A 56,742-nucleotide genomic window follows, 5' to 3' on the forward strand; every position below is an offset into this window, starting at 1 on the left:
CAGCGACCAGTTCATCCTGGGCCTGTCGCCCATGATCGAGTTCGGCGGACGCGCCAAGCTGTCCAATGGCGCGATGCTGCGGCCGTTCGTGTACGCCGGCGTGTCGTTCCTGTCCAAGGACGATTGGACGACCACTTCACGCCTGCGCGGGGCGCCCGCCGGCACGGGATCGTTCGATACGTCGCTGCCCATCGACGATGTGGTGGGCAAGGTGGGGGCGGGGCTGCACGTCATGCGCGCCGCGGGGGTCGACTTCCGGCTGCAGTACGACGGCCAGTTTTCCGAGAATGTGCGCAGCCACAGCGGCACGTTGAAGGTCATGGTGCCGTTCTGAGGCCTGCGCCAACGTCGGGTGCGTTCTGACGCTGGAAACCTCCGGGCAGAACGCGAATTGGCGCACGTTGTTCCAAAAAAAATAGGCCCACGCCATGGCGTGGGCCTATTTTTATTTACCGCGCTTTAGAACCGGTACGTCGCCTGCAGCTGGAACGTCTGTCCCGACACGTTGCCCGTGTCGAACAGCCGGTCGTAGCTGGCCGTCAGATCCATGGCCTTGCTGACGGGCATCGTCAGACCCATGCCGGCAGAGAACATGCCGCGCGAGGGCGACACGCCGGGCAGCGTGAAGCCGGTGCCGTCGGTCGCCGTGGCGTGGAATGCGCGGTTGCTGTCCAGGGTTTCGTAGGCGTAGCCGACGCGGGCCTCGACGACGGCGGGCTTGTCCGACTTCATGCTGAACGGCAGACCCACGACGAGCTGCGCATACGGTTGCAGGCTGTTGAAGTCCTGGGCGCCCACATCCAGATTCTGGCTGGTCGAACCGGATTCGCTGAAGCGTTCGGTGTGCAGGTACAGATAGCGCAGCCCGAGACGCGGCGTGATCGTGAGCGGGCCGGCGGCCAGCGGCAGGCTGGCTTGCAGGCCTGCCGTGATCTCCTGTGCGTCGGAGTCGCCGCGGGCCTTGCCCGGGCCGGGGAAGGACCGGCTCGTCTTGAGGAAGTCGTAGGCGGCGCCGACCGTCGCGGCGAGGGTCACGGCCCCCACGCGGCGGCTGCCATAGCCGGCGATGCGCAAGGTGTCGATCTTGCCGCTTGCCTCGTCTTCGGTCACATCGACGTGGCTATAGCCGCCTGCGACACCCAGCGTCCAGGCGCCGACCTGCTGATCCAGGCCGGCCAGAAAGCCGTAATGGCGATCCTTGTAGCTGGGCGCGTCGTCGTTGCCGCGCACGTTGACGCTGTTGGAGACGATCTGGGCCCAGGCCTGGCGGCCGGGGCGCGCGCAATTGGCGGGCGTCGCGGCGTCCGCGCAATCCTGACCCAGGCGCGCGAGCAGCGTGTCGTTCACGCGCTGGCCTTCGCGGATGGCGGCCGAGGCGACCGCGCCGAAGATCGTGGCGTTGGTGGGGGCAATGACGACAGTCCCGCCGCCAGTGTCCGTGCCGCCGCCGGTGTCGGTGCCGCCGCCGGTGTCCGTGCCGCCGCCGGTATCCGTACCGCCGCCAGTATCCGTGCCGCCGCCGTTATCCGTGCCGCTGGCGGCCAGCGTGAGGGTGCTGCCGTCGGCCAGGTTCTGCACGCTTTGCGCCAGTTCGGCCGGCGCGTTGCTGGTCACGGACGCGAAACGGCCGGTGACGCTGGCCGCGTCGACGATGCGGAAGGACGTCGCGCTGTAGGTGCCCGGGCCGTACAGCACGTTCAGGGTGCCGGCCAGGGTGGCGGTGCCGCTCACCTTCAGTTGCGAAGCAGCGGTGGGGCTGACGTCGACGAACAGCGTGCCGGTCGGGGACTGCGTGTAATTGCCCAGGATCGTCAGCGTGCCGATGGAGCCGCCCGGACGCACGATACCGTCGTTGGTCACATTGCCGCCGATGGAGCCGTGCCCGCGCAGCGTGCCGTCGCTGCCGACGGCCACGTCGCCCAGGATGCTGGCGGTGGGATGCGCGGCATCGCCGATCTCAAGCGTGCCCGCGGACACCGAGGTGCCGCCCGAGTAGGTGTTCACGCCGTTCAGGATCAGCATGCCGCTGCCGGTCTTGGCCAGCGCGCCGCTGCCGTTCAGCGTGGAATCGATGATGGCGGTGGCGTTGGCATCGACCTCGATGGCCGAGGTGGCTGCCGCCAGCCCGATGGCGTCGCCGGTGACGCGGTAGCCATCGGTGGAGAACTGCATGCCGTTCACGGCGATTGCGCCGTGGCTGGCGTCGACCGTCACGGTGCCCGCCGCGCCGCCAAACACGGGCCGCACGTCGGTCTGATCGAGCTTGCCGTTGGCGGTGCCGTCGGTCGAGGTCCAGTTCTTGCCGTTGGCCGTCCAGGTGCCGGAGCCACCGGCAATCGTGCCGTCGGCCACGGTGTTGGCGCCGTCCCAGTAGTGGGTCTGGGCGTCGGGCGCGATGGTCACGGTCAGCGCGCCGTTCACGTCGCTCAGTTGGGCGAGCAGGCCGTTGTTGGTGGACACGAAGGCCGTGTTGTTGGCATAAGTGCCGGACCCGGTCGCGCGCACGACCGTGTAGGACTGGCCATTGGCCAACCCCGTGCCGCCCAGGCTGATCGCCGCGCTGCTGATGGACGCCGAGCCGTTCACGTCCAGGTAGCCATAGCTGCTGGTGTCGACGACATTGAAGGCCAGTCCGCCGCCGGTCTGCGAATAGTTGCCCGTGACGGTGATGGGGTTGTTGATCTGAAGGGTCGCGCCATAGTTGAGGACGGAACGGCCCACCGCAGCGATGTCGTTGTTCAGCAGCAGGTTTCCGCCCGAAAACACCAGGTTTGCGCCCGTCACCTTGATGAGGCCTTTATCGGCCACGCCCAGGCCGCCGCTCGCGCCGGTAAGGGTGCCGAAGACGTTGCCGCTGCCGCCTGCGATGGAAAGGGGGATGACGCTGGCGGAGGTCAGGTCGCCCGCGATGAGGCCGCTGTTCGTGATCGTGCTGATATAGCTGTTGCTATCGAGCTGGATCGCCGCATTCCGGCCGGTGATGGTGCCGCTATTGGCGAGCAGGCTTACGCTGCTGGCGCGGGACAGGTAGATGCCGGCATCGAACGACCCGCCCATGGCGCTGCTGGGCGCGCCCACGATCAGGCCCGTGTTGGTGATGGTGCCGGCTGTGCTGGCATCCATGAAGATGCCTGCGATGTCGCCAGAGAGGGTCCCGGAATTCGTGAGCGTGCCTAACCGGGCGTTGTCCTGAGCCAGGATGCCTAGCTGGCCGACGATGGTCCCCTCGTTTTGCAGCGTTTCGATGGCGCCATTTTCGGTGACCACACCGAACCCCGTGAGAAAACTGCCGATCTTGGCGCTTTGCAAGGTGCCGGTGTTGGTCAGGTTGGTGATCGTTCCGCCGTCGTTCCAGATGGCTGCAATCGTGCCGCCGAAGGAACTGTTGCTGCTGATCATCCCGGCATTGCTGATCGTGGCGATGCTGCCCTCATTGAAGATCCCGGCGCGTGCGCCGGCGATGGAGCCGCCCGCGTTATTGACTACGTTGGTGATGCTTCCGGACCCCGTATTCAGGATGCCGGCCACAGTGACGCCCGTTCCGTTGGACCAGATCAGGCTATTGTTTTGCACCTGAGCCAGAACGCCGTCGTTCTGCAGGCCCGCCAGTGTGCCCACGATGGTGCCGAGGTTCGTCAGCGTGCGGCCGGAAATGGTGCCGGAGGCGTGCAGACCGATGTCGGCGCCGGAGAGCGTGCCGGTCCCGGTGACCAAAAAGTTACCGCCCGTCCATTCGATGCAGTCGGTGGAGCCGAAGAGCGTCGTGTTGTTCGCAATTGTGAGGCACGCCGCGGCATGGACCATGCCGGGAAGCAGGCTGGCGGCCACGAGGGAAACACCCGACAGAATCTGCGTCGACCGGGCAAGCGCCGGCCTCGAGCCGGCTCGCGCGGATGCCACGGGAAAAGAGGGGGTACGTTTTTTTCGGTGTTTCAGCTTCAAGGCAAGCTCCCGCCTGGGGCGATGTCGGTTGGAATGTGCGGCAACCGTTGGAGCTATGGACTATCCGCGCGGCCGGTGCCAGGGTATGAGGGCAGACAGGCGGCCTTTTGCTGGGGCGTACTATCTCACCCGGCACATTACTGGCGATGGCGCGGTCTCAAAGGCCGCAATAATGCCGAAATTCATGCCTTTTTCCGGTTGACACTGGGGGCGTGCCGGCTTGGGCGCCGGTTGCGCCCGCATGTTCAGGCCTGGCCGCGGTGAAACCGGCTTTCCAGCGCCTGGCCCACGTCGTGCATGACCGGCTTCCAATCGCCCGGCGCGGGCTGGCGAAACAATTGCAGCGACGGATACCAGGGGGAGTCGGACCGCTGCAACAGCCAGCGCCAGTCGGGCAGGAAAGGCAGCAGCACCCAGGCGGGCCGATTCAATGCGCCGGCCAGATGCACGGGCGAGGAGTCGACCGAGACGAGCAGGTCGGCCAGGGACAGGATCGCGGCGGTGTCCTCGAAGTCGGCGATCTCGGCATCCAGCGGCACGATGTTCATGCCGGGCGGGGCCGTGGCGGCCTGGGCTGCGGCAGGGCCTTTCTGGATGGCCAGGTACGTGATGCCGGGTACGGCCAGGGGCGCCATGTCCGCCAAGGCAAGAGACCGGTTGGCGTCGTTCGAATGCGTGGGCCTGCCTGCCCAGGCCAGCGCCACCCATGGCCGTGGCAAGCCGGTCAGCCGCTTGCGCCATTTCTCGACGCGTGCCGCATCGGCCGACAGGTAGCCGACCTGGCCCGGCAGGTCGGCCATGCGCAGGCCGATCGCCATGGGCAGGGACATCAGTTCGCAGTGCTGGTCGAACGGCGGGGGGATCTGTCCGCGCGGGAAGGCGTCCGGGCCGACGAGGCGCCGGGCGAAGGACAGCAGGTCGGGATGGACTTCCAGCACGACGCGCGCGCCGCTGCGGGCACGGGCCGCGTCGATCAGGCGCATGAATTGCAGCGTGTCGCCGTACCCCTGCTCGTCATGAATGAGCAGCGTCTGACCCGCGATGCGGCTGCCGTCCCAGCGCGGCCGCTGCACCTTGCGGTCCATCGCCGCGGTATGGGAAAGGCTGTAGCGCCAACGGTATTCCGTCCAGCCGCGCTCGAAATCCCCTTGCAGCAAGCGCGTTTCGGCCAGGTCAAATCGGGCGGACAGGTTGCCGGGCATGGCGGTGGCGAGCATGGCCTGAATGTCAGCGGCTTCCTGAACGCGCCCTTGAAATTTCACTGCCAGACCGAGAAGGCGCCAAAGTACGGCGGGAGCGCCGCGCGGGTCCATGTTCTCGCGCAGTAGCCGCTCGGCTTCGGCGTTCTGCCGCTCAGTCAGCAGATCGCGGACGCGGCGTGCCAAGTCTTCCGAGTCTTGCGCTTCGGCTGTTGCAGCCTGCGAGCCGCATGCCGTCCGTAAGCGCGTGCGCAGTTCAAGCGCCTGCGGGTGGCTGGGCGCGAAGGCCAGCAGCGCTTCGGTCCATTGCAGCGCTTGTGCGGGCCGCGACCGCGCCGCTTCGATTTCCGCCAGATTGATGTACGCGTTCGCCAGGCGCGGGTTGCATTCGATGGCGCGCTGCCCGGCGTTTGCCGCGGCCTCGTGATCGCCCAGTTCGCGCAGCACGAAAGCGAGGTTGCTGTGCGCCTCGGCGTAGTCGCCGCGCAATGCGAGCGCCCGGACGTAATGCTGGCGCGCTTCGTCCAGGCGATTGACGCCCGTGTACGCGTTGCCGAGGTTGTTGAGGGCTTCCGGGCTGTTCGGCTGAAGTTGCGCCACCCGTTCAAGACATTCGACGCTGTCGGCGTGGCGCCCGGATTCCTGCAGGATGATTCCCAGGTTGTTCCACGCCATGACCAGCCCGGGCTCTCGTTGCGTGGCATGGCGCGCGGCGGCCTCGCCTTCGGCGAGCAGGCCTTGCTGCCGGCAGATTTCGGCCAGGTTGCCGAAGTAGACCGCGGGCGCGGCGTCGGTCCGGCAAGCGTGCCGCATCAGGTCGAGCGCCAGCGCGGGCTGGCCGTGCGCGTGCGCGATCAGGCCCAGCAGGTGGGAGGCATCGGCCTGTCCTGGCGATGCGGCCAGAATGCGGCGGCAGAGGACCTCTGCCTGGGCCGCCTGTCCGGCGTTCCAGTGTGCGTGGGCCTGTTGCAGGGCTTCGCGCAGCGAAAGCTGCGTGCCTGTCGTTGGCGGTGGCGGTGCGGGCGTGGAGGCCATGGTCAGACCAGCGGCCGCCGTCCGGGCCGGCCTGAAGGGAAACGTGAAGCGCAGATTCTAGTGCCTTCGCGCGGGCTTGCCATCTACGCGCCGCGGCGTATCGTCACCCGCAGGCCCGGGCCGAAGTCGCTTTGCGCATCTCGCATGGCGAATGCGATGCGCATGCCGTGCGCATGGGCGATGCGGCGCGCGATGGAGACGCCCAGGCCGCTGCCGGCTTCCTCGTTGCCGGCGGCGCGAAGGAAGCGGTCGCCCAGCCGCGGCAGCACCTCGGGCGCAACGCCCGACCCCTGGTCGTCGACCGATATTTGCGAGGGCGAGAAAGCCAGACGCACCCGGCCATGGCGCGGGCCGTACCGGATGGCGTTGTCCAGGATGTTTTTCAGCATGATGACCAGCGCGTCGGCATCGCCGGCCATGGGCAGCGGCAGCACGCCCGGCTCGGGCCATTCGACCGCGATGTCCACGTCCCGCCGGTTGGCGATCCAGAGGCAGTCGCTGACGGCCTGCTCGGCCACGCTGCCCCAGTCGACAGCGCCGCCGAAGTCCGTGTGATTGGCATTGTCCAATCGCGCCATCGTCAGCAGCTGCGAGACCAGCCGGTCCAGCCGCTCCATCCCGCGCGTCACGCTGGTCTGCGCCTGTTGCAGGGCCTGCGGGTCTTGCGTGCGCCGCATGACATCCCACTGCGCCCGCACGGCAGCCAGCGGCGTGCGCAGCTCGTGCGCCGCATCCGCGGTCAGCCGGCGCTCTTGTTCGATCAGCGTACCGATCCGCGCAAGCAGGCCATTCATGGACGTCACCAGCGGCGTGAGCTCGCCCGGCACGCCGGACAGCGGCAAGGGCTTGGCGTCGTCCGGGCTGCGCCGTTCCAGGTCGGACGACAGCCTGCGCACAGGGGACATCGCCTGGCGCACCGCGTAGATCAGCAGTGCGATCAGCACCGGCAGGCCCAACAGCCACGGCAGGATCTGCCCGGCCACGTAGGCGATCACGAGGTCGTCGCGTTCGCCGATGCGCTGTCCCACGCCGACCCGCGTCTGGCCCGAGGGATCGTCCAGGTAAAAGAGGCGCCAGCGTTCGCCGTTGACGATGCTTTCCGCAAACCCTTCGCGGTCCTCGTTGCGAGGAAACTGCAGGGCTTCGGGGTCGAGCACCAACGGGGCTTGCGATCCGCGCCATATGGCCACCGACAGATCGCCCAGGCCCGCATCGCCGGCGCTGTCCGACGCCGGCAACTGGGCGCGCGCCGGCTGCGTCTGGGCGGAAGGCGGGATCAGCGCGGATATGGCGATGGTCTGCTGCGCCAGGCGCACCATGTCGGTGTCGTAGAGCTCGTTGATCTCGTGGGCGGCGCGCCAGTACGTGCCGGCGATGGTGATGAGCCACGCGACTGGCGCCGCCAGCAGCACGGCAATGATCAGGCGTCGTTGCAACGTCATGAGTCGGCTTCCACCTGGCCCAGCGCGTAGCCCGACCCCCGCACGGTGCGCACGATCTTCGGGTGGATCTTCTTGCGCAGATGATGCACGAAAACCTCCAGCGCATTGCTTTCGAGTTCGGCTTCCCAGTCGTAGAGCTTGTCGCGGATGAAGTCGCGTGTCAGCACGCGATTCGGATGCGTCAGGAACAGTTCCAGCAGCAGCGCTTCGCGCGTCGTGAGGTCCACCTTCTGGCCCTTCCAGTGCACTTCATGCAGGGCGGGGTGGTAGTCGAGATCGCCATGACGCCAGACGGGCTCGGGCTTGCCGGCCACGCGCCGCGTCACCGCGCGCAACCGCGCCGCCAGTTCATCCAGGGTGATGGGCTTGATGAGGTAATCGTCCGCGCCGGCATCCAGGCCCGCGATGCGGCTTGAGACCGCTTCGCGCGCCGTCAGGATGACAACCGGCACGGTGCGCCCTTCGCGACGCCAGCGGCCCAGCAGGGATACGCCGTCCTCGCCGGGCAGGCCCAGATCGAGGACCACGGCGTCGTAATGCACGACGCTGATCGCCTGATCGCCTTCGCGGCTGCTGGAGAACCAGTCGACGGCATAGCCCAGAAGCCGTAAGCCGGATTTAAGACCATCGCCAATGAGCGGGTCGTCTTCAATGATGAGAATTCTCATTTATCGTCTTCTCGCCGTGCAGGACTGAGATTACCACCGCCCGGGTGGTTAATTTCTCATTAAGGTTCCATGCCTAAGCTGCGCTCCATCGTATCGGGAAAATCAGTTCCTAAGCATGGAATACCGCATGCCCCACAACAAATGTTTCGCCCCGTCCGCCTGGACGGCGATGGCCGCGCGGCCTCGGGCCATGCCCGCCACGCTGCACATCCATCCCCTCGAGGATCCGATGCGCGCGCGGATCGAGTCCTACATTCACCAACGTTATCAACAGCGCTTCGGCGCCCGGCTGACCGAGTGGCTGCCCACGCTGGTCAGCGTGCAGCGCGACGGCGAGATCCTGGCGGCGGCGGGCTATCGCAGCGCGAGCGATCCGCTTTTTCTGGAGCGCTACCTGTCCGCGCCCATCGAGCAATACGTGCGCGATCAAGGTGCGCCCGTCGCACGCAGCCTCATCGTTGAAGCCGGGCAGTTCGCCGCCGTGCGTCCCGGCGGCGGCAGGTTGCTGGTGCCGCTTCTGGCACGGCATCTGCACGCCGAGGGCTTTGATTGGGCGGTCAGCACGCTCACCATCGAACTGCACCATCTGTTCCAGCGGATGGGGCTGGCGCATCAGCCGATCTCGGCTGCCACCTCGGACCACCTGAACGAAGCCGAGCGCAAGGACTGGGGCAATTACTACGCGCATGCGCCGACGGTGTTCGCGGGGCGGCTCAATGCCATTCTTGGCCGCCTTCCGGAGCTGGACGTATGAACGTGTCCCACTTTTTCTCGCTGTTGAGGGAACCTGCCCGCGCGCGTGCCGTTGCGGTCCAGACCCAGTCAGAGGGATTGGACTACGCGGCGCTGCTCGCCCGCGTGGACTCGCTTGCCGACGCCCTTGCGGCGCGCGGGGCGACGGTGGTGGCCTCGCTGATGGACAACGGTCTTGAGTGGATCGTGCTGGACCTGGCCTGTCTTCAAGCGGGCGTGGTGCACGTGCCTCTGCCGCTGTTCTTCACGCCGGGCCAGTGGCGCGAGACCCTGGATGCTGCTGGCGTGAACGCCGTCGTCGGGCCTGCGTCACTGCAGCCCATGCTGCAGGCCTTCGGGTTCGAGATCTCCGCGCAAGCGCAGGGCCACTCGGCGCTGTTCCGGCGCGCTTTCGCCAAGGTGCCGTTGCCCGCCGGCACGGCGAAGATCACTTTTACGTCCGGGTCGACCGGCAGCCCGAAAGGCGTGTGCCTGGGCGCGGACCAGATGCTAGCGGTGGCGGGGGGGCTTGCGGCCGCCACGCAGCCGCTAGGCATTGCGCGCCATTTCACGGCGCTGCCCCTGCCCGTGCTGCTGGAGAACATCGCGGGCGTTTACGCGCCCCTGATCGAGGGCGCGGCGATCTGCGTCAACCCCTTGCAGGACATCGGGCTTCAGGGATCGTCGCGCTTCGATCCGGCTGTGTTTCACCAGGCGCTCGTGGCGGGCCGCGCGCAAAGCGTCATCGTGCTGCCGCAGATGTTGCGCGCTTATGCGGGCTGGCTGCGGGCGGCGGGCCTCGCAGGCCCCGGCACGCTGCGTTTCGTTGCGGTGGGCGGGGCGGCAGTGGGAAGCGACCTGCTGGAATACGCCCGCTCGCTGGGGATACCCGCCTATGAAGGCTACGGGCTGTCGGAGGCCTGCTCGGTGCAGACCCTGAACCTGCCCGGCGCGGACTGTCCCGGATCGGCGGGCCGCCCCTTGCCACATGCGCGCGTGCGCGTCGCTGCCGACGGTGAAGTCGAGGTGGCCGGCGCGCTGGCGCTAGGCTATCTGGGGCAGCCCGCGATGCCTTCGACATGGCTGCCGACAGGCGACCTGGGCCGCATCGACGATGCCGGATTCCTGCATATCCGCGGTCGAAAGAAGAATGTGCTGATTACCGGATACGGACGCAATGTGTCGCCCGAATGGGTCGAGCTGCGCCTGGCGAACCAGCCCGTCATCGCCCACTGCGTCGTGTTGGGCGAAGGCCAGGCAGCGCTGGGCGCCGTGATCTGGCCGCTGGGCAATCCCAGCGATAGCGCCATTCAAGCGTGCGTCGACCAGGTCAACCAGGGGCTGCCGGACTATGCCCGGATCGGGTCCTGGATGCGCGCGCGGGCCGAGTTCTCTGCCACCAGCGGCCTGGCGACGGTGAATGGGCGTCCGCGCCGGCAGGCCGTTGCCCAATTGCATGCCGATCTCTTTTCCGCGGGTTACCGCTCAACTATCGATGTAGACCCATCATGACCTTTTTCGAACAGTTGCTTGATCAGACGCGCGAGGCCCGGGAGTCCCTGGTGGCCACGCCCATCATCCAGGATTGCCTGCGCGGCCAGGTCGCGCGGCCCGCCTATGCGGCGTTTCTGCGCGAGGCCTATCACCACGTCAGCCACACCGTGCCGTTGATGCACGCGTGCCGCGCGCGCATGCCGGCACGCCTGGCATGGATGCTGCCCGCGATCGATGAATACATCGAGGAGGAGACCGGCCACGATGACTGGATCCTCAATGACCTGCGTGCGCTGGGACACGATGCGGACGAGGTTCGCCGTGCCGGACCCGGGCCGGCCACCGAAATCATGGTGGCGTACGCCTACGACACCATCGCGCGCAAGAATCCGGTGGGATTCTTCGGCATGGTGCACGTGCTGGAGGGCACCAGCGTCACGCTGGCCTTGAACGCCGCCGATCAGATCCAGCGCGCGCTGGCGCTGCCGCCAAGCGCCTTCAGCTATCTGCGGTCCCACGGCACGCTGGACCAGGAGCACACCGCGCATTTCGCCGATCTGGTCAACCGCCTGGACGACGACGCCGACCGCGCCGCCGTGATCCATGCCGCCAACATGTTCTACGGGCTTTATGGGGCGATCTTCCGTTCCCTGCCGCGCTCGTCTTCGCAAGGACAAGGCGCATGAGCCCGCGCGATGCCTCCGTCGTGTTGACGGGCGCCGCGGGCGGCCTCGGAAGCGCGATTGCGCGCCGGCTCTTCGACGAAGGCGCGAGCCTGCTGCTGGTCGGCCGCAGCGAAGCGCCCTTGCTGGCGCTGGCGCAGTCGCTGAGCGCCGGGGCGCGCGACCGGTCGCGTGTGGACGCGCTGGTGGTGGACGTGACCACCGATGCCGGCCGCAACGCGGTCATCGATGCCGCCGGCGCCCGCAATGCCAACGTGCTCATCAACAATGCGGCGCTGGCCGCGTTCGGGCCGGCGCAGTCCCTGCAGACCGAAGCGCTGCGCCAGCTCATGGACACGAATGTCGTCGCGCCCATGATGCTGACCGCCGGCATGCTGCCGCTGTTGCTGGCGCAGCCGCGCGCCCAGGTGCTGAACATCGGATCGACGCTGGGCAGTCTGGGCGTGCCGGGGTTCTCGGCCTATGCGGCAAGCAAGGCCGCGCTTCGGATGTACTCCGAAACCTTGCGCCGCGAACTGGCCGACTCGTCCGTCCGGGTGCAGTACTACGCGCCCCGGGCCATCGACACGCCGTTCAACTCGCCCGAAGTGCTGGCGTTCAACAAAGAAACCGATTCGGCCAGCGATAGCCCGGAAGAAATCGCAGAGGCGGTATCGCGCATGCTGCAAAGCGAATCGCGCCAACGCTTCGCGGGCGGAATCGAATCCGTCGCGGCACGGTTGAATGGTCTTTGCCCTGAATGGTTGGACGGCGCGTTTGCGAAGCATCGCCGCGCCTTGATGTCGTTGAAATTTCCTACTGGAGCCTAGTCATGAATCAGAATATCGGCCTGCGCAATGCGGCCGCCGGCTTGCTGGCGGGTGTGGCGTGCTTGTTTTCCACCTTTACCCTCGCGGCGCCCGCCGACATGGACCAGGGTATCCGCGAGCTGCAAAACGGCTGGGCGGACATTCAATACAAGACCCCGCCCAACGATCGCGCCAAGCGCTTCGAGGCGCTGTCCAAGCAGGCCCACGACCTGACGCAGCGTTACGCCAACAAAGCCGAACCGCATATCTGGGAAGGCATCATCCTGAGCTCGTGGGCCGGCGCCAAGGGCGGCATGGGGGCGCTTAGCCTGGCGAAACAGGCCAAGGCCGAGTACGAAACCGCCATCCAGATCGACAGCAAGGCGCTGGACGGGTCCGCACTGAACAGCCTGGGCGTGCTGTATTACAAGGTGCCCGGCTGGCCAGTGGGATTCGGCGACAACAAGCGCGCCGAGGCCTTGCTGCAGCAGGCGTTGACCATCAACCCGGACGGGATCGATCCGAACTACTTCTACGCGGATTATTTGGTGTACCGGAACCGCAAGTCCGAGGCGATTCCGTACCTGGAAAAGGCGCTGAAAGCGCCGGCCCGTCCCGGCCGCGAAGTGGCTGACGAGGGCCGGCGGGAGGAAGTCCGGACGCTGCTGAAGGAAGCGCGCTGAATCAATACTGATAGCGCAGGGTCAGCATCACGCTGCGCGGTTGCCCATAGTAGTTTTGCCGGGAGGCGCCGCCCAGCTTTTCGTAGTACTTGCGGTCGAACAGGTTATCGACGGTGAGCGTGCCTTCCAGGTGCCGGTTGTAGCGGTAGCCGATCTGTGCCGAGACGAGCGCGTAGCTGCCCTGTTCCCAACGCACGTTGCCGCTTTGCAGATAGTTGCCGCTGTTCCAGCGCACGCCAGTGCCCACGCTGAAACCTTCCAGGGCCGGCTGCGTGAAGCGGTAACGGGTCCAGAGATTGATGGCGTGGCGCGGGGTGATGGTGCTGTACGACAGTCCCTGCTGGGCTTGGACCGCTTCCAGGTACTTGGTCTGCGTGTAGGCGTAGCCGGCCACGATGTCCCAGTTCGGCAGCAGCAAGCCGCTGACTTCGGTTTCGAAGCCCTGGCTGCGGACCTTGCCCGCGGCGACGGAGTACATGGGATTGTTCAGGTCGCTCATCGCGCGGTTGCGGTCCACGATCTGGAACAGCGCGGCATGCGCGTTGAGCGCGCCGTCCATGAACGCGCCCTTCAGGCCGGTTTCGATCTGGCGGCCCACGCGTGGCGACAGCGTGTTGCCTTGCGCATCGATCTCGGTTTGGGGCTGGAAGATGCTGGTGTAGCTTGCGTAGGCGGACAGCTGCGGCGTCAGCTCGTACACCAGCCCGGCGTAGGGCGACGTGCGCGCGGAGATGCGGGTCGTTGTCTGGCTGAAGTCGCCGAAGTACTGGTTATCGTTGCGCGCGTCGTTCTTCCACCAGGACAGGCGCGCGCCCGCGATGACCTTCAAGTTGTCGGTTGCCTGGATGTTCGCGCGCGTGTACAGGCCGAATTCGCGGGTGCGCCCGTCGTTGCCGTTGACCTGTTCCATCTCCGGCAGCGGCATGTCGATGATCGGGTCGTACACGTTGGTCGGGAAGATCGTGCCGCCGCCGTAGTTGAACTGCTTGCGCGTGTAGCTGTAGTCGGCGCCCATGAGCAGGCTGTGTTCGCGGCCGAAGGCTTCAAAGGGCAGATTCACGTGCGCGTCCGCGCCCGTGGTTTTCCAGTGGTTGCGGTACGACCAGGCGATGAGGTTGGTGTCGCCGGTAAGCGGATCGACGGCGCGGTTGGGCCAGGTGGTCAGGCGGGTGGGGGTGTCGGTGTCGCGATGGAACACGCTTGCGTTCACGGCGCCGCCGCCGTCCAGGCGATGTGAGAGGTCGGCAAAGATCTCGGTGGTCTCTTCTTCGATGCGGTTCCATTCCGCGCTGAGATTGGTGCCACGGCGCACGTCGAGCAGCGAGCCATCGGCGTAGGCGGGCAGGCCGAACGCGGGCTTGATGCGGGAGCGCTGATGCGTGAGGCCGGCCGCCAGCGTGGTGCTTGGCGTTAGATCGGCCTCGATGATTCCGTACAGCGTGGGCCGCTCGGAACTCACCCGGTCCACGAAGGAGCCGCGATCCTCGTAGGCCGCGATGAAGCGCCCGCGGACCTTGCCTTCGCTATCGAATGGCGTGCTCAGGTCGGCCACGGCCCGGTAGTAGTCCCACGACCCCACACTGGCTTGCGCGCCGAATGCGAATTCCTGCAGCGGACGCTTGCGCACCAGGTTCACGCTGCCGCCCGGTTCGCCCGTGCCCTGGTAAAGGCCGGATGGGCCGCGCAGCACTTCAATGCGGTCGTAGATGGCGAGGTCGAAACCCGCCGACAGGTTGCCTGCCCCGGCGGGGGCGCGCATGCCATCGACCTGGATCGAGTCGAGCGTGTAGCCGCGCGATATGAAGCCGGACATGTTGCCGCCGCTGGAGAGCGTTTCGACCGTGATGCCCGTCACGTTGCGCATTGCGTCAGACAGGCTGTTCAGGTTCTGGTCGTCAAGCCGCTGGCGCGTCACGACCGACACGGACTGCGGGATCTCCTTGAGCGTTTGCACGCCCTTGCCCAGCGTGACCGCATTGCTGGTGTACGAGTTCGTGCCTTCGCTGGTGGCGCGTTCTGCCGTTCCGGTCACGGTGACGGGCGCCAGTTGGGTGACCGCGCCTTGCTGGACGGCCTGCAGGGAGTAAGTGCCGGCCGCGCTGGGCTGGGCGCGGTAGCCGGTGCCCGCGAGCAGACGGTCGAAGCCTTGCTGCACGGTCATCTCGCCCGAAATGCCGGGGCTTTGGCGGCCAGCGAGCCAGGTGGGGTCGTAGACGATCTGCACGCCAGCTGCGGCGGCGTAACGCGCCAGCACGTTGTCGAGCGGGCCCGCGCCAATCGCGACGGAGCGCATCTGCGAGGACGGCGCCGTGCCAGCCGGGGCTGCCGATTGCGCGCCCGCCGCCGCGCTTGCCGCGGCCGCGCACCAGAGCGCCGTCCAGATCATTGCCTTGCGGGATCCTCTGTCCCGCGCTGCGCGTACACGTGCCATCACTCTTTCATCCTTACATCGTCAAGCAAGAAGCGCCCGCATCCCCTTGATGCGGTCTTACTTCCTACTCCGCACGACATCGAAAAAGTGATCACCTCGACGCAAAATATTTTTCCGCGCGGCGGCTCAAGCGCCGGCGGGACCGACCGATACCCAGTAGCGGGTGACCCGTTGCACGGCGATGGGCAGGCGTTCGGCCAGCGCCTGCAGGGCTGCGTCGGTATCTCGAAGCGATAGCGCGCCGGAGACCCGCAGGTCGGCGACCTCGGGCGCGCAGCGCAGAAAGCCCGGGCGATGGCGCGCCAGTTCGGCCACCACGTCGGCCAGGCGCTGGTCGCGCACGACCAGCATCCCTTGCGCCCAGAGCGCCGCGCTGTCGTCCACCGGCGCCAGCGCGCCGGTCTGGCCAAGCGTGAAGCTGCTGCGTTGCCCGGCGTCGATGCGCAGGGGCGTGCCGCTGGCGGGGCGCGCCAGCACTGCGTGCTCGAACACCATGACCTCGGTGCGGTCGTGGGTCAGACGCACCGAGAATCGCGTGCCCAGCGCCTCTACCTCGCCTTGCGGGGTTTGCACCACGAAGGGCCGGTACGCGGCCTGCGATTCCTGGCCGGTCGTCACCAGCACTTCCCCGGCCACCAGGATCAGACGGCGTTCGCCGGCGCCGTAGCGCAGGTCGACGGCGCTGCCGCTGTTCAACACCAGTTGCGTGCCATCGTCGAGCAGACGTGTCAGTTGCTCGCCCGCCGCGGTGCGCAGGTCGGCGCGCCAGGCGGGCGCCTCGCGCCACGCCATCCAGCCGGCCGGGGCGAGCACGCCCAGCCCCAGCGCCGCGCGCAGCACGGTTCGGCGGCCCTGGCGCTTGCGGGTGGCGCGCAGCACGCGATGGCCGATGGAGGAGGGTACGCCTTCGAACACGCCCAGCACTTGCTCGGCGCGGGCCCAGGCCTGCGCGTGGGCCTCGCCTTGGGCCAGCCACCGCTCGAATGCCCGCCGCGTGGCCGCGTCGGAGGTCTCGTAGCGCAGCCGGATGACCCAGTCGGCCGCTTCCTCCAGCAATAGATCGTCCGGCGCGCTCATGCGGCGGCCGTCATGCAGGCCATCAGGGCCTTGCGCAGATGGCGCCGCACCGTGATCACGGGCTTGCCGGTCTGCTCGGAGATCTCTTGCAGCGTCAGACCGTCCAGTTGCGCCAGCAGGAACATGTCGCGCGTGGCGGCGGGCAGGCGCTGCAGCATGGCGTCGATCGCCACCAGCGTCTGCACGATCATGAGTCCTGTTTCCGGAGACGGCACCTGCGGCTCCGGCAGGTGCGCGATGGCGTCCAGGTAGGCCTGTTGCACGGCGCGGCGGCGCCAATGGTCAACCAGCAGCCCCTTGGCAATATGCGTGATCAGCGCGCGCGGCTCTTCGCGCAGCACGGGCGGACGGCGCGCGGCCATCAGCCGAACGAACGTGTCCTGCGCCAGATCGGCCGCGTCGCCGCTGTCGCCCAGCTTGCGATGGAGCCAGCCTTGCAGCCATCCATGGTGATGGCGATAAAGCTGCTCGACTGCGGGGAGGGATAGGGAGTCGGGAGATTGCAAGATGCCCAGCAGTCTACCGAATGCGAATAAGAAATACTATTAATTAGAGTTTTCGGGTGGCGGGTGCGCGGCGCGCGCGCAACACCGCACGGGGAATCAACCGCCGCTCACTTGCGCGGGTAGGAGCCCAGCAACCGGAACTCGGGATGCGCCTTCAAAAGCCCGGCCAGGGGTTCCTGCGCGGCATGGCCCGCGACCTCGACGAGATACCGATGCGTGTCCAGGGTCTTTTTGCTGGGACGCTCATAGATCGTCAGCACGGCAACGTTGGCCTGCACGAGGGCGCGCAGTGCATCATTCAGGTTGTCGTCCGCGGTCGAGAGCACCAGCGAGGTCTTGTCATGTCCCGTGGGCGCGGGAAGGTCGCGGCCCAGCACCCACCAGCGCGTCACATTGTGCGGTCCTTCCTCGATCCCATCGACCAGCGCGCTCAGCGAATACACGCTGGCGCCCACCTTCGGACCGAACGAGGCCTTGTCGAGGGTGGCGCTTTCGGCGACGGTCTTGGCTGCGGCGCCGCCACTTGCGGCCTCGGTTCGCTTCACAGTGGGCATTTCCCGGTCCAGCCAGGGTTTCACTTCCTCGAATGCCACCGGGTGGGCGAACACTTCCTTGATGTCTTGCAGCTTCGCGCCGGGACGCGCCAGCAGGCTGTAGCCCAGCATCTTGGGGTATTCGCCGACCACCACGGCATTGGGCAGATCCAGCACCGCGTCCAGATAGGGCGTGACGCCAACGACCGACGTCGTCACGGGGACGCACGCCTGGGTCAGCTTGCCCGATGCGTAGCCGGAAAAGAGTTCATCTCGCGTGAGCGGGACAAGCGCTTTGGGCCCGAACAGGTCCAGGCACGCCTGATGGGTCCAGGAGCCCGCGGGCCCCAGGTAACCAATGGAACCGGCAAAACTGGGGGTCATCGTCATCATCCAGGTCATGAGGCCAACTGCCGCGCCAAGGTGTCGTTTTGCCATGGTGTCGCCTTCGAAGAGGGCCGCGCGACGGCCGCGCAATGTCATGGATCGCCAAGACGGTATGAAACACCAGGCGCGCCGATCTGTATAGAGGGATCCGCTTTCAGCGTGTGAGGGCAGGCCGCCACGCGTCGGCGGGCGTGATCCTTGGTTCAAAAAACATCAACCTAAACGCCGCCGTTACCCGATACACTGAGCCGCAAATGGGTCAAAGAAACATGTCGGATCAATAAAAGGTTGCAAGGCACAGCCAAGCGCAACCTCGGGGGGAGACAAACGTGCTTGGTTCTGAGTTGATCATTCGCTCGCTGCGTCGGCGGGGCGTCAATACCATTTTCAGCCTGTCCGGCAACCAGATCATGCCGCTATACGATGCCTGTATCGACGCAGGCATCCGCATCATCCACGTCCGGCACGAAGCGGCCGCGGTCTTCATGGCCGATGCGTGGTCGCAGATCACCGGCGAACTCGGCGTGGCATTGATCACCGCCGCGCCGGGCCTGACCAACGGACTCGCGCCGCTTTATTCGGCCTCGCAGGCGGAAAGCCCGGTGCTGCTCATCTCGGGCGACTCCTCGGTGTCGGAAGACGGCTCTGGCGCGTTCCAGGAACTGGACCAGGTCTCCATCACCCGTCCGCTGACCAAACTGTCGGTCCGCCCGCGGTCCGCGGCAGAGCTTTGCCCTGCGCTCGAAGCGGCGATCTCGCAGGCGCTTGCGCCGCGTCGCGGCCCCGTCCACCTGGCGTTGCCCTTTGACCTGCTGACCGCCGAATCGGGCATGGCGGACCTTCCCGACGCGCCCGCCGTTCAGCCGGTCGCCGCGCTGGATGCTGTCAGCGTGAACCAACTGGCTGATCTGTTGCATTCGGCCCGGCGTCCGCTGGTGCTGGCCGGGCCGTCGAGCGCGCGGCCGCAAGGACGTTCCGCGCGCGCGGCAGCCGAAGCCGCGCTGGGGCTGCGCATCATCCCGATGGAAAGCCCCCGCGGGCTGAAAGATCCGTCGCTGGGGGCCTTGGCCGGCATCATCCCAAGCGCCGACCTGATCGTTCTGGCGGGAAAGTGCCTGGACTTCACGCTGGGATTCGGCAGCACCGGCGCCTTGGGGCAAGAGGCCCGCGTCGCGGTCATCGACCCGGACCCCGCGATGCTGGAACGCGCGGGCCGGCTGCTTGGCGCGCGTCTGGTCCTGGCATTGCAGGCCGACCCGTCGGCGGCACTGGCGGCGGTGGCGGTGGCGCAACCGTCGGCCGAACGCCTTTTGTGGCGCGCCCAGGTCGATGAAGCGCTGCAAAGCCGGACGGTGAAGACGCCGTCCGCACCGGCGCAGGGCGCATTGGATCCGCGCGCGCTGTGCGAGACCGTGCAGGCGTTCCTGGCGTCCGCGCCCGATCCGATCCTGATCTGCGACGGCGGCGAGTTCGGCCAATGGGCGCAGGCGTTCTGCCAGGCGCCGGTCCGCATCATCAACGGCATGTCCGGGGCGATCGGCGCAGGGGTCTGTTATGCGATCGCCGCAAAGATCGCACGGCCAGGCGCCACGGTGGTCGTCATGATGGGCGACGGCACCGCCGGGTTCCATCTGATGGAGCTGGACACGGCGGTGCGCGAAGGCGCGGCGATCATGGCGGTGATCGGCAACGACTTGCGCTGGAACGCCGAGCACCTGATTCAAATGCGCACCTACGGCCCGCAGCGGCTGATCGGGTGCGAGCTTTCTCCGGCGGCTCGCTACCACGATGTCGTCTCGGCGCTGGGCGGCGCGGGGTTTGCGGCGCACGACGCCGCAGGCCTGGCCACCGTCTTGCGCCAGGCCGCCGCCAGCGGCCTGCCAGCCTGCATCAACGTGTCTCTCGCGGGCGAGGCCGCGCCGGTTTTCCACGCAGCATCAATGCAGTCCACGACCGGTCATTGAGCTCAAGGCATCGAGCGTTGCCGCAGTCCGGTTTCGTCCCGTAGAACGAACAGGAGACATCCCATGATCAGCCTCACCGGCATCGTCCCGGGCGGGTCCGCTCGCGCCGCGTTTTGCCTGCTTCTCGCCTGTCCCGGCCTGGCCGCCGCCCAGGCTTACCCTGCCAAACCGATCCAGCTCATCGTGCCTTTCAGCGTGGGCGGCGACGCCGACATGGCGGCGCGCAATTTGTCCGCCGCCGCGCAAGGCGTCCTGGGGCAGCCGGTGGTCGTGGTCAACAAGGCCGGCGCCAACGGCGCGATCGGATCGGCCGCGGTCAAGAATGCGGCGCCCGACGGGTACACGCTGCTGATGGGCCGCATCGGTTCCCAGGTCCTCCTGCCCGCGTTGCAGCCCAAGACAACGCCCTATACCTCGAAGGATTTCACGTTCATCGGGCTGCTGGAGCTGAACCCCGTCGTCTGTGTGGTGCATCCGGATAGCACCTATCGGACCATCGGCGACCTGTCCCAGGCATTGAAGGCCAGGCCCGGCAAGCTGAACTACAGCCATTCCGGCCCCGCGACCGTGCAGAACCTTGCCCCGCAACTGTTGCTCAGCAGTCTGGGATTGAAGCCCGACGCGGCCGTCAGCGTCCCGTACAAGGGCGGCAGCGAGGTGGCCATGGCGGTGCTGAGCCGCGATGTGGACTTCGCCTGCAACAACTTGAGCTCGATGACCGGAATCCTTGCGGGCGGCAAGTTGCGCGCCTTGCTGACGACAACGCCGGAACGCCTTGCGCAGTTTCCGGACATTCCGACCGCACGCGAATCGAACCTGCCGCAGCTTGAGGCCGTCATCGGCTGGAGCGGGCTGTTCGGGCCGTCGGGCATGAGCGCCGAAGCGGTGGACAAGTGGGCCTCCGCGCTTCAGCAGATTTCGAAGGACCCGAAGTGGATCGAGGGCAACGCCAATTTCGGCGGCATTCCGCATGTGTTGTCGCCTGCCGATACGGCAAAGTACGTCGATCAGGGCGCCACCATTTATTCCGAGCTGGTGGCCAAGGCGGGGTTGCAGGTCAATTAGCCGTGGCATGCGGGGCGATTCCGGCCGCCAGGCCTTCGGCGGCCGGAATCGCCTGGCGCAGATACTGGACGAACGAGGTCACGGCCAGGGGCACGCGGGGCGTGTAGGGCCTGACGGCATAGAGCCGTTCGGCATAGTCGCCGACGACGCGCCATCCTGGCAGAACCTCGACCAGCGTGCCGCACTGCAGCGCCTGGCCCGCGCTGAAATCAGGAAGCAGCGCGATGCCGACCGAGCCGGCGGCCGCCTCGCGCAGGACTTCACTGTTGTTGGCCGTGAAGCTGCCGCGCACCGGCACGGCGATGCGCTTGTCCCCGTCCAGCGATTCGAACGACCAGGTCGCGCCGCCGCTGCGGCGCAGGTAGTGCAGGCAATTGTGGCCCTCCAGATCCGTGGGCGTGCGTGGCGTGCCATGTGCCGACAGATACTGCGGCGTGGCGACGAGCACCGAGCGCGTCTCGCAGATCAACGAGGCGACATGGGTGTCGGGCACGCCGGCGACGTGCCGGATCGCCAGGTCGAATCCCTCGGTGGCCAGGGAAGCCAGGTGGTCGCTCAGCTCAAGCTGAATCCGGACGTCCGGAAAGCGCGCAAGGAAACCGGGTATCAGCGGCGCGATGACCTGGCGCCCCAAGGCGACGGGCGCCGTCACGGACAACACGCCGCGCGGGCCGTCGGACAAGTCGCGGACCGCGGAAAATCCCGCTTCGATGCGCTGGTAGGCCGACGCGGTGTGGTCGACCAGGCTTGCCCCCGCCTCGGTCAGGCTGACACTGCGCGTGGTTCGCCGCACGAGGGGAACGCCGGCTGCCTGCTCCAGTTCCACGATGCGCTGGCTGACCGACGCCTTGCTGATCTGCAGCCGGCGCGCGGCGGCCGTGAAGCTTCCCGTGTCGGCCAGCACGCCCAGGCAGTGAATGTGCGACCACAGGTCTTCCAGGCGTCTTGTCTTTGTCATGCCAATTTCCATTGTTCAGAACCGCAAACACTGATTCCGGCCTTCTGGTCTCGACGCGCGGCGGGCGGCACGACATAGTGCCAGCACCCGCACTTCACGCTTGAGCACAGGAGAACACCATGCATGCAACCCCGCGCAGCGCCGGCGAATCCATTGCCGGACACTTTATCGCCGGAAGCCGCGTCGATGGGACAGGCGCGCGCCAGCCCATCTTCAATCCGGCCACGGGCGCCGTCACCCGGCACGTCACGCTGGCCACGCCCGACGAGGTGCAGCGCGCGGTAGCCAGCGCGCAAGCCGCCTTTCCGGCGTGGGCCGACACGCCGCCGATCCGCCGTGCGCGCGTGTTGTTCAGATTTCTTGAACTGCTGAACCGCCACCGCGACGAGCTCGCTCACCTGATCACCGCCGAGCACGGCAAGGTGTTCAGCGATGCGCAAGGCGAAGTCGCGCGCGGCATCGACATTGTGGAGTTCGCCTGCGGCATTCCGCAACTGCTCAAGGGCGCGCATACCGAACAGGTTTCCACCGGCATCGACAACTGGACGTTGCGCCAGCCGCTGGGCGTCGTGGCCGGCATCACGCCTTTCAATTTTCCGGTGATGGTGCCGATGTGGATGTTTCCGGTTGCGATCGCCGCAGGCAACACGTTCGTGCTCAAGCCCAGCCCGACGGATCCCAGTGCGTCGCTGCGCATCGCCGAACTGCTGCGCGAGGCAGGTCTGCCCGATGGCGTGTTCCACGTGGTGCAGGGCGACAAGGTCGCCGTGGACGCGCTGCTCACGCATCCCGGCGTGAAGGCGGTGAGCTTTGTCGGATCCACGCCGATCGCCAACTACATCTATGAGACGGGCGCCCGCCTGGGCAAGCGCGTGCAGGCGCTGGGCGGCGCGAAGAACCATATGGTGGTGATGCCCGATGCCGATATCGACCAGGCCGTGGATGCCCTGATTGGCGCCGGCTACGGATCGGCGGGCGAGCGGTGCATGGCGATCAGCGTGGCCGTGCTGGTGGGCGACGTGGCCGACCGCCTGCTGCCCAGGCTGATCGAGCGCACGAAGGCCTTGAAGGTGCTGGACGGCGAGAACCCGGCCGCCGAAATGGGACCGATCGTGACCCGCGCCGCGCACGAGCGCATCAGCGGCTACATCGCGCAGGGAGAAGCGGAGGGCGCGAAGCTGCTGGTCGATGGCCGAGGCTTCAACGGCACGCAGGCAGGCGAGGGGTGCGGCGACGGCTTCTGGATGGGCGGCACGTTGTTCGACCACGTCACGCCCGACATGCGCATCTACAAGGAAGAAATCTTCGGTCCGGTCCTGGGCTGCGTGCGGGTCAAGGACCTGAAGGAAGCCGTGGATCTCATCAACGCGCATGAGTTCGGCAATGGCGTCGCGTGCTTTACGCGGGACGGCAACGTGGCGCGCGAATTCGGCCGGCGCATCGAGGTCGGCATGGTGGGCATCAATGTGCCCATTCCCGTCCCGATGGCCTGGCACGGCTTTGGCGGCTGGAAGCGCAGCCTTTTTGGCGACATGCATGCCTACGGCGAAGAAGGCGTGCGCTTCTACACCCGCCAGAAGTCGATCATGCAGCGCTGGCCGGAGAGCATCGGCAAGGGAGCCGAATTCGCGATGCCGACGGCGAAGTGAACGTGGCGGCGGGCGGCCGGCACGCGGCCGCCTGACCGTGCCGCAGGTCGCCAGCCCGCGCGGCGCAATGCCGCTCATGCGGGCGACATCCACCCGCGGTAGATCGCGCCGGCGCCCGCGATCGCAAGCAGCACGAAGATGGATCGCTTCAGCAGTTCGGGCGAGACGCGCGTCCTGAAGCGCGAGCCGGCGTACAGGCCGATGAGCGCGACGGGCAGGAGCACGGCGGCGGCGCGCAGGATGTCCGGATTGGAGTACATCCCCGCGGCCCCGAACGCGGCCGCCCGCACGATTCCGCTCAGCAGGATCACGACCGAAATGGTGGCCCGGAATTGCTCCAGCGCGTCCAGGCGTCGCGAGAGGTAGATCGTATAGATGGGGCCGCCGGTGCCGAACAGCGCGCTGAAGACGCCGCCGAACACCCCGAACGGAAACGCCCAGAAGGGCTTGAGCAGCGGCTTGGGGCCGCCCCGGGCGCCTCGCAGGCCCTGGATGCACACGACCAGGACGAACGCGCCCAGAAGGATCAGGGGCCAGCGGGCCCCGGCGTCGCGCAGCAGCGTGACACCCAGCGCGATGCCCAGCAGCATCCAGGGCAGCAGACGCTTGAACTCGGCCAGGCTGACGCGTCTCCAGTTTCTGCCGCCGACCAGGGCCGTGCAGGTCAGGTCAAACAGCACGACCAGCGGCACGGCCAGTTGCAGGGGAATGAATTGGACCAGCACGGGCACGGCGACCATGGCCGCGCCGAATCCCGTCATCCCGAATACCGTGTAGGCGACGAAGATGACGGGGATGACAAACGCAAGCGATTCGGTGGGCATGGGGGGAAACAGCACCTCGATGGTCGAAGCAGGGCTGGCGCGCGACGAAGCCCTGCGGTGGGTCAGCTGGCGGTGATGCCTTTCTTTTGCACCAGAGCCTGCCATTTGGCGGACTCCGCGGCAATCTCCTTTTGCAGCGCCGCGCCAGACACGATGGTGGGGGCCATGCCCTGGTCTTGAAGGTACCGCTTCAAGCCCGGTTGCTCAACAGCCTGGTTGGCCACCGCGAGCAACCGGTCTATCGCGGCTTGCGGCGTGCCGGCAGGCGCCATCAGCGCGAACCAGCCGGTGAACTCGAAGCCGGGCACGCCGTCCTCGGCGGTGGTCGGCACGCCGGGCAGCAAGGCCGCGCGCTCCTTGCCCGTGACGGAAAGCGCGCGCAGGCGGCCGCCCTTGAGCAGCGGCGCAATCGCATTGATGTTGCCGACGGCCACCTGGATGACGCCTGCCATCAGGTCCGTATAGCCGGGCCCTTCACCCTTGTACGGGACATGCATGAGTTCAATGCCGGCGGCGTCCGTGAAGGCTTCGCCGGCCATATGCGTCTGGCTGCCGACCCCTGCGGACGAAAAGCTGAGCTTGCCCGGCCGCGCCTTGGCGTAGGCAATGAGTTCCCGCGTGTTCTTGACAGGCAGTTCGGCATTGACGGTGATGACCATCGGTCCGCTTGCGACCTTGGCGATGAGGCTGAAGTCGTTGAGCGAGTAGGGCAGCTTGCTGTAGATGAACTGATTGACGGTGAACATGCTTCCCGAAGCGAGCAACAGCGTATAGCCGTCCGCGGGTGACCCGGCCACGGCCTGCGCGCCCACGCTGCCGCCGGCGCCCGCGCGGTTCTCGACGACGATGGTCTGGTTCAGGCCCTTGGCCATTTCGGAGGCGAGCGCGCGCCCCAGCAAATCGGTGGCGCCGCCCGCCGAGAACGGGATGACCATGCGGATGGCCTTGTCCGATGGCCAGTTCGCGCGCGCGGGCGCCGCCAGCCAGGGCGACAGCGCCAGTCCATATCCCATGGCCTTGATCAGACGGCGGCGTGCATACAGAAGTTGATGTTCGTCTTTCACGGTGTTGTCTCCTTCGTTCGCGGTAGGCGCGGCCCGCCGATCTGCGGGAAGGGCGGGTTTTGCCAGGCAGCAACTGTCCCTCGGGCCAGCCGGCTCGATTTTTTTTGGGGCGTCGCGGTGATTGTTGGCGGACTACTGGACTGCTGGGTTACGCACTGCTGGACTGCTGAGCTACGTACTGCGGATCAGGTAGGGGGATGCGCCTCGCGTCGTCATCGGGTCTGGCTGGCGCAGACCGACTTCAATGCGTCGAGCAGCAACTGCGAAAGATGCGATCGGGGATTCTCCTGGGGCGCCAGGATGCCCAGACGGCGCTTGATGGTCGGAGAGCCGAACGGCGTGACCCGGATTCCCGCCGGGAACTCGTTGCGGCCGCGCCTGGCCGGCACCACGGATGCGCCAAGGCCATTGGCCACCATCGCAATGACGCCTTCCAGGTTGTCGATTTCCATGGTCGATCGCACCGTGATGCGCCGGCGCACCATTTCTTCCTGCACCAGATGGCCGACGCGGGCAGAGCGGTTGAATCGCACGTACGGGGTCTGCTCCAGGATCTCCTGGTCGCTGGCGCCCTGCACCGAGCGGTGCGCGATGACGACAAGCTCTTCCTCGACGAAGGGCAGGAAGTCCAGGCCGGAGCGCGGCGCATCGGGCTCGGTCACGATGGCGACATCGAGCTGGCGGTGGTAGATGGCCCGCTCCAGGTCGTGCGTCAGCCCGGTGGTGACGTGAACCTCCAGCCCATGCCCCTGCTTTTGCAGGTGGCGCAGGGCCAGCGGCAGCACACCCGACACACAGGTGTGCACGCTGCCCAGCTTGAGCAGGCCGGCCGACGTTCCCTTTTTTAGCGAGGCGCTCATGCTCTCCCAATGCGTGATCAGGTCGCGCGCCCGGTGGACCAGCGCAAGGCCCGTGTCCGTCAGGATCGGCGGGCGGCGGCTTCGGTCGAAGATCGTGATGCCCAGTTCATCCTCCAGGGCGCGGACCTGCATGCTCACGGCAGACAGCGACAGGCCGATCGTGTTGCCGGCCTCGGCGAAGCTGCCGTGGTCTGCGATCGCTATCAGCGTGTAGAGGGTCCGGATGTCCATGCAAGAGTCGTCCTGGTAGGGGGCGCGTTGCGAAACGCGCGGGGTTCGGGCGCTAAATCCCGAGCAGCCGCCGGGCGTTGCCTCCCATGATCTTCTTGAGGTTTTCCTCACGGATCGGCAAGCGCTCAAACCACTCTTTGTACCCTTGCACGGGACAGAAGGGAAACGAGCTGGCGTACAGCATCCGGTCGGACAGAAAGCTGTCGGCCGCCTTCACGTATTCCTCCCAGCCGGGCATGCGCGAAAAGTACATGTCTGGCGACAGCCACAGATTCGGCCGCCGGAAGCCCAGGTGCAGGATTTCGTTGACCCAGGGCCAGCCGCCGTGGGCGACCACGATATTGAGGTTGGGAAAATCCGTCAGGACGCGATCGGTCCGAATGGGATCGGAATAGCTCAAATCGGGCCCCGCGGTGCCGCCCACCATCATGATCACGGGCACGCCGACGTCTTCGCAATGGCCATAGATGGGATAAAGACGCCGGTCGTCCGCATGCATGGGCACCGGATACGAGCCCGGTTCGATGTTGATGAGCCGAAAGCCGTCTTCGATGGCCTGATTGATGGTCTGGCAGGCCTTGCGCCGGTCGGTGGGGTCGATCGAGGCCGCGCCGATGAACCGGTCGGGGTGCGCGGCTACAATGCCGCGCACGTCGTCGTTGGACACGCTGCCCAGCACGCCGGCCAGCCTGCCCACCACCACGCCGCGATCGATGCGGGCCGCCTCCATCTCTTGCAGAAGCAGGTCCATCGACTGCTGCTGGGCTGCCTTGGAGGGTTCGAATCCCACCGTCCGCGTGAAGCCGTCGCGCCGTTCTCCCGCTGAATACATCAGCGTGTTCAGGAAGCCGCCCACGGGCGGCCGAAGCCGAAAGTCGATGATCATCGCAGTCTCTTTGAATGGAATCCGATTGGGGGAGCGGCAAGGCGGCGCCTACATCACTTCGTCCTTGCGGTCGTCGGTCTCGCCGTAGCGGTGCAAAGCGGGCGGCTTCAACCCGGCATAGAGCTTTTCGATGCCGGCGTTGATCGTTTCCGCGTGCTGCGCGAAAAGCGAGTTCCCGTCCAGGTCGCTTTCGACGATGAAAGGCCCGAAGTCCTTGACTTCAAACAGCCACATCGCCTGCGCGATACCCAGCTCATCCAGCCAATGCACCTCGCGCACCTGCTTGATGCCCCGTCCCAGCAACGCGCCCGTGCCGTAGCCGACCGTGGTCAGGTAGATGGCCCCGCCCGGAGCCAGTACCTGCTTGTAGTCGTCGGCGGGCATGCCGCCCTTGCCGATCAGGATGCGGCACCCTGTCTCGCTGAGCCACCGGGGAATCCATTTGGAGAACCGGAACGATGCGGTGGCGGTGACCGCGCCCACGTTGTAGCCGCCGTGGCCGTCGGGTGCGGCGGCGGGCGAGCAGTGGAAGTTGACGTTGCTGACGGACCGCAGATCCACCGGCAACGGCAGGCCCTCGTCCAGCACCTTCTTGTAGACGCCCTCGCGGGCCGTGTACACCAAGCCATTCAAGTACACGGCCGATCCCAGTTCAAGCTTGGCGATGTCTTCCGTCTTGGCGGGCAGGTCCAGGTGAAAGACCTTGATGTCGTCGTCGTTGTTTACCATTCGACCGTCTCCCGGCGCATGTAGGGCGTGAACCATTGGGGATCCGTGCGGTACTGGATCTCTCCGTTGGCATGAATTCGCGCGGTGGCGCGGCGCGAAGACAGACAGAACGTATGCAGGCTGATGGGCATGCCGCCGGTGTGCGTGTAGCCGCATTCGATGTGGCAGTCGACCACCATGCCGGTGCCGACGAAGCCCATCGCGCCCATGCCGATCGAGTTGCCGAGCTTCATCAGTTCAAGCTCCAGCTCGGCCACCTTGGGATCGGGATTGCGGTCGCCTACCGTGCGCAGACAGGCCGCCTGCTTGCCGAGCTGCATGCACGTGTCCTTGGAGCCGCCCAGACCGATGCCGACGATGGCGGGCTGGCAGGCCAGCCCGCGCTTGCCGAACGCGATCAGCGTGTCCAGCACGAAGCGCTTGATGCCGTCTATGCCGTCGCCCGGAAAGAGCATCCGGTAGTCGGTGCCGAAAAGCCCGCCCTTGTGCACGGTTGTGATCTCGATCCAGTCGGCGTCCGGCTCGAACGACCATTCGATTTCTGGCGCGTTGATGCCGACGTTGTTGTTGTGGTCGGTGCGCCAGAGCGGATGCACGCGATTCGGCCGCAGCGGGATGGTGACGGTGCCTTCGGCCGTGGCGTGGCGCAGCGCGCGTTCCACGGCCACGAACCCGGCGTCCACGGATGCCTCGTTGCCGACCTTGACGTAGTACCGCGGCAGCCCGGTATCGGCGCACATCGGGCGCCGGTCCTGGTCGGCGGCTTCCCAGTTGTCCATCATGGCGTGGATGACGAATCGCGGCAGCTTGCCGGTTTCCTTTTTCTGGAGCGCCTGGATGCCTTCCTTGTAGTCCTTGGGGATCTCGATTGCAGCGCGGCGCATGATTTCCAGCGCGGCTTGTTCAATCTTCTGGACGGGAATTCTCATGGTGGGTTGCCTTCAGCTTTGGGGGTTGCCTGCTTCGCCTTCGATCAGCGATTCGCCGGGCTTCACGATGTCAAAGGAAACCGGCACCATCTCCAGCTTTACGTCGCCGTCCCGCGCGCTGACGCGCGTGTAGCAGCTGGTGTGCAGGTCGCCGGGTTCGGAGAAGTCTTCGCGATAGTGCGCGCCGCGGCTGTTTTCACGCGCCAGCGCCGACACGGTGATGACCTTTGAGATGTCGACCAGGCTTTCAAGGTTGAGCCAGTCGTGCCAGGTCAGGTTGAAGCGCCGGTCGCCGTCCGCCACGCCGATATCGCGCAGGGCGGCGCGGTGGGCGGCAATGGCGTCAAGGCCATGTTCCATGGCATCCCGATTGCGCAGCACGCCCACGTCGTCCCACATCGTCTGCGACAGCGCATCGCGCAGTTCATGGATGCGTCCGGCGCGCCGCGAAAACGGGAACTCGGCGCGTTCGACACCGCGCGCGATGACCTGCTGGTCCGGATCGCGCCAGTGGCCTTCGCGGGCGACATAGGCGGCCATCGCATCGCCCGCGATGCCCCCGAAGACCGTGGAATTGGCGACGCCGTTTCCGCCCAGCCGGTTCGCGCCGTGCACGCCGCCGCAGTCTTCGCCCGCGGCATACAGGCCCGGCGAGGCGGTCGAGCCATCCACATTGAATTCAACGCCGCCCATCAGGTAATGCGCGGTCGGCACCACTTCGACCTTGCCACCGGCCAGGTCGAATCCGCAGTCCTTGCATCGGTTGACCATGCCGGGAAAGGTCTTGGCGACTTTCTCCGGGCCCAGATGGCTCATCTGGATGTAGACGCCGCCCATCGGTCCCGTGCGCCCCGCGCGCATTTCGGCGTAGATCCCGCGGCTGACCACGTCGCGCGTGGCCCGTTCGCCGCGCTTGTCGTAGTTCGTCATGAAGCGTTCGCCTTCGCCGTTGAGCAGATAGCCGCCGGCGCCGCGCAAGCCTTCTTCCAGCACCGTGCCGGTCATGCGTGTATCCGGTCCGCCCAGCAGGCCGGTGGGATGAAACTGCACCATTTCCATGTCCCTGAGCTTCAGGCCATAGCGCAATGCCATGGCCAGGCCGTCGCAGGTCTTGTCACCGGACGGCGTGTGATAGCGGTACATGGTCGGGCCGGCGCCGGTGGCCAGGAGGACAGCCTTGGCCTGCACGAAGCGGTAGGTGCCCGCCCGCATGTCGATGAAGAGCACGCCCGAGATGCCCGACCCGTCGGCGGCCGGAATGAGCTCGATGGCGCGGTGCTCCTCAAGTTCTTCCACGTCCAGCGCGCGAACCTGCTCCATCAGCCGGTTGATGATCTCGATGCCGGTCAGGTCCGCCTTGTGCACGGTCCGGTCAAAGCTCTGGCCGGCAAACGCCTTGGAATGCAGCGATCCATCGGGATTGCGGTCGAAGAAGCAGCCGATTTCGTTTTCGAGTTCCCGCACGCGTTCGACCGCGCCTTCGACCAGCCGCCACGCCAGATCCTGGCGCGGCAGCCACTTGCCGCCTTCGATCGTGTCCATGAAGTGGCGCTCGACCGAGTCGCCCGCCGCCAGCGCGACGTTGTAGCCGCCCTGGACCATGCGGGTACAGCCGCATTTGCCAAGCAGGCCTTTCACGGTCACCGTCACTTTCAGCGAGGGGTTTGCCTTCTTCGCATGCAACGCGGCAAAGAGGCCGGCCCCGCCGGTGCCCAGCACCAGAATGTCCGTCTTGTGGTTTTCGATACGCATGTCAGATCACTCCGGCGATGAACGCCAGTCCGGTGGCCATCGAGATCGCAAATCCCCATCCGATCCAGGCAACGCGCGCGTCGCGCGGAGAGCGCCAGGGCAGAAGTTCCAGCGCAAGCAGGCGCAGGCCGAAGAACATGTGAAGCGTCAGCAGCAGGACCAGCCCCCATTCGCCGGCCTTCATCCACGGCATCTCCGCCAGCTTCAGGAAGGCGTCCAGCCTCGCTTCGTCCAGCGCCATTGCCAGCACGTAGAAGTGCACGGGAACGAACAGCGCCAGCGCCAGGCCGGAGAGCCGATGTCCCAGGAAGGCCCAGTACGCCCGGTGATTGCGTGCGGACTTCATCACGACAGCCCTCCCACCGCGGCGACCGCGCGCATGCCCAGGACGAGCAGCGCCGCGCCGAACGCCAGGCCGACGACGGAGGCGGCTGGCCGCCCGAGCTTGAGCCACTCGATCAGGATGTTGCGCAAGCCGATGGGGACGTGGACCGATACGCTGACCACGAACAGGCCGTAAAAGACGATCCACAGCCAGTTCCCCTCGGTGCGCGAGAGGATTTCGCCCGCGGTCAGGCCGCCGCGGACCGCATAGATCACCAGGCCGACATGCACCAGGACGAAGGGCGCCATCACCATTGCCGTAAGGCGCTGGAGCGCGAACAGACGGGCCTCCATGTCAGTCTCCCTTGAGCAGGCTGAAGATGGCGCTGCGTTTCAGCCCGGCAATGCTGCCGGTCGGGCTCAGGCTGACCGGACAGTGCTTCATGCAGCTGCCCTGCGTGTGACAGGAATTGCAGCCGCTGCCGGAGGTGGCCTTGTGCAGGACGTCCTTGGGATCGGCGTGCCGTTCGTCGTTGTAGAGCGTCCACGCGCGGTTCAGCGCCGCGGGACCCAGGTAGTCCTTGTCCCAGGAAACCACGTCACAGGCGGCGTAGCAGACGCCGCAGTTGATGCATTCGATGGCCGCGTCGGCCAGCTTGCGCTGCTTGCTTTGCGGCAACACCTGTGCCGGCGGATCGTCGCGCGTGGCGGTGCCGATAAAGGTATTTCCGGCGCGTGCCCACTTTTGGAAGAACTCGCGCATGTCGACGACCAGGTCCTTGATCCGCGGCATGTTGCGCAAGGGTTCGATGACGATCACGCCGGCTTCTTCGACGCGGCTCACATGCGTGCGGCATGTCCAGCGCGGCGTGCCGTTGACGGTCATCGCACAGGATCCGCACACGCCGACGCGACAGGCGTAGCGGTACGAGAGGCCGGGCTCCTGCGTTCGCTGGACTTCCGTCACCACGTCCAGGACGGTCTGGTTGTCACGCCACGGGACCAGGTAGGTGGAGAACTTGCCGTCCTCCGTGCCTCGCGAAATGCGAACCGTCAGTTGCTTTGGGTTCGCGGTGTGCTTCGTATCCATTTTCCGTCCTCAAGCGGCATGCTGCGCCCATGAACAGAATTCTGGAACTTGCGAATCTCTGAAGCAATACAGATTTGGTTGATATTTTTTGAACTTATTTCGGACGGCCCGAGGGGCGTCGCGTGGCGCTGCGGGGTTGCCGCGACGCGGTAGATTCAGCGGTTTGCGATGACGCAGTGCGTCAATGCCGCTTGCCGCGGTCTGTTATGGCGACGCCCGGCGCGGCAACCACCGCCAGAACACCCCGGCCGCGACCAAGCCCAACGTTCCCACCCCAAACGATGCGCCGCCCAGCGATAACAGCGCCGTCAGCGCCGACAACGCCACCGGCCCGCCGCTTGCGCCCAAATCGGCCATGAAGCGCCAGATGCCCAGGAACTGCGTGCGCGCGCCCGGCGGGGCGGCATCGGCCCCCAGGGTCATCACGATGCCCGAGCCGATGCCGTTGCCAAAGCCCAGCGGCAGCGACACCAGGATGAAGCTCGTCACGCCGCTAGTCAGCGGGATCGCCATCAGGCTCAGCCCCATCAGCAGCGTGCACGGCAGCGCCACCCACAGGCGGCCGCGCTGGTCCATCACCTTGCCCGCGGGATAGAACACGGACATGTCCACCGCGGCAACCAGCCCGTAGACGAGGGACGTGGTGGTGGCGTCCAGGCCGAGGTGGTCCGCCCAAAGCGGTATCACCACCTGACGCGATGCCCGCAGGGCGCTGATCAGCATCACGCCCACGCCCAGCGTGGCGTACACGCTGCGATGATCGCGCGCGACCTCGCCGATGCGGGCGCGCGGCTTGCCAGCCGCCTTGACGTGAACGGGTTCGATGTCCGGCGCCTTGATGGCGATGAATCCCGCGCCGAGCATCGCGCAGACGGCGATCCAGTACGCGCCATCCAGGCCCAGGAAGTGGATCAGCGCCGCGCCCGCGAAGGGGCCGATGAAAGTGCCGATCCGCGTCGTGCCGCCCAGCGTGGACAGGGCGCGCGCGCGGTAGGCCAGCGGCACGACCTCAATCATGTAGCTCTGCCGCGCCAGCTGGAATACCGATTGCGCGCATCCCTGCATCAGCATGGCCAGCGCCAGCACCCAGAGATGCGGCACGCCAATGACCAGCAGCAGTCCGGCCACGCTGAGCAGCGCGGCGCCGGCCATGGCGCGTTTTTCGCCGAAGCGCTCGGTGATGAGCGCCGACGGAATGTTCGAAAGCAGCGAGCCGACGCCGATCAGGGCGGCGATGAGGCCGGCGGCCGCGAAGGACGCGCCTTGCTCCCGCGCGGTGAGCGCGATGACGGGAAGGATCGCGCCGTTGCTGATGCCGTAAAGCAGCGACGGACCGAACGCCGGCACGGCGATCTGCTTCAGATTGAACGATTCGGGATGCGACATGAGGGGGGCGTGGGTGCGCCGGACGGCGCGGCGGTCATCGGTGCGGAATCCCGTGAGTGTATCGAAAGGTCCGGGTTTCTCCCTATTTGCATACGTATGCAAGGATTTGAAAGTGCCCTCCATCGAAGAACTTTCCACACTTGCAGGACCCGAGACCATGATCCGTTATCTGAAGCGCGGCCGGACCGCCGCCGTCAAGACCGAAGACGACGCCAAGGTGCGCGCCACCGTCGAAGACATCATCCGCGACATCGAAACCCGGGGCGACGAAGCCGTGCGGGATTACAGCCGCAAATTCGACAACTGGGATCCGGCTGACTTTCGGCTGTCGCGCGCCGAAATCGAGGCGGCGCGCAAGCAGTTGTCGTCGCGCGAGATCGAGGACATCGCGTTTGCGCAGAGCCAGGTGCGCAACTTTGCGCAGATCCAGCGCGATTCGATGCGCGACGTCGAAGTGGAGACCTATCCCGGCGTGGTCCTGGGCCACAAGCATGTGCCGATGAATGCGGTCGGCTGCTACATCCCGGGCGGCAAGTATCCGCTGCTGGCCTCGGCGCACATGAGCGTCCTGACCGCCAAGGTCGCAGGGGTCAAGCGCATCGTGTCCACGGCGCCGCCCTATCAGGGCAAGCCGCATCCCGCCATCGTGACCGCCATGGACATGGCGGGCGCGGACGAGATCCTGGTGCTGGGCGGCGTGCAGGCCGTCGTGGCAATGGCGGTGGGAACCCCCAGCGTGGCGCCTGTGGACATGCTGGTGGGGCCCGGCAACATGTTCGTGGCCGAAGCCAAGCGGCAGTTGTATGGCCGGGTCGGCATCGACCTGTTTGCCGGCCCCACCGAAACGCTGGTCATCGCCGACGACAGCGTGGATGGCGAATTGTGCGCGGTCGACCTGCTGGGTCAGGCCGAACACGGTCCGACGTCGCCGGCCGTGCTGCTGACGAACAGCGAACAGTTGGCCCGCGACACATTGGCCGAGGTCGAGCGCCAGCTGACCATCCTGCCCACGGCCGAGATTGCCGCCAGGGCCTGGGCCGATTGTGGCGAAGTCATCGTCTGCGACATGCTTGAGGAAATGCTCCAGGTGGCCGACGACCTGGCGTTCGAGCACGTGCAGGTCATGACGCGCGACCCGGATTACTTCTTGAACCGGATGACGAACTACGGCGCGCTGTTCCTGGGGCCGCGCACCAACGTCAGCTTCGGCGACAAGGTGATCGGCACCAACCACACGCTGCCGACCAACCGCAATGCGCGCTACACGGGCGGGCTGTGGGTGGGCAAGTTTCTCAAGACCTGCACCTACCAGCGCGTGCTGACGGACGCCGCCAGCGTGACGATGGGCGAATACTGCTCGCGCCTGTGCCACATGGAGAACTTTGCCGGCCACGGCGAACAGGCCAACATTCGCGTGCGCCGCCATGGCAATCGTCCTGACCTGCCGTGGTATCAGCCGGTGGAGGCGCAGGCATGATTGCGCTACCCAAAGGACCGGACTTCCGGGTGGACGGACGCCGCGCCCTGGTGACAGGCGGCAGCGGCGGCATCGGACTGGCGGCGGCCGCCGCGCTTGGCCGGGCGGGCGCGCATGTCACGGTGGCAGCCCGGCGCGAGCCGGAACTGGCGCAAGTGTGCGAAGCCTTGCGGGCCGAAGGCATCGGCTGTGCGCCGCTGGTGCTGGACGTGACGGACGCCGCGGCCGTGGATCAGGCGGTCGCGCACGGCGAGCCCTTTGACATCCTGGTCAACAACGCCGGGATGAATCGTCCCAAACCGCTCATCGATCAGTCCGACGAGGACATCGACGCCGTGCTGGACCTGAACGTGAAGGCGGCCTTCTACACCAGCCGGGCCGTGTCGCGCCGCCTGCTGACGGAAGGCCGTGCCGGATCGATCATCAATGTGTCCTCGCAGATGGGGCACGTGGGCAGCCCCCGGCGCACGCTGTATTGCGCCAGCAAGCATGCGCTGGAAGGCATGACGCGCGCGCTGGCTTGGGAGCTGGGCGCCGCCAACATTCGCGTGAACACCGTGTGCCCGACTTTCATCGAAACGCCCATGACGGCGGGCATGCTGGAGCAGCCCGGGTTTCGCGACTGGGTCTGCGCGCGCAACGCGCTGGGCCGCGTCGGCCGCCTGGACGAGGTGATGGGCGCGATCGTGTTCCTGGCCAGCGATGCCTCCAGCCTGATGACCGGCAGCGCGCTGATGCTGGATGCAGGATGGACCGCGGCATGAGGACCGCGCCCCGTGCGCAGGACGTGGCGGATCTGGCGCAGGTGTCGCAGTCGGCCGTCAGCCGCACCTTCACGCCGGGCGCCAGCGTGTCCGAAGCCACGCGCCGCAAGGTGCTGGCCGCCGCGCAAAAGCTGGGTTACCGGCCCAACGCGCTGGCCCGCAGCCTCATCACGCGCCGCAGCCGCATCGTGGCGCTGGTGATGAGCTACCTGGAAAACCAGTTCTATCCGCTGGTCATCGAACGGCTGTCGCAGAAGCTTCAGAAAGAGGGCTACCACGTGCTGATGTTCATCGCCGAGGTGGACGAGGCGGCCGATGGCGTGTTGGCGGAGATTCTGCAGTACCAGGTGGACGGCATCGTGATGGCTTCCGCAATGCTGTCGCCCAACGTGGCGCGCAGTTGCGCCGAGGTGGGGGTGCCCGTGGTGCAGTTCAATCGCGTCTCCATCCTGGGCGGGCTGGCGCGCCACGCCAGCAGCTCGGTCACGTCCGACAACTACGCGGGCGGCCAATTGGTGGCGCGCCTGCTGGTCGAACGCGGCTATCGCCGCTTCGGCTTTCTGGCGGGGCTGGAGGATTCGTCCACCAGCATCGAGCGCGAACGCGGTTACCGCGACGCCTTGCGGGAACTCGGCCACGACGTCGCCTGCCGCAACGTGGGCCACTACGACTTCGATCTGGCGCAGGCCGCCGTGCGGCAGATGTTTGCCGCCGATCCGCCGGACGCGCTGTTTGCCGGCAACGATCACATGGCGATTGCGGCGCTGGACGTGCTGCGTCAGGAACTGGGCCTGCGCGTGCCCGAGGACGTGGCCGTTGTGGGGTTTGACGACGTCCCGCAGGCCGCGTGGGGCGCGTATCGCCTGACTACCGTGCGTCAGCAGGTCGAACCCATGGTGGACGCCACCGTCGACCTGCTGCGCGAACAGATGCAGGCCGAACTGCGGCCGCGCGACATCGTCGTGCCCTGCGGCCTGGTCGAACGCGCGACGGTCCGGGCGGGGCCCTGACACACGTTTTTTTCTTTTTTCCGGCACTACCCAAAAAAGCGCGCGCAGACCGCGCTCATCGACTCCAGGAGACAAACGCATGCGCAGCATTTTCGTCCGTACCCTGACCGCCATCGCGGCGATCGGGCTGACCGCCGGCATGGCCCACGCCCAAGGCGGCACGCCAGCCTGGCCCACCAAGAACATCCGGTACATCGTGCCGTTCTCGCCGGGTGGCGTATCCGACGGCGTGGCCCGCCTGATGGCCGAGCAACTGAGCGCCCGCCTGGGGCAGTCGGTCATCGTCGAGAACAAGCCGGGCGTGTCCGGTATCGTGGGCACGCAACTGGTGGCCCGCGCCGAGCCCGATGGCTACACCATTGTGGGCGGCACCATCACCACGCACGCCGTCAATCCGTTTTTCATCAAGTCGCTAGGGTACGACCCGGTCAAGGACTTCACGCCGGTCGGCTTGGTGGGCATGGTCAGCAATGCGCTGGTGGTGCGCGCCGACAGTCCGTTCAATTCGGTGCAGCAGGTGATCGACGCCGCGCGCGCCGATCCGGACGGCCTGACCTACGGCACGGCCGGCGCAGGCACGTCGCAGCATCTGTCGGGCCAGCTCTTCCAGTCCATTTCCGGCACGCGCCTGCGCCAGATCGTCTACAAGGGGGGATCGCAGGCAATGGTGGATCTGATCGGCGGACAGATCGACATGGTGTTCGAAACCGTCGCGGCCGCGCGTCCCATGATCGACGCCAAGCGCGTCAAGGTTTTGGGCGTGACCAGCGCGGCCCCGTTGGCGGATCTGCCCGGCGTCAAGCCGCTCGCCGAGCTGGGCGTGCCCGGCTTCGCGATGCAATCGTGGCAGGGCATCTTCGCGCCGGCCGGAACGCCCGCGCCGGTCGTCGACCGCCTGGGCCGCGAGATCGCGGCTATCGTCAACAGCCCGGACGTGCGCGCCAAGCTGCTGACGTTGGGCGTTGCGCCCGACGGCCGCGGTTCGGCAGAATTCTCGACGTTCCAACGCAGCGAAATAGAAAAATGGGGCAAGGTGATCAAGGACGCCGGCATTCAGGCTGACTGACCCCGCCCCGACACAGGAGACTTGCATGACCGACCCCCGCTTCCCGCTGGACGGCCGCCTGACGGACATGCTGCGCAGTGGCAAGCCGCTGCGTGGCCTGTTCAACGGACTGCCCAGCCCGGCCATCGTCGAGATGTGCGCGTATGCCGGCTTTGACTTCATCATCCTGGACAACGAGCACGGCAGTGCCGATTTCGGCATGACCGAACACATGCTGCGCGCCGCACGGGCTACAGGCATCGTGCCGATCGTGCGCTGCTTTGAGCACGACTTGCCGCGCATCCTGGACATGGGCGCAAGCGCCGTGCAGGTGCCCATGGTGGAGACCGCCGAGCAGGCGCGGCGTCTGGCCGGCATGATCCGCTATCCGCCGGTGGGCCGCCGCGGCAGCGCCTTCAGTACGCGCGCGGCGGGTTACGGGGCGTTCGGCGGCGCAGGTCACACGCAGCGCAGCAATGACGGCATCGGCTTTATCGCCATGATCGAAACGCCCGAGGCCATTGCGGCGGCGGGCGAGATTGCGGCGGTGGACGGCGTGGATGCGGTGTTCATCGGGCCCAACGATCTGGCGCACGCGATGGGCCACGGCAGCGACTGGAATGCCGAACCCGTGCAACGCGCCATCGAGGCCGGGCTGCGCGCCATCGCCGGGGCCGGCAAGTGCTCGGGGATCATCGCGCTGACGCCGCAGGACGAGGAAAAGTACGGGGCAATGGGCGCGCGCTATTTTGCCAACGTGTCGACCAGCATCATCACCCGCGCGCTGGCGCAGGCCGCCTCTGCCGGGCGGGAGGCGAAGCCGCCCGCCTATTGACGGTATCCGGCCATCAGGCGATCAGCCCGCATTGCCGTGATACCCAAACCGGAAGCCGCCCAGCACGTAAGTGCGCACGGCCTCGTTGAAGGGGTAGGTGTAGGCCTGCCCCACCACGATCACGTGCGCCACGTTGGCCAGCACGCGGCGGCGCAGCGCCTGGCCGATCGATTCGTCATCGCGGCCGCCTTCCACGCGCGACATCTGCTGGAAGAGGTCGCTTTGCGTGACGCCGTTCTGCATGAACGAGAACGCGGTCCAGACGCAGGCCAGCGTCAGGACCAGCGCCAGGCCCGCGGCCCGCGTCGCGGTGCGCCCCGGCTGCTGGCCGGCGGGCGTGCGCAGCCAGACGATGAGCTTGACGATCAGGTACAGCAGCTTGCCGAAGTGGCCCACCGCGCCCAGCAATGAAAACAGCAGCGCGACGGGCGGCACGATCGCCGCACGCGCGGCGTCTTCGCCCAGCTTGTAGTGCTGGCCGCCGCGCAAAAAATCCGCGCTGCTTGCCGAAAAGCGCGGCAGGGCTTCGTCCACCGCGCGGTCCAGCATGCCGTCGTACAGCCGTTTGAAGCCGGCGGCGTCGGTGTAGTTGGGCGCGACGTTCATGGTGGCCGGCACCATCAAGGTCTGGCGCAGCAGCTTCTGCACGCCGGGCCGCGCCACGAAATCTTCGTACGACAGCCCCGGCGGGATGGCGTCGCCTTCGACGTGCACCGTGCGGCTGCGCATCGTTTTCCAGTATTGTTGCGCGACGGCTTCGTTGAAGGTGGCGCGGTCGTGCGGCTGCCAGCCTGCAGGCACGGGAATGCGCTTGCGCACGTCCTGCACCACGCGGCCTTGATAGCGGGCGGGCACGCTTTCCGGGGTCCAGCCGCGGCGCGACAGGTTGCGGCGGTAATCGCCCCAGGCGCGGTCCTGTTCGCGCGCAAGGCCGATGTCCGATGCCACCGGCACGCCCGCGTACTTCTTCCAGCGCTCGGCCACGGACTGCATCACGCTGGTGTAGACCTGGTGATACCCCCGAATGCCCGGCGCCGTCATGCGGACTTCGCGGTCATCGAAGGTGAAGGTCTTCATCTGGCGTTGCAGGTCGGTGCGGATGACCTGCCGCTTCTTGGGTTCGACCTTGTCGTCCAGGTTGTCGATGTTGGACAGCAGCACCTGGAACACCGCCAGGAACGCCTTGCCTTCGGGGCGCGCGTAGACGCCATCGTCGACCAGCCCATCCAGATGCAGGTCGCCCTGCACGAGCGATCGTTGCAGCAGTCCGGCGTTGGTGGCAACGCGGCGGAACTCGCCGTCGCGCGAGTCGACCAGCACGTTCACCATCATCTTGATGGCGCTGAAGACGAGCAGCGCCGTCACCACGCAGGCAACGGCAATCTTCACGTACGACGGCCGGCCGCCGGTGGCAAGCCGCCGCGCCAGCATCAGTTGCAGCACGACCAGCGCCGCGGCGATGCCGGACAGGGTGCGGCCGAAGAATTCCAGCTCCTCGATGTCGTGCGGTGTCGCGCGGCTGCCCACCACATCGAGCAGCCGGGCGTTGAAGCCGAGTTCAAAGCTCAGGTAGATGACCGTCAGGACGATCAGGAAGAGGATCTGGCGAATCTGGGCTTGGCGCACGTTCAATCCCTCAGATCCAGGCGGGTCGAGGTGATTTCCTCGTCGGGCAGGTCCAGCTTGGCGGGCGTGCGCGATGCCGTGCCCGAGCGGGCCGGCGCGGGCGTGTCGCCCGCCGGCACGCGTTGCGGGGGCGGTGGCACGACGCGGCCTGCGCTGGCCGCGCCGCTGGCCGTCTCGGTTTGCACCGCTGCGGGAGCGTCGGGGGCGGTGCGCCGGTTCGGCCGATTGCCGCTGGCGGGCTTTGCCGCCTTGCCCGGCCGGGCGGCCGGCGCGGCGGGGGGCGGATAGACGCCATGCAGCCGGATCGAATCCATGTACCCGGGCGGATACAGCGACTCGTCGGCGAACGGCTTGGCGCGCGGATTCAATCCGGCCACCGCCTTCACGTTGCCGCGGCGCATGCGGCCGTCCTGCGTGTAGACGAAGCGTTCGATCGACGAGCCCTTGGGGAAGTCGAAAGTCAGGGCGCTGCGGTCATCCTGGACCAGCACGACCGGCCGGTCGCGGCAATTGCCCACGTCCCACGACAGCACGTCGGACCCTTCGATGGCCAGCACGCTGTAGCGGTAATCGCAGTTGCGGCGCTGCGTTTCGATCACGACCACCGTGCGCGAGCCGACGTTCTCGGTGCGCGCGATGCGCGCCGATTCCACGTTGTTGATCGGCACCACGCGCTGGTTGCCGGACAGCTTGACCGAGAAGTTCTTGCCTTCGCGCCGCAAGGTGCCCAGCCCGCCATCCTGCAAGGGAAACTGGCCGATCTCGGTGCCGAACAGGGCAGCGGTGTCCACGCCGTACACGAGGTTGCCCCGCGAATTGGTCTTGACGGCGCAGGCGGACAAGCCTGCCAGGAGCAGCAAGCTGGCCGCAAGGCGAAGGAGCAACGAACGGGAATCGGACAGGCGCATCGACATCATGTAGGAGGCAGAAAAAATTGGCGCCTCTTGGGCGCCATTTTCATCAAAGCCCTGCAATGTATCGCAAAGTTACAACGCGGGGCCAGACTTGTTTCAATTGCGCGGCGCGGGCGCGCCTCAGATGGCGGCCTGCTTGAACTCCATCGACAGTTTGACCAGTTCGTGCACGCCATGGCGCACGGCCGACACGCAGCGCGCCGCGATGCCGCGCAGCAGCGCAAGGTCGGGCAGCGTGTCGGGGGCGGCCACGAAGCTCTCCACGGATGCCGACACGCGTGCGGGGCGGTCGGCGCTTTCGGGCGCCAGCGTCAGCTTGATGGCCTTGCAGCGGTTGTTCACGACGTTGATGACCTCCAGGAACTGCTCGCGCGTCAGGTCCAGTTCGTCGGCCTGCACGAAGCTGGGGTAGACCAGGCGCAGGAACTCGGGGTCTGCATCGCTCAGGCTGAAGTACATGATGCCCAGATCGGGATGCTTGAAGACCACGTCGCCTTGATCGTCCTGGCTGGCGACCAGGCCCAGTTCTTCTTGCACGAGGGTCTGGTACAGGGCGGACAGCGGGGTAGGGGTGGACATGTTTGAAGGCTCCGTTCTTGATGGTGGGAAATATCGGCAGGTGGAAGTGGCGGTTTGCTTTCCAGCAGGCGGGGCTGAAAAGGCGAGCCCTTGACCATGGCTACGCGCCGATTCGGAAAAGGTTCGAAAAAAGTTGGGGCGAAGCATAAACCGGAACCCGAAATGGCAATCGCCAAATAAGACCCGAAAAAAAATCGAACCTTCTGTTCGGCCGCGCGTAGCGACAAGTACCGGCCTTCGCGCCTCACCCTTACAAGGAAAGACCATGCAGGACAAAGCACAAGACGTATTGGCGCAGGCCAGGACCCATGCGGCGCGTTGGACGGCGATCGCGGCGCGGCGCGTCAACCGCGGCGACGCGGCGGGCGCACTGCTGTTCCTGCTGGGCTCGACGCTCTTTGCCGTCATTACCGTTCGCATGATGGGATCGGCCGCCAGCCTGAGCTTCTACGACATGCTTCGCCTGCAGAACGGCGCCAGCCTGCAGGGCGCAATCGCCGGGCAGGGTGCGGGCGCGGGCGTGTATGCCGTGTTGTGGCTGCTGGCCGTTGCAGGGCCGCTGCTGCCTTCGCTCATGGAACATCGCGCGGCGCGCCTGGGCTATTTCGCGCCGCTGGCGTTGTGGGCCATTGCGCTGGCGGGCGTGGTTTCGCAAGTGCGGGAAGTCATGGACGCGACGCGCCAGTTCGCGGGTTTCATGGGCAGTTCGCGCGCCAGCCGCAGCTTGGCGGGCGACATGGCGTCCAACCTGTGGAACAGCCTGTCGTTCGGATTCGGCTTCTATCTGTGCGCGGCCATCGCCATCGCCTTTACCGTCCGCGGGATCGCCGCGATGCGCCGCCGCGCTTGATTTTCCGCCCCTGCGCGGCTAAGGTGCCGCAGCTCCCAGAATCCGAATCATGAACACGCTCGATTCCAAGCGTTACGTCATCAATAACGTCGACGCGCTGCTGCGCATCCTGCACGCCGACCCGCGCTACGCGCTGGCGTTTCGCAACAAGGCCGAGCAGCACATCACGCTGAAGCTGCGCAGGAAGTTCTTCAATGCACCGCCGGAAGGCGTGGTGGATGCGTTCAATAACGCGCTCATGAAGTTCCTGCAGACGCGCTCCTTCAAGGACGAAGCCCTGATGCACGGCCAGCCCGAGGGCGGATGGACGGCGCATGAGCTGGCGGTCAGCAAGCTGGGCGGCTACCTGTACCGCGGATCGCTGCATGAATTGATCCAGATCCATCGCCGCACGCGGCACGAAGTGCACTGGACTGGCCCGCAGGGCAATGAGGAAGGGGAGGACGCGGCGCTCGGCGATGCGCGGCATGTGGCCGATCCTTCCGAGTTCAACGACCCGGCGCGCGCCTACGAGCACCTGTCGATCATCAAGCGCATGCGCGATTGCATCAACAAACTCAGCGACACGCTGCGCACCACCATGTTCCTGTATCTGGACGACATGCCGATGGAACAGATCGCGCGGCAGCAGGACCTGCACGTGCCCACCGTGAAGAGCCGCCTGCACGCCGCGCGCAAGCTGGTGACCGACTGCACGCGTAAAGGAATGGACCGATGATTCCCGAAGACCGAGTGCTGAGCTATCTGTCGGGCGACATGGATCCGGATGCCCGCCGGTCCTTCGAAGCGGACCTCGCGCGCGACCCCGCGCTGCGGGCAGAGCTTGAGGCGTGGCGCAACCTGGCACAAGCCCGCCAGCTGGCGCACAACGAGATCGGGCAGGCCGAGCGCGATGCCGCCTTTCTGCGCGCGCTAGCGCAGCAGCGTCCGCGGAACGCGCCAGCCTCCCGCGCGCGCCGGCTGTGGCAGTGGCTGTGGCCCACGCCCGCCAGCCCCTTGATGCCATTGGGCTGGGCCCTGGCGATCGTGCTGTCCGTCATGGTGGCGCAACAGGCGCCCGTCGGTCCGGACGTTGGCGGCGCGGCGCCCGATGCGGTGCTGACGCGCGGGGGCGCCTCGTGCCCGCGCCTGGTGGTGGACCTGCCCGACGCGTTGACCGCCCGGCAACTGCGCAACACCCTGTCCCAGTACGCCGTGTCCATCGTCGACGGCCCCGACGCCGATGGCCGTTACGTCCTGGCCGCCACGCGCGAGTCGTCGCTGCGAGACGCCGCGGCGGCGCTGGGCGCGCTGTCCGCCACGGCAGCGCCGGCCGGCGCCTGCCCCACGCCTTAAAGCCCCCCTTTGAAACCCCGTTCGCGAACCCTCATGAAGCGCATCGACCCACCCGCCCGTGCCAGCGCACCCATTTCGCGCGCACACCCCCTCATGCGGCGGCGTCTGCTGACGGCTCTGCTTGGCGCCGCCCTGAGCGGCGGACCGGCGACCGCCGTGTGGGCGGCGGGCAGCAACGCCAGAGGGCTGAACAATCGGAACATGGTGGACGACGACCCGCCGCCGTCCGCCGCGCCGTCGAACCCGCCCGCCACGCCCGCGCCGGCGCCGGATGACGATCCCGCCGCCAGCGCGGCGGCGCCCAACCCCGAATCCCATGCGGCCTCCCAGGCGGACCGCGAGGCGGCATCCAATCCGGCTGCCGCCCGGCGCCGTTACGCGCTGGTGATCGGCAACGCCCGCTACGCCGTGCCGGCCAACGCGCTCGTCAACCCGGTCAACGACGCGCGCCTGATCGCCGAGGCGCTGCGCCAGCGAAGCATCGATGTGACGCTGCTCACGGATCTGACCACCGCGCAGATGGAAGCCGCCGTCGACGAATTCGCCGATCGCGCCGCCGGCGGGGATCTGGCGCTGATGTACTTCGCCGGACACGCCGTCGCCGTGGACGACGTGAACTATCTGTTTGGCGTGGACCTGCCGTTGCCGCTGGGCGACGTGCGCATCCGCACGGCGCAGCAAAGTTCGCTAAGCCTGAGGCGCGTTTCGCAGGCCCTGCGGCGCGCCAACGTGCGCGCGCGCCTGATGGTGCTGGACGCCTGCCGCACCAACCTGACGCGCGGCACGCCTGCCGCCGGGCTGGTGCATGCCGTGCCCGCGGGCGGGGAGCTGATCGCGTTTTCGACGCAGCCCGGGGCGACCGCCGAGGACGGCTTCGGCAATCAAGGACCGCGTCACAGCCCTTATGCGTACTACTTTGCGCAGGGCCTGCGCGCGCTGCCCGCCACGGCGCCCGTGGAAACCTTCTTCAAGCAGTTGACCGCCGACGTGCAGGTGGCCACCGCCTACCGGCAGATTCCGCACTACGCCAGCAGCCTGGTCGGCACGGTGACCTTCACGACGCTGGCGGACGGGCAGACGCCCGCGACGCCCGGCGGATCCGTCGGCCAGACCGCGCAGGGCCGCGGCCCGTCGCCCACCCTGGGCCGCGACCTGATCAAGGCGCGCATGAGCGCATGGGAATACGAGATCGAGCGGGGCGCCCAGTATGTGGATGAACCCCGGCTGGCGTCGCTGCAGGCGCGCGCCAAGGCGGGCGACGTGGTCGCCATGACCACCTTGGGCCTGATCGCCGAGAACGGCGAGCACGTGCAACAGAACTACCCCGTCGCCGCCCGCTGGTACCAGCGCGCCGCCGACCAGGGCTTCGCACCCGCGCAGACCTACCTGGGCGAACTGACCGGCATGGGCCGCGGCGTGCCCAAGAACTACGCCGTGGCCGAACGCCTGTTCCGCGACGCGGCCGAGGCGGGTCACCGGCGCGCGGCGCTGGACTTGCTGGACGTGCGAGCGCGCATGGGCGAACCGATCGACCCGCGCGAATGGGCCCGGGTGCTGCAGGACGCCGCGCTCAATCCCGTGGGCTTTCCGATGCCGGGCGGGGCGCCCATCCAGGGTCTGCCGGACATGCCGTGGATGCGCGCGCTGGGCGTGCGTCCGCCCGGCACGCCCTAGAACTGCGCCGGCGCTTTGAACACGGTACCGGTGGAAGACTCCGTGAAGACAACGGATCTTCCGTCCGGGCTGATGCAGACATTTGTCACGGTTCTGCCGGCCGGGCTGCGCAGGAAGTGGGTGACATCGCCGTGCGGGTTCAACACGAACACGCCGCCCAGGCTTGCGTGCGCGACGAGCAGGTTGTTGTGGGCGTCAACCGCCAGGCCATCCGGGCCGCTGGTGCCGTAAAAGGTCTGGAAGGCGCCCATCTTGCTGATCGAACCATCCGGCAGGAGCGGCGCGCGCCAAACCTGGTTGCCGCGGGTCACGGCGACGTAGAGCACTTTTTCTTGAACATCGAGCGCAATCCCGTTGGGACTGGGCGCGTTGGAAATCAGCAGGTCCAGCCGACGGGTTTGGCTGTCGTAGCGGTACACGCGACCGGACGGGTCGTGCAAACCGGTCTGCCCCTGGTCCGTGAAGTACAGAAGCCCGTTGCGGTCGAACACCAGGTCGTTGACGCCCTTGAAGCTCTCGCTGTTGCGGTGGCCGATGACGGGCGTGACGTCGCCCTTGGTCAGGTCGCACCTGAGAATGCCCCGCCGGTAGTCCGCCACCCACAGACTGCCGTCCGGGTGGCGTGCAAGCCCATTTGGCCAGCCGCCCGTTTCGGCGACCAAGGTCCAATCGCCATTGCCGCCGATGCGGAAAATGCGGCCATGGGGGATGTCCGTTACGTATAGATTTCCCTCGGGGTCGAAGACGGGCCCCTCGAGAAAGCAGTCGACGATCTGCCCGGGCTTGTTGGCCTGCGCCCATTCGCTTTCGTGCTGCAGGCGAAGCGGGGCGGGCATGGATGCGAAGGGCTCGGCGTCGAGGATCGCCGGTGGCGTAAAGGACAAGTTCCACATGGTGGTCATCTCCGCAATCAGTCGGGCTTGATATTGACGCGCTTGCCGACCGCCGCCCACTGCGCATTCTCGCGGTTGACGTAGGCTTCGGTTTCCTGCGCCGTCATCTTCTTGTAGGCCGCCCCTTGCTCCTGCAGCGTCGATTGCAGCGCGGGATCGGCCATGATCTCGGCGGTCAGGCGATTCAGCTTTTCGATGATGGCGGGCGGCGTGCCTTTGGGCGCCGCGACGCCAAACCAATTCACGACCTTGTACTCGGGCAATCCGGCTTCGGCAAACGTCGGCACGTCGGGCAGCGCGGCAAGCCGTTTATCGCCGGTGACGGCAAGCGCCCGGACACGCGCGCCCTTGACCGGCGGTATCGCCGTCGGGGCTGCCGTGATCAGAAGATCGATCTGGCCCGCCATCACGTCGGTCAGTGCCGCGCCGGCCCCTCGGTAGGGCACGTGCGTGAGCGATATCTTCGCGTCGTCCTTGAACACCTCGCCCGCAAGGTGCGTCGAGCTGGCAGGGCCGCCCGATCCGAAATTGAGCTTTCCGGGATTCGCCTTGGCGTAGGCAATAAGGTCGCCGAGGGTCTTGAATGGGGACTTCTCCGGAACGATCGCAATGACGGGCGTTTCAATGATGTTCGACACGTGCATCAGATCGGTCTGGTGATTCCACGGCAGCTTGGCAAACAGCAGCGGGAGCATGGAGTAGGTGGTGTCGGTCACCAGAAAGGTGGACCCGTCCGGAGCAGACCGGGCAACGTCGAGCGTGCCTATCGTCCCGGAGGCGCCCGATTTGTTCTCGACCACGAACGGCGATCCCGTGGCGACGGACAGCTTTTGCGCCAATTGGCGCGCGGCGTAGTCGGTTGTTCCGCCAGGCGCGTACGGGACGACGAAGCGCACGGGTTTGTCGGGCCAGGTGGTCTGGGCATTGGCTGCGCCAGCAGAAATCGCCAGCAAGGCTGTCGTGGCCACGATTGCCATGGCCTTGGCCGTTGCCTTGGCCCTTGCGTTGGCCGATACCAGCCGGTGAATAGCGGGGTGCTTCATGGTTGTCTCCTCGAGATGGATCGCTCCGTCAAAGCCGGGCGCGTGCCCGATGGTTCTTTGCGGATCGATGGGGCCGGATGTCTATGCAGGGCGCCCGTTTGTCAAAAAAAAGGGGGAACTTCAGTCGCCAGAGCCCTTCCTGGCGAAAACCGTGGTGGCGTCGGCGTCAGCGATCTCCTTGGGCAATGGCGCGATCAATCAGGCTGCCGATTTCGCTGTCGCTGTATCCGGCGGCGCGCAGGATTTCGTCGGTGTGCTGCCCGACGCGGGGGGGCTGAAGACGCAGCGCGGGTTGACGGCCGTTCAACGAGAAGGGCGCCAGCGGCACCCGCGAGTGCGTGCCGTCCGGCAGCTCAATCGGGGCAAGACCGCCCGTGGCCAGAAGGTGGGGATCCTCGAAAAGCTGATCCGGCCGGGTGATCGGCGCGAACGGCAAACCCTCGCGCTCAAAGACCGCCGCAAGTTCCGCTGCGCTGAAGCGCGCCAGGTGATTGCGCAATACGGGCATCATCCAGTCGCGCGCCTGCACGCGGTCGTTGTTGGTGGCCAGGCGCGTGTCCGCAAGCAGGTCCTGCAGGCCAAACGCCTGGCAGAAGATGGCCCATTGCTTGTCGCTGACGACGGCCAGAAAGATCTGTTCGTCATCCTTGACCGTGAACACGTCGTAGACTGCCCAGGCGGAAATCCGGCTCGGCATGGGGGCGGCAACCTTGCCTGTCGCGGCGAACTGCATCATGTGTTGCCCGACCAGGAAGACGTTGTTTTCGAACAGCGACGCCTGCACCTGCGTGCCGAGTCCGGTCTTCCCGCGCTGCGCCAATGCCGCCATGGCGCCGATCGCGCCGAACATGCCGCCCATGATGTCGTTCACGCTTGTGCCGGCCCGTAGCGGGTCGCCCGGCCGTCCCGTCATGTAGGCCAGTCCCCCCATCATCTGGACGACTTCGTCCAGCGCGGTGCGGTCTTCATAGGGGCCGGGCAGAAAGCCCTTGTGGCTCACGTAGATCAGCCGGGGATTGCGCAGCTTCAGCGCTTCGTATCCGAGCCCAAGCTTTTCCATGACGCCCGGCTTGAAGTTCTCGCTCACGATGTCCGCGGAGTCGATCAGACGCAGCGCGGCCTCCACGCCTTCGGGGCGCTTCAGGTCCAGCGAGACGCTTTTCTTGTTCCGGTTGAACATCGGAAAGAAGCCGGCCCCCGATCCCAGCAGCTTTCGGGTGGTGTCCCCGCCGATCGGCTCGATCTTGATGACCTCGGCGCCCAGGTCGCCGAGCAGCATGCCGCACGTGGGACCCATCACCATGTGGGTAAATTCGATGACGCGCACGCCTTCATACGGAAGCGGCGCTGCAGTGTGATTGGTCATGATGTGGTGCCAAATTGAGAATTTCGGTGGGCGGCCCGGCCTTGTGGCGGGGACCTGTCGGGCGCGACGAGCGGCGCCATGCAGGCGTTGCCGATCAGTCGAACGGTTTGAATCCTTTGGGCATGCCCGCTTCGGGCGTCATGCCGTATAGCGGCTCGCCTGGCAGGCCTTCGGCCAGGGGGATTCGCGCGGCGAACAGCTTGTCCAGATCGATACCGGTCTTGATGCCCATGGCCTCGAACATGAAAACCAGATCCTCGGTCACGACGTTGCCGGACGCGCCGGGCGCATAGGGACACCCGCCCAGCCCGCCGAGGGAGGAATCGAAGGTGCGCACGCCGACGTCCCAGGCGGCAAGGCAGTTGGCCAAGCCCAGCCCGCGGGTGTTGTGCATGTGCGCCGCGCCGGCGTGGTCGCCGATCTCAGCTCGCAGGCGTTGGAACAGCCGGCGGACCTGTCGCGGATTGGCGTAGCCAACGGTGTCGGATAGCCCCGCGTCATTCGCGCCGGCCGCGATGCACGCTGCTGCCAACCGGATCACATCGTCTTCCGGGACGTTGCCTTGCAGGGTGCAGCCGAACGCTGTCGAGATGCCCGCTTCCAGCTTGACGTGCGGCGCCGTGGCGTCGCGCAGCGCTGCAATCGCGCGCACTTCATCAACCATTTCCATGGGCGTGCGCCGGACGTTCGCCAGGGAATGCGCGTGGCTGGCGGACACGGGCAACGTCAGTTTGTCCACGCCGGCCTTCAGTGCATTCTCGGCGCCGCGCAGATTGGGCACGAGCGCCATGATGGTCACCCCCTTGTGCTGCCTGGCGTGGCGGACGACCTCGGCGGCGTCGGCCATTTGCGGCAGCAGTCTTGGCGGGACAAAGGAAGCCACCTCGATTTCCTTGATTCCGGCGGCGACCAGGGCGTCGATCCAGCGGAACTTGTCTTCGGTGGGCATGACGCCTTTTACCGACTGCAAACCGTCTCGCGGTCCCACTTCGCTTATCAGCACATCGCTCATGATTTCACCTTTTGTTCGTTCGGTTCTGTTAGATAGAATGCGGGTTCAAGTCCCTGTCAAACCCACTGCCGCGCAGCGGCGGTCTAGAGAACCCCACCGATGCCCAAGAAGTCCGCGCTCGAGAGCGCTTCCGATCTGCCCGTTGCTCCCGGCGGCGCGGTTGCCGTGGATCGCGCCATCGCGCTCCTGCACACGTTTTCTCAAGAGCGCAAGACGCTGACGCTGACTGAACTGGCCACGGCGACGGGCTTGTACAAAAGCACGGTGCTTCGCCTCCTGGCTTCGCTGGAACACGGTTCGCTGGTGCGCAAGACGGCCGCCGGCTACGAGCTGGGCAACGAGGTTCCGCGGCTTTTCTCTGCCTACTCCAAGTCCTTCTCGATGGAGTCCGTGGTGGTTCCCGAGCTGGCTGGACTGGTCGAGAAAACGCGGGAAAGCGCGGCTTTCCACGTATTGCAGAACGGCCAGCGGATCTGCCTTTTCCGTGTGGAGTCGCCGCAACTCGTGCGGGAGCACATTCAGGTCGGCGACATCCTGCCGATTGACCGAGGCGCGGGCGCGCGCGTGCTGATGGCGTTCAATGGCGCAAAGGGAGCGCTGTACGACCGGATCCGCCGCGAAGGCGTGATCGTGATGGAAAGGGACCGGTCCTCCGAGATCTCGGGAATATCGGCGCCCGTCTTCGGCCACGGAGACGTCCTGGCGGGCGCTGTGACGTTGACCATGCCTGCGCATCGTCTCAATCATGATCATGCCCCCCTCGTGCTGGCGTGCGCCAGGCGGTTGACCAGAGAGCTCGGCGGAAAATTCCCGGACATGGCGGATCCTTTGGTCAACCCCTGAGCGGGATGATTCCGAACAGTAGCGCCGCGGCAAGCATGGCGAGAACCAGGCCAAAAACCCACGCGATGGAAGCGCGCTGGTTGTCGGCGTAGTTCAGGTCAAGCAGGCTGACCAGAAGATACGTGGAGGCGACGAGCGGGCTGAGCAGATGGATGGGCTGGCCGATCAGGGATGCGCGCGCCATCTCGGCGGCGCCGATGCCGTAGGCGTCGGCCGTGCTGGCCAGCAACGGCAGGACGCCAAAGTAGAACGCGTCGTTGGTCAGGACGTACGTCGCCGGCGCGCTGATCAAGGCCGTGGCCGGCGCGAGATACGGGCCAAGCCAGTCCGGCATGACAAAAAGCAGGCTCTCCGACATCGCCTTCAACATGCCCGTGCCGCCGATGACACCGGTGAAAATGCCGGCCGCGAAGATCAGGGACACGACGGCCAGCACGTTGGCGGCGTGGGAGGCGACCCGCTCTTGCTGTTGCTTGAGCTGGGGATAGTTCAGCATCAGCGCAAGGGCCGTTGCCACCATGAAGAGGACGGCCAGCGGCAGGAGCTCCGAAACCAAGCCATACAGCAGGGCCACTGTCAGGGCCAGGTTGGCCCACATCATTTTGGGACGGCGATGTTCGGGCATGTCGTCCAGCGCACGCTCGATGCCTTCCAGTTGCGCGGGGTCGCGCATCACACCGATCCGCACGCGTTCGCGCATGCCAAAGATGGCGGCGACAAATACCTGGTATCCAAAACCCACCAGCATCGCGGGGATCAGCGGGAGAAAAACCTCCGCGACGTCCAGGTGCATTGCGCTGGCGGCGCGCGCCGTGGGTCCGCCCCAAGGAACGATGTTCATGATGCCGATGGACATCAGAAGGATCGTCGCCATGTACTGGAGCTTGACGCCAAGCTTGCGGTAAATCGGCAGCAGGGCGGCGGCACAGATGACATAAGTGGTGGCGCCGTCGCCGTCCAGGGCCACGATGGTGCCCATCACGGCCGTTCCCACCAGCAGACGCAACGGATCGCCTTTGGTCATGCGCACCACGCGATGAACGATGGGATCGAACAGGCCGGCGTCGGTCATGATGCTGAAGTACAGGATGCCGAACATCAGCATGATGCCGGTCGGCGCCAGCTTCCGGATTCCGTCCAGCATCATCGTCCCCAGGTCGCTCTGGTGACCCGTAAGCAGGGCGAAAACGATGGGAACGACGATCAGCCCAACCAGGGCCGACATACGCTTGGTCATGATCAACGCCATGAACGTTGCGACCATCGCATAGCCGTAAAACACAAGCATCAAGTCTCCTCGCCTCTGGTCAGGTGCAGAACCTTCGGAAGCGATGCGGTACCTTGCGACGCGCTAGCGGTTCTGTCTGACAGAATGGCATTCTGTTGTACAAAATCGCAGTGTATCGTTCAGGTATTTGGGACTGATATAAGGGTTGACCCTAATCGGCGTGGCGTGGGGCAGCGCAATCGAGAGGCTTCAAACGCACAACGGGCCTGCCACCCAAAAGGTGTCAGGCCCGTTTTCGGCGCAGAGCAGGGGCGTCGCGCGCCTGACTCCCGTCGTCAAGGATTCCCGATCAGAAACTCTCCCAATCGTCATTCGACTGCGCGGGCTTGCTATCGCCCGGCACGCGCAGCGGCGCCTTGGGCTGCGCGCCCGGCTTCGCCTCGGCGCGGCGGGGCGAAGCCGGTTTGCCGGCCGCAGCCGGGCGCGACGCGCTGGGCTTGGCCAGCGCGCGTTGCGGCTTGGCAGGCGGCGGCGCAGTCGGCTCGGGCTGCGTCTCGCGCGCCTGAACAATGTGCGCCTGAGCGGGGCGCGCCTGCGCAATCTGCGCGTGCGCCACGGGGCGCGGCGCTTCGTCTTCGGCCAGGCGGAACACGCTGACCAGCTTCACCAGTGTCGCGGCCTGGGCGTTCAGGCTGTGCGCGGCCGCGGCGGATTCTTCCACCAGCGACGCGTTCTGCTGCGTGGTCTGGTCAAGCTGGTTGATGGCGTCGCCCACCTGCGAGATGCCTTGTCCCTGCTCATGCGCGGCGGCGCCGATTTCGGCGATCAGGTCGGCCACGCGGCGCACCTGGGTGACGATGTCGTTCATCGTGCTGCCCGCCTCGCCCACCAGGTTGGAACCGGCTTCGACGTTGCCGACGCTGTCGCCGATCAGTTGCTTGATTTCCTTGGCGGCGCTGGCGCTGCGCTGGGCCAGTGCACGCACTTCGCTGGCCACGACGGCAAAGCCGCGGCCCTGTTCGCCGGCGCGGGCGGCTTCGACGGCGGCGTTCAGCGCGAGGATGTTGGTCTGGAACGCGATGGAATCGATGACGGCGATGATGTCGACGATCTTGCGCGAACTGGCGGAGATGGCGTCCATGGTGCTGACCACGTTGCCGACCACTTGGCCGCCGCGCGCGGCGGCTTCGCTGGCCGAGCCGGCCAGGCTGGCGGCCATCTGCACGGACTCCAGGTTCTGCTTGACCGCCGCGTTCATCTCTTCCATCGAGGCCGCGGTCTCTTCGACGTTGGCGGCCTGCTCTTCGGTGCGCTGGCTGAGATCGGTATTGCCGGTGGAGATCTGGGTGGCGCCCGTGGCGATCGATTCGCTGGACTGGCGCACCTGGCTGACCAGTTGCGCCAGGTTGGCGCGCATGGCGTCCATGTTGGCGAGCACGCTGGTCTGGTCGCCGTCGCGCCGCTGCACGCGCACGGCCAGGTTGCCCTTCGCGACTTCCTGCGCGATCTGGGCCGCGTAGGCCGGTTCGCCGCCCAGGCGGCGCATGACGGAACGCACGAGGCCCAGGCCCAGGATGCTGCCGATCAGCGCGCACAGCACGATCAGCGCGGTCAGTGTCCAGAACGTGCGTTCGACTGCCGCGGCGGCGTCTTCGGTATCCAGGCGGGCCAGCTCTTCCTGGCGCTTGGCCGCTTCCATCAGGATATTGCGCGCGGCCACGTGCAGTTCGGCCGAGTCCTTGTGCAGCACGGTCATCGCGGTCGGATCGTTGCGGTCGGCCAGCCCTTTCACGTTGTTCACGGCCGCCTTGTAGCGGGTCCAGGTATCGGCCAGCTTACCGCCCAGGGCGCGCAGGGCAGGGTCCTGCTCCTGCTGCAGGCGGTCACGCGCTTGCAGCACCGATTTCTCGGAATCGTCGTTCAGGCGCAGTTCGTTCTGCCGGGCTTGCGGATCGGTGTTCCAGATGTAGACATACATGCGCCGGAAGTGCGTGGCGCCTTGACGGGCGGCATCGACGACGACGCGCAGCGGCATGACGGTTTCCGTGTACATGGCGCGCTGCTTCTGGCTGATGCTCCAGAGCTGCTGCATGGCGATGGCGCCGACGGCCACCAGCATCAAGATGAAAAAAAGCACCAGTGCAGTCAGGCTGCTCCGGAGAGAGAGATTTCTGAGTTTGGACATGATGGGCACGCGACGGGGGCGCGGAATGCGCCCTCCACCCGGCCACTACAGCACATTTTGTTGCACTGCAATACGGGGAACTACGGGTGAAAAAGGCGGATCGGCGCTATTGGCCCACCTGCACATGCTCCACGCGGTTTCGCCCGTTGTTCTTGGCCAGGTACAGCGCCTGATCCACGCCCTTGATGAAATCGGCCGCCGTCACCGGGCCGGCCGGCGACACCGTGCCCGCGCCGGCGCTGACCGTGACGCGCCTGCCGTGCGGCGACAGCGCGTGGACGATGGCCTTTTTCTGAAGCTGGCGCTGGCAGCGTTCGGCGACTTTGCGGGCGATCTCGGCGTCGGCCTCGGGCAGCAGCACCACGAATTCCTCTCCGCCGTAGCGCGCAACCAGGTCGCGCGGCCCATCCAGCGCCAGGCTCAGCGTCTGGGCGATTTCGATCAGGCACTTGTCGCCCTGCGTGTGGCCGTACAGGTCGTTGTATTGCTTGAAGAAATCGACGTCGAAGAGCAGTACCGACAGGGGCTGCCCCTCGCTGCGCGCACGCTCCCATTCCAGTTCGAAACTGCTGTCGAAGCGCCGGCGGTTGGCGATGTTGGTCAAGCCATCCTTGAAGGACAGCACCTCCAGCTCTTTCTGCAGGCTGAGCAGCTTTTCCTCGGTCTTCTTGCGTTCGGTGATGTCGAACATGAAGCCGATCAAGGCCTCGGGCTCTCCGCTTTCCGTGCGCACGACGTGAACCACGTCGCGGATCCAGACGTACCCGTTGTCGCGAGTCAGCGCCCGGTAGTCGGCCTCGTGGTCGATGCCGGCCGGGGACTGCGAGACGCAGAAGTTCACCACGTATTCGCGATCCTCGGGGTGCATGCGCATGGCCCAGTCCTCCACGCTGACCCAGCTGTCGGCGCGCCAGCCCAGCAACGCTTCGATCTGGGGGCCGATATAGGCGAACTTCATGGTGGCCCAATCGATCTTCCAGGGAATCGCCTTGGTCGATTCCAGCAAAGTCCTGTACACCGCGTTGTCGTTGAGAAGCGTGCTGTCGTCGGCCATGCTCGATCCTTCGTGGATTCCGATGAACGGGCACTGTAGCCCGAAGCGTGTGGTGGCGGGAATGGTGGGACGCGATCCGGCGAATGTCGACATTCGACCCGCGCCCGCCCGCTTTACTTTCGGACCCAGCGCCCCAGTCCGGCGCCGTCGTAGTACTGGATGTCAAAGCCCTGGGCCCGGCCCTTGTCCATCTTGAAGACAATCGATGCGCGCGAGCCGATCATTTCGGCTTCGCCGGCCGGCGAAAAGGCGAACGTGTCGCCGTCCCAGTGGCTTACGGGAAAGCGCATGTCCTTGGGGCCGAGCACCAGCGTCAGCGCGCCTTTCGCCTCCTCGATCCGGGCGGGGCCGTAATAGGGGTTGTCGAACGTGCCGGCGTATTGCGGCAAGGCTTTGGCCGCGGCGGGCTTGGCGGGGGCGGCTTTCCCGGTCAGATCGGCCTGTGGCTCGAACAGCACCTTCATGGCGCCGTGGTACGCCGCAAACCAGTCGCGGCTCGGCTGGCCGTACAGCGCGGTGTCGATGAATGTGGCCGCGACGGCTTCCGCCGCGCCCACCGGGGCGCCATTGGTCAGCACGACGATGCCGGTGCCGGCGGAAGGCACGATGCGAAACGTCGTTCCCGTGCCCACCAGGAATGCGCCGGAATGTCCCATCGACGGCCGTCCGCCCGTTTCCGTGTTGACGTTGAATCCATAGCCATAAAAGCCGGAACGCGCATCCACATCGGGCGCGCGCGCACTGAAGGCCTGAGGCGACAGCGCTGGCAGCAATGCGCCGGGGGCGGCCAGCGGCTTGCCCTGGTGCTGCCCGTTGGCCAGCAGCAGCTTCAGCCACTGCGCCAGATCCACCACCGTCGAGGACACGCCGCCCGCGGGCGCCTGGGCATCGGCGTTGCGCTGGCCCGCCCGTACGAAGCGGCCGTTCTGGTAGGCATGCAGCAAGGCGCGATTGGCATGGGCCTCGAAGGCTGCATGGCGGTAACTCGTCGAAGCCATGCCCAGCGGCTTGAACAGCTGCTCGTCGGCAAGCTGCTCCCAGGGTCGTCCCGCTGACTTGGCCACGGCCTCGGCGCCTATCGTGGTGCTGAAGTTGGCGTAGTGGTACGACGTGCGAAAAGGGGTGAGCGGCACGAGGCGCAGGCGCGCGATGACGTCGTTGCGGGAAAAGCCCAGGTCCTCCAGATCGTCTCCCGCCGTGCCCGGCAGCCCGGTGCGGTGCGCGAAGAAGTCGCCGATGGTGGCGTGTTGGGACACATAGGCGTTGCTGAGCGCAAAGCCGGGCAGGTGACGCGACACGGGGTCGTCCCACGCCACCTTGCCCCGCGTGATTTCGATGGCCGCGACGGTTGCCGACAACGACTTGGAGATGGACGCGATCTGGAACACGGTGTTGGCATCCACCGGCGCGTCCTTGCCGGCCTCGCGCGTGCCGTAGCCTTGCGCCAGCACGGTCTTGCCGTCGATGACGACGGCCACGGCAAGGCCGGGCACATGGCTGCGTTTCATGATGTCCGTGACGATGCCGGGCAAGTCCCGCACGGCGCGTTCGCGGCTGCCGGCCGGGATGGCGACCGCGTCCGCCGGCGGGTAGTCGGCGCGGGTAATCGGCACCGGCTGCGACCCGGCCGGCATGACGCCGCCCAGGGCCAGAACGATCGTTGCGGTGATGCGCGTGATGGTGTTGTTCATGTCGGCC

At 66.5% G+C, this 56,742-nt stretch carries 50 protein-coding genes (1 of these 50 only partly in view); 19 read left to right on the forward strand and 31 right to left on the reverse strand.

Annotated features, from left to right (window positions below; translation table 11 throughout):
- On the forward strand, positions 1-334 hold the final stretch of the coding sequence (locus FBY20_RS27715; RefSeq protein ID WP_160144416.1) for an autotransporter outer membrane beta-barrel domain-containing protein. Its footprint begins 5,762 nt before the window's first position; only the last 334 of its 6,096 coding nucleotides appear in the window; the start codon falls outside the window, past its left edge; the stop codon is at positions 332-334.
- Positions 335-459: 125 nt separating this feature from the next.
- Here the strand turns inward: FBY20_RS27715 and FBY20_RS16320 are convergent, their stop codons facing one another.
- The 4 genes from FBY20_RS16320 to FBY20_RS16335 form a co-directional block, all read right to left on the reverse strand.
- Positions 460-3,828, reverse strand: a complete 3,369-nt coding sequence (locus tag FBY20_RS16320) for an autotransporter domain-containing protein (protein WP_142053415.1) — start codon at positions 3,826-3,828, stop codon at positions 460-462.
- A 359-nt stretch (positions 3,829-4,187) separates the two neighbouring features.
- Positions 4,188-6,176 carry a tetratricopeptide repeat protein gene (locus FBY20_RS16325; protein WP_142053417.1) on the reverse strand — a complete coding sequence of 663 codons (1,989 nt, stop codon included), beginning with the start codon at positions 6,174-6,176 and terminating at the stop codon, positions 4,188-4,190.
- 83 nt (positions 6,177-6,259) lie between these two features.
- The gene (locus FBY20_RS16330; RefSeq protein WP_142053418.1) at positions 6,260-7,618 is read right to left on the reverse strand and encodes an ATP-binding protein; all 1,359 of its coding nucleotides are present in this window, start codon (positions 7,616-7,618) and stop codon (positions 6,260-6,262) included.
- On the reverse strand, positions 7,615-8,286 hold the full coding sequence (locus tag FBY20_RS16335) for a response regulator (protein WP_062839814.1): 672 nt from the start codon (positions 8,284-8,286) through the stop codon (positions 7,615-7,617). Before FBY20_RS16335 ends, FBY20_RS16330 begins: the two co-directional genes overlap by 4 nt.
- A 127-nt stretch (positions 8,287-8,413) precedes the next feature.
- On the opposite strand from FBY20_RS16335, the gene FBY20_RS16340 reads away from it, so the two are divergent.
- From FBY20_RS16340 to FBY20_RS16360, 5 genes are read left to right on the forward strand one after another with little or no spacing between them, the layout of a single operon-like run.
- Complete coding sequence (locus tag FBY20_RS16340) at positions 8,414-9,040, forward strand: thermostable hemolysin (protein WP_174245420.1); 627 nt, start codon at positions 8,414-8,416, stop codon at positions 9,038-9,040.
- On the forward strand, positions 9,037-10,530 hold the full coding sequence (locus FBY20_RS16345; protein WP_142053420.1) for an AMP-binding protein: 1,494 nt from the start codon (positions 9,037-9,039) through the stop codon (positions 10,528-10,530). The genes FBY20_RS16340 and FBY20_RS16345 overlap by 4 nt, the downstream gene beginning before the upstream one ends.
- On the forward strand, positions 10,527-11,198 hold the full coding sequence (locus tag FBY20_RS16350) for a TenA family transcriptional regulator (RefSeq protein WP_056325817.1): 672 nt from the start codon (positions 10,527-10,529) through the stop codon (positions 11,196-11,198). Before FBY20_RS16345 ends, FBY20_RS16350 begins: the two co-directional genes overlap by 4 nt.
- Entirely contained in the window at positions 11,195-12,004 is an 810-nt protein-coding gene (locus tag FBY20_RS16355; protein ID WP_056325819.1) for an SDR family oxidoreductase, read from the forward strand. The genes FBY20_RS16350 and FBY20_RS16355 overlap by 4 nt, the downstream gene beginning before the upstream one ends.
- A 2-nt stretch (positions 12,005-12,006) precedes the next feature.
- Complete coding sequence (locus FBY20_RS16360; protein WP_142053422.1) at positions 12,007-12,666, forward strand: hypothetical protein; 660 nt, start codon at positions 12,007-12,009, stop codon at positions 12,664-12,666.
- A 1-nt stretch (position 12,667) separates the two neighbouring features.
- Here the strand turns inward: FBY20_RS16360 and FBY20_RS16365 are convergent, their stop codons facing one another.
- From FBY20_RS16365 to FBY20_RS16380, 4 genes are all read right to left on the reverse strand, one after another.
- Positions 12,668-15,052 carry a TonB-dependent receptor gene (locus FBY20_RS16365; RefSeq protein ID WP_142053424.1) on the reverse strand — a complete coding sequence of 795 codons (2,385 nt, stop codon included), beginning with the start codon at positions 15,050-15,052 and terminating at the stop codon, positions 12,668-12,670.
- Positions 15,053-15,223: 171 nt separating this feature from the next.
- Positions 15,224-16,174 (reverse strand): FecR domain-containing protein, encoded by a 951-nt coding sequence (locus FBY20_RS16370; protein WP_142053426.1) that lies wholly within the window; start codon positions 16,172-16,174, stop codon positions 15,224-15,226.
- Positions 16,171-16,680, reverse strand: coding sequence for a sigma-70 family RNA polymerase sigma factor (locus FBY20_RS16375; protein WP_062839808.1), 510 nt, complete (start codon positions 16,678-16,680; stop codon positions 16,171-16,173). Before FBY20_RS16375 ends, FBY20_RS16370 begins: the two co-directional genes overlap by 4 nt.
- Before the next feature lie 107 nt (positions 16,681-16,787).
- Complete coding sequence (locus FBY20_RS16380) at positions 16,788-17,615, reverse strand: prephenate dehydratase (RefSeq protein WP_255452529.1); 828 nt, start codon at positions 17,613-17,615, stop codon at positions 16,788-16,790.
- A gap of 314 nt (positions 17,616-17,929) precedes the next feature.
- On the opposite strand from FBY20_RS16380, the gene FBY20_RS16385 reads away from it, so the two are divergent.
- Together FBY20_RS16385 and FBY20_RS16390 are read left to right on the forward strand one after the other, a co-directional pair.
- Entirely contained in the window at positions 17,930-19,564 is a 1,635-nt protein-coding gene (locus FBY20_RS16385; protein WP_142053430.1) for a thiamine pyrophosphate-binding protein, read from the forward strand.
- Between the two features lie 63 nt (positions 19,565-19,627).
- Positions 19,628-20,629: a tripartite tricarboxylate transporter substrate binding protein gene (locus tag FBY20_RS16390; protein ID WP_142053432.1), complete on the forward strand. Its 1,002-nt coding sequence runs from the start codon at positions 19,628-19,630 to the stop codon at positions 20,627-20,629.
- Here FBY20_RS16390 and FBY20_RS16395 read toward each other — a convergent pair.
- Complete coding sequence (locus FBY20_RS16395; RefSeq protein WP_142053434.1) at positions 20,622-21,587, reverse strand: LysR family transcriptional regulator; 966 nt, start codon at positions 21,585-21,587, stop codon at positions 20,622-20,624. The two genes, FBY20_RS16390 and FBY20_RS16395, sit on opposite strands and share 8 nt — an antisense overlap.
- A 119-nt stretch (positions 21,588-21,706) precedes the next feature.
- Here FBY20_RS16395 and FBY20_RS16400 point away from each other — a divergent pair, with 119 nt between their 5' ends.
- A complete protein-coding gene (locus FBY20_RS16400; RefSeq protein ID WP_142053436.1) occupies positions 21,707-23,236 on the forward strand; it encodes a CoA-acylating methylmalonate-semialdehyde dehydrogenase in 1,530 nt (509 codons plus the stop codon).
- A gap of 74 nt (positions 23,237-23,310) precedes the next feature.
- On the opposite strand, the gene FBY20_RS16405 is transcribed toward FBY20_RS16400, so the two are convergent.
- The 11 genes from FBY20_RS16405 to FBY20_RS16455 all read right to left on the reverse strand — a co-directional run bounded on the left by FBY20_RS16405 (position 23,311) and on the right by FBY20_RS16455 (position 33,311).
- Positions 23,311-24,060 carry a sulfite exporter TauE/SafE family protein gene (locus FBY20_RS16405; RefSeq protein WP_142053438.1) on the reverse strand — a complete coding sequence of 250 codons (750 nt, stop codon included), beginning with the start codon at positions 24,058-24,060 and terminating at the stop codon, positions 23,311-23,313.
- Between the two features lie 62 nt (positions 24,061-24,122).
- Positions 24,123-25,124, reverse strand: a complete 1,002-nt coding sequence (locus FBY20_RS16410) for a tripartite tricarboxylate transporter substrate binding protein (protein WP_255452378.1) — start codon at positions 25,122-25,124, stop codon at positions 24,123-24,125.
- A gap of 212 nt (positions 25,125-25,336) precedes the next feature.
- Positions 25,337-26,215 (reverse strand): LysR substrate-binding domain-containing protein, encoded by an 879-nt coding sequence (locus tag FBY20_RS16415; protein ID WP_056325836.1) that lies wholly within the window; start codon positions 26,213-26,215, stop codon positions 25,337-25,339.
- 52 nt (positions 26,216-26,267) lie between these two features.
- Positions 26,268-27,101, reverse strand: a complete 834-nt coding sequence (locus tag FBY20_RS16420) for an amidohydrolase family protein (RefSeq protein ID WP_056325839.1) — start codon at positions 27,099-27,101, stop codon at positions 26,268-26,270.
- A 48-nt stretch (positions 27,102-27,149) separates the two neighbouring features.
- Positions 27,150-27,830 carry a fumarate hydratase C-terminal domain-containing protein gene (locus FBY20_RS16425; RefSeq protein ID WP_056325841.1) on the reverse strand — a complete coding sequence of 227 codons (681 nt, stop codon included), beginning with the start codon at positions 27,828-27,830 and terminating at the stop codon, positions 27,150-27,152.
- Complete coding sequence (locus FBY20_RS16430; protein ID WP_056325844.1) at positions 27,824-28,759, reverse strand: fumarate hydratase; 936 nt, start codon at positions 28,757-28,759, stop codon at positions 27,824-27,826. The genes FBY20_RS16425 and FBY20_RS16430 overlap by 7 nt, the downstream gene beginning before the upstream one ends.
- Positions 28,760-28,771: 12 nt before the next feature.
- A complete protein-coding gene (locus FBY20_RS16435) occupies positions 28,772-30,511 on the reverse strand; it encodes an L-aspartate oxidase (protein ID WP_108696762.1) in 1,740 nt (579 codons plus the stop codon).
- Position 30,512: 1 nt separating this feature from the next.
- Entirely contained in the window at positions 30,513-30,857 is a 345-nt protein-coding gene (locus FBY20_RS16440) for a succinate dehydrogenase (RefSeq protein ID WP_056325848.1), read from the reverse strand.
- Complete coding sequence (locus FBY20_RS16445) at positions 30,857-31,189, reverse strand: succinate dehydrogenase (RefSeq protein WP_056325850.1); 333 nt, start codon at positions 31,187-31,189, stop codon at positions 30,857-30,859. Before FBY20_RS16445 ends, FBY20_RS16440 begins: the two co-directional genes overlap by 1 nt.
- Position 31,190: 1 nt before the next feature.
- Complete coding sequence (locus FBY20_RS16450; protein WP_142053440.1) at positions 31,191-31,925, reverse strand: succinate dehydrogenase/fumarate reductase iron-sulfur subunit; 735 nt, start codon at positions 31,923-31,925, stop codon at positions 31,191-31,193.
- A gap of 204 nt (positions 31,926-32,129) precedes the next feature.
- On the reverse strand, positions 32,130-33,311 hold the full coding sequence (locus FBY20_RS16455; protein WP_142053442.1) for an MFS transporter: 1,182 nt from the start codon (positions 33,309-33,311) through the stop codon (positions 32,130-32,132).
- Between the two features lie 157 nt (positions 33,312-33,468).
- On the opposite strand from FBY20_RS16455, the gene hisD reads away from it, so the two are divergent.
- The 5 genes from hisD (at position 33,469) to FBY20_RS16480 (ending at position 38,442) form a co-directional block, all read left to right on the forward strand.
- Positions 33,469-34,788: a histidinol dehydrogenase gene (gene hisD / locus FBY20_RS16460; RefSeq protein WP_142053444.1), complete on the forward strand. Its 1,320-nt coding sequence runs from the start codon at positions 33,469-33,471 to the stop codon at positions 34,786-34,788.
- Positions 34,785-35,552: an SDR family NAD(P)-dependent oxidoreductase gene (locus FBY20_RS16465; protein WP_142053446.1), complete on the forward strand. Its 768-nt coding sequence runs from the start codon at positions 34,785-34,787 to the stop codon at positions 35,550-35,552. Before hisD ends, FBY20_RS16465 begins: the two co-directional genes overlap by 4 nt.
- On the forward strand, positions 35,549-36,562 hold the full coding sequence (locus FBY20_RS16470; RefSeq protein WP_142053448.1) for a LacI family DNA-binding transcriptional regulator: 1,014 nt from the start codon (positions 35,549-35,551) through the stop codon (positions 36,560-36,562). Before FBY20_RS16465 ends, FBY20_RS16470 begins: the two co-directional genes overlap by 4 nt.
- A 79-nt stretch (positions 36,563-36,641) precedes the next feature.
- Positions 36,642-37,628, forward strand: coding sequence for a tripartite tricarboxylate transporter substrate binding protein (locus FBY20_RS16475; RefSeq protein WP_142053450.1), 987 nt, complete (start codon positions 36,642-36,644; stop codon positions 37,626-37,628).
- Between the two features lie 25 nt (positions 37,629-37,653).
- Positions 37,654-38,442, forward strand: a complete 789-nt coding sequence (locus FBY20_RS16480; RefSeq protein WP_142053452.1) for an HpcH/HpaI aldolase/citrate lyase family protein — start codon at positions 37,654-37,656, stop codon at positions 38,440-38,442.
- A gap of 21 nt (positions 38,443-38,463) precedes the next feature.
- On the opposite strand, the gene FBY20_RS16485 is transcribed toward FBY20_RS16480, so the two are convergent.
- The 3 genes from FBY20_RS16485 to FBY20_RS16495 form a co-directional block, all read right to left on the reverse strand.
- A complete protein-coding gene (locus FBY20_RS16485; RefSeq protein ID WP_142056006.1) occupies positions 38,464-40,068 on the reverse strand; it encodes a hypothetical protein in 1,605 nt (534 codons plus the stop codon).
- Between the two features lie 2 nt (positions 40,069-40,070).
- Positions 40,071-40,985 (reverse strand): hypothetical protein, encoded by a 915-nt coding sequence (locus FBY20_RS16490; RefSeq protein WP_255452379.1) that lies wholly within the window; start codon positions 40,983-40,985, stop codon positions 40,071-40,073.
- A 117-nt stretch (positions 40,986-41,102) separates the two neighbouring features.
- Positions 41,103-41,561, reverse strand: a complete 459-nt coding sequence (locus tag FBY20_RS16495; RefSeq protein WP_142053454.1) for a hypothetical protein — start codon at positions 41,559-41,561, stop codon at positions 41,103-41,105.
- A 265-nt stretch (positions 41,562-41,826) separates the two neighbouring features.
- Here FBY20_RS16495 and FBY20_RS16500 point away from each other — a divergent pair, with 265 nt between their 5' ends.
- From FBY20_RS16500 to FBY20_RS16515, 4 genes are read left to right on the forward strand one after another with little or no spacing between them, the layout of a single operon-like run.
- On the forward strand, positions 41,827-42,411 hold the full coding sequence (locus FBY20_RS16500; protein ID WP_062839796.1) for a hypothetical protein: 585 nt from the start codon (positions 41,827-41,829) through the stop codon (positions 42,409-42,411).
- Between the two features lie 49 nt (positions 42,412-42,460).
- Positions 42,461-43,129: an RNA polymerase sigma factor gene (locus tag FBY20_RS16505; RefSeq protein ID WP_142053456.1), complete on the forward strand. Its 669-nt coding sequence runs from the start codon at positions 42,461-42,463 to the stop codon at positions 43,127-43,129.
- Positions 43,126-43,746 carry a hypothetical protein gene (locus FBY20_RS16510; protein ID WP_255452380.1) on the forward strand — a complete coding sequence of 207 codons (621 nt, stop codon included), beginning with the start codon at positions 43,126-43,128 and terminating at the stop codon, positions 43,744-43,746. The genes FBY20_RS16505 and FBY20_RS16510 overlap by 4 nt, the downstream gene beginning before the upstream one ends.
- 33 nt (positions 43,747-43,779) lie before the next feature.
- Entirely contained in the window at positions 43,780-45,420 is a 1,641-nt protein-coding gene (locus FBY20_RS16515; protein WP_255452381.1) for a caspase family protein, read from the forward strand.
- Here the strand turns inward: FBY20_RS16515 and FBY20_RS16520 are convergent.
- The 4 genes from FBY20_RS16520 to FBY20_RS16535 all read right to left on the reverse strand — a co-directional run bounded on the left by FBY20_RS16520 (position 45,417) and on the right by FBY20_RS16535 (position 49,734).
- Complete coding sequence (locus FBY20_RS16520) at positions 45,417-46,313, reverse strand: SMP-30/gluconolactonase/LRE family protein (RefSeq protein ID WP_142056014.1); 897 nt, start codon at positions 46,311-46,313, stop codon at positions 45,417-45,419. The genes FBY20_RS16515 and FBY20_RS16520 overlap by 4 nt on opposite strands.
- Positions 46,314-46,330: 17 nt before the next feature.
- Entirely contained in the window at positions 46,331-47,356 is a 1,026-nt protein-coding gene (locus FBY20_RS16525; protein WP_367646727.1) for a tripartite tricarboxylate transporter substrate binding protein, read from the reverse strand.
- A gap of 166 nt (positions 47,357-47,522) precedes the next feature.
- Complete coding sequence (locus FBY20_RS16530; protein ID WP_142053458.1) at positions 47,523-48,722, reverse strand: CaiB/BaiF CoA-transferase family protein; 1,200 nt, start codon at positions 48,720-48,722, stop codon at positions 47,523-47,525.
- Between the two features lie 94 nt (positions 48,723-48,816).
- A complete protein-coding gene (locus FBY20_RS16535; RefSeq protein WP_142053460.1) occupies positions 48,817-49,734 on the reverse strand; it encodes a hydroxymethylglutaryl-CoA lyase in 918 nt (305 codons plus the stop codon).
- A gap of 99 nt (positions 49,735-49,833) precedes the next feature.
- On the opposite strand from FBY20_RS16535, the gene FBY20_RS16540 reads away from it, so the two are divergent.
- Entirely contained in the window at positions 49,834-50,577 is a 744-nt protein-coding gene (locus tag FBY20_RS16540; protein ID WP_142053462.1) for an IclR family transcriptional regulator, read from the forward strand.
- Here FBY20_RS16540 and FBY20_RS16545 read toward each other — a convergent pair.
- The 4 genes from FBY20_RS16545 to FBY20_RS16560 form a co-directional block, all read right to left on the reverse strand.
- On the reverse strand, positions 50,567-51,865 hold the full coding sequence (locus tag FBY20_RS16545; RefSeq protein ID WP_142053464.1) for a CitMHS family transporter: 1,299 nt from the start codon (positions 51,863-51,865) through the stop codon (positions 50,567-50,569). The two genes, FBY20_RS16540 and FBY20_RS16545, sit on opposite strands and share 11 nt — an antisense overlap.
- Before the next feature lie 289 nt (positions 51,866-52,154).
- A complete protein-coding gene (locus FBY20_RS28065; RefSeq protein ID WP_142053466.1) occupies positions 52,155-53,990 on the reverse strand; it encodes a methyl-accepting chemotaxis protein in 1,836 nt (611 codons plus the stop codon).
- Positions 53,991-54,096: 106 nt separating this feature from the next.
- Complete coding sequence (locus FBY20_RS16555; RefSeq protein WP_142053468.1) at positions 54,097-55,044, reverse strand: sensor domain-containing diguanylate cyclase; 948 nt, start codon at positions 55,042-55,044, stop codon at positions 54,097-54,099.
- Positions 55,045-55,157: 113 nt separating this feature from the next.
- Positions 55,158-56,735 carry a serine hydrolase gene (locus FBY20_RS16560; RefSeq protein ID WP_142053470.1) on the reverse strand — a complete coding sequence of 526 codons (1,578 nt, stop codon included), beginning with the start codon at positions 56,733-56,735 and terminating at the stop codon, positions 55,158-55,160.
- Between the last annotated feature and the right edge of the window lie 7 nt (positions 56,736-56,742).

Source organism: Achromobacter sp. SLBN-14 (assembly GCF_006715415.1).
In the GTDB taxonomy this organism is placed as follows: Bacteria; Pseudomonadota; Gammaproteobacteria; order Burkholderiales; family Burkholderiaceae_B; genus Achromobacter; species Achromobacter mucicolens.

Excerpts from the sequence above, each read along its gene's own strand:
- FBY20_RS16555 (WP_142053468.1), bottom strand. The coding sequence starts at position 55,044 with ATGGCCGACGACAGCACGCTTCTCAACGACAACGCGGTGTACAGGACT.
- FBY20_RS16330 (WP_142053418.1), bottom strand. The coding sequence starts at position 7,618 with ATGACGTTGCAACGACGCCTGATCATTGCCGTGCTGCTGGCGGCGCCA.
- FBY20_RS16425 (WP_056325841.1), bottom strand. The coding sequence starts at position 27,830 with ATGGTAAACAACGACGACGACATCAAGGTCTTTCACCTGGACCTGCCC.
- FBY20_RS16345 (WP_142053420.1), top strand. The coding sequence starts at position 9,037 with ATGAACGTGTCCCACTTTTTCTCGCTGTTGAGGGAACCTGCCCGCGCG.
- hisD (WP_142053444.1), top strand. The coding sequence starts at position 33,469 with ATGATCCGTTATCTGAAGCGCGGCCGGACCGCCGCCGTCAAGACCGAA.
- FBY20_RS16380 (WP_255452529.1), bottom strand. The coding sequence starts at position 17,615 with ATGACCTGGATGATGACGATGACCCCCAGTTTTGCCGGTTCCATTGGT.
- FBY20_RS16365 (WP_142053424.1), bottom strand. The coding sequence starts at position 15,052 with ATGATCTGGACGGCGCTCTGGTGCGCGGCCGCGGCAAGCGCGGCGGCG.
- FBY20_RS16325 (WP_142053417.1), bottom strand. The coding sequence starts at position 6,176 with ATGGCCTCCACGCCCGCACCGCCACCGCCAACGACAGGCACGCAGCTT.
- FBY20_RS16405 (WP_142053438.1), bottom strand. The coding sequence starts at position 24,060 with ATGCCCACCGAATCGCTTGCGTTTGTCATCCCCGTCATCTTCGTCGCC.
- FBY20_RS16360 (WP_142053422.1), top strand. The coding sequence starts at position 12,007 with ATGAATCAGAATATCGGCCTGCGCAATGCGGCCGCCGGCTTGCTGGCG.
- FBY20_RS28065 (WP_142053466.1), bottom strand. The coding sequence starts at position 53,990 with ATGTCCAAACTCAGAAATCTCTCTCTCCGGAGCAGCCTGACTGCACTG.
- FBY20_RS16445 (WP_056325850.1), bottom strand. The coding sequence starts at position 31,189 with ATGGAGGCCCGTCTGTTCGCGCTCCAGCGCCTTACGGCAATGGTGATG.
- FBY20_RS16415 (WP_056325836.1), bottom strand. The coding sequence starts at position 26,215 with ATGGACATCCGGACCCTCTACACGCTGATAGCGATCGCAGACCACGGC.
- FBY20_RS16505 (WP_142053456.1), top strand. The coding sequence starts at position 42,461 with ATGAACACGCTCGATTCCAAGCGTTACGTCATCAATAACGTCGACGCG.
- FBY20_RS16515 (WP_255452381.1), top strand. The coding sequence starts at position 43,780 with ATGAAGCGCATCGACCCACCCGCCCGTGCCAGCGCACCCATTTCGCGC.
- FBY20_RS16495 (WP_142053454.1), bottom strand. The coding sequence starts at position 41,561 with ATGTCCACCCCTACCCCGCTGTCCGCCCTGTACCAGACCCTCGTGCAA.
- FBY20_RS16355 (WP_056325819.1), top strand. The coding sequence starts at position 11,195 with ATGAGCCCGCGCGATGCCTCCGTCGTGTTGACGGGCGCCGCGGGCGGC.
- FBY20_RS16480 (WP_142053452.1), top strand. The coding sequence starts at position 37,654 with ATGACCGACCCCCGCTTCCCGCTGGACGGCCGCCTGACGGACATGCTG.
- FBY20_RS16450 (WP_142053440.1), bottom strand. The coding sequence starts at position 31,925 with ATGGATACGAAGCACACCGCGAACCCAAAGCAACTGACGGTTCGCATT.
- FBY20_RS16465 (WP_142053446.1), top strand. The coding sequence starts at position 34,785 with ATGATTGCGCTACCCAAAGGACCGGACTTCCGGGTGGACGGACGCCGC.
- FBY20_RS16390 (WP_142053432.1), top strand. The coding sequence starts at position 19,628 with ATGATCAGCCTCACCGGCATCGTCCCGGGCGGGTCCGCTCGCGCCGCG.
- FBY20_RS16530 (WP_142053458.1), bottom strand. The coding sequence starts at position 48,722 with ATGACCAATCACACTGCAGCGCCGCTTCCGTATGAAGGCGTGCGCGTC.
- FBY20_RS16470 (WP_142053448.1), top strand. The coding sequence starts at position 35,549 with ATGAGGACCGCGCCCCGTGCGCAGGACGTGGCGGATCTGGCGCAGGTG.
- FBY20_RS16370 (WP_142053426.1), bottom strand. The coding sequence starts at position 16,174 with ATGAGCGCGCCGGACGATCTATTGCTGGAGGAAGCGGCCGACTGGGTC.
- FBY20_RS16400 (WP_142053436.1), top strand. The coding sequence starts at position 21,707 with ATGCATGCAACCCCGCGCAGCGCCGGCGAATCCATTGCCGGACACTTT.
- FBY20_RS16420 (WP_056325839.1), bottom strand. The coding sequence starts at position 27,101 with ATGATCATCGACTTTCGGCTTCGGCCGCCCGTGGGCGGCTTCCTGAAC.
- FBY20_RS16535 (WP_142053460.1), bottom strand. The coding sequence starts at position 49,734 with ATGAGCGATGTGCTGATAAGCGAAGTGGGACCGCGAGACGGTTTGCAG.
- FBY20_RS16335 (WP_062839814.1), bottom strand. The coding sequence starts at position 8,286 with ATGAGAATTCTCATCATTGAAGACGACCCGCTCATTGGCGATGGTCTT.
- FBY20_RS16440 (WP_056325848.1), bottom strand. The coding sequence starts at position 30,857 with ATGAAGTCCGCACGCAATCACCGGGCGTACTGGGCCTTCCTGGGACAT.
- FBY20_RS16545 (WP_142053464.1), bottom strand. The coding sequence starts at position 51,865 with ATGCTTGTGTTTTACGGCTATGCGATGGTCGCAACGTTCATGGCGTTG.
- FBY20_RS16560 (WP_142053470.1), bottom strand. The coding sequence starts at position 56,735 with ATGAACAACACCATCACGCGCATCACCGCAACGATCGTTCTGGCCCTG.
- FBY20_RS16455 (WP_142053442.1), bottom strand. The coding sequence starts at position 33,311 with ATGTCGCATCCCGAATCGTTCAATCTGAAGCAGATCGCCGTGCCGGCG.
- FBY20_RS16395 (WP_142053434.1), bottom strand. The coding sequence starts at position 21,587 with ATGACAAAGACAAGACGCCTGGAAGACCTGTGGTCGCACATTCACTGC.
- FBY20_RS16430 (WP_056325844.1), bottom strand. The coding sequence starts at position 28,759 with ATGAGAATTCCCGTCCAGAAGATTGAACAAGCCGCGCTGGAAATCATG.
- FBY20_RS16475 (WP_142053450.1), top strand. The coding sequence starts at position 36,642 with ATGCGCAGCATTTTCGTCCGTACCCTGACCGCCATCGCGGCGATCGGG.
- FBY20_RS16490 (WP_255452379.1), bottom strand. The coding sequence starts at position 40,985 with ATGATGTCGATGCGCCTGTCCGATTCCCGTTCGTTGCTCCTTCGCCTT.
- FBY20_RS16340 (WP_174245420.1), top strand. The coding sequence starts at position 8,414 with ATGCCCCACAACAAATGTTTCGCCCCGTCCGCCTGGACGGCGATGGCC.
- FBY20_RS16540 (WP_142053462.1), top strand. The coding sequence starts at position 49,834 with ATGCCCAAGAAGTCCGCGCTCGAGAGCGCTTCCGATCTGCCCGTTGCT.
- FBY20_RS16520 (WP_142056014.1), bottom strand. The coding sequence starts at position 46,313 with ATGTGGAACTTGTCCTTTACGCCACCGGCGATCCTCGACGCCGAGCCC.
- FBY20_RS16435 (WP_108696762.1), bottom strand. The coding sequence starts at position 30,511 with ATGCGTATCGAAAACCACAAGACGGACATTCTGGTGCTGGGCACCGGC.
- FBY20_RS16350 (WP_056325817.1), top strand. The coding sequence starts at position 10,527 with ATGACCTTTTTCGAACAGTTGCTTGATCAGACGCGCGAGGCCCGGGAG.
- FBY20_RS16510 (WP_255452380.1), top strand. The coding sequence starts at position 43,126 with ATGATTCCCGAAGACCGAGTGCTGAGCTATCTGTCGGGCGACATGGAT.
- FBY20_RS16500 (WP_062839796.1), top strand. The coding sequence starts at position 41,827 with ATGCAGGACAAAGCACAAGACGTATTGGCGCAGGCCAGGACCCATGCG.
- FBY20_RS16525 (WP_367646727.1), bottom strand. The coding sequence starts at position 47,356 with ATGAAGCACCCCGCTATTCACCGGCTGGTATCGGCCAACGCAAGGGCC.